At 59.2% G+C, this 57,671-nt stretch carries 33 protein-coding genes and 27 pseudogenes (2 of these 60 running past the window's edge); 20 read left to right on the plus strand and 40 right to left on the minus strand.

What is annotated here, in order from left to right:
* Positions 1 to 892: pseudogene (locus OVA00_RS09535) on the minus strand (IS256 family transposase); it reaches 379 nt to the left of the window's first position.
* 172 nt (positions 893 to 1,064) lie between these two features.
* On the opposite strand from OVA00_RS09535, the pseudogene OVA00_RS09540 reads away from it, so the two are divergent.
* From OVA00_RS09540 to OVA00_RS09560, 5 genes and pseudogenes are all read left to right on the plus strand, one after another.
* Positions 1,065 to 1,797: pseudogene (locus OVA00_RS09540) on the plus strand (IS66 family transposase); the annotation flags it as partial.
* A 548-nt stretch (positions 1,798 to 2,345) separates the two neighbouring features.
* A pseudogene (locus OVA00_RS09545) lies at positions 2,346 to 2,852 on the plus strand (reverse transcriptase domain-containing protein); the annotation flags it as partial.
* Positions 2,853 to 2,920: 68 nt separating this feature from the next.
* Positions 2,921 to 4,140, plus strand: a protein-coding gene (locus tag OVA00_RS09550) for an IS3 family transposase (protein ID WP_268088713.1) whose coding sequence is annotated in 2 segments (ribosomal slippage) — positions 2,921 to 3,257 and positions 3,257 to 4,140 — 1,221 coding nt in all. Because the reading frame shifts where the segments join, the coding sequence is not laid out codon by codon here.
* Positions 4,141 to 4,197: 57 nt separating this feature from the next.
* On the plus strand, positions 4,198 to 4,923 hold the full coding sequence (locus tag OVA00_RS09555) for a reverse transcriptase domain-containing protein (RefSeq protein ID WP_268088714.1): 726 nt from the start codon (positions 4,198 to 4,200) through the stop codon (positions 4,921 to 4,923).
* A 79-nt stretch (positions 4,924 to 5,002) separates the two neighbouring features.
* A pseudogene (locus OVA00_RS09560) lies at positions 5,003 to 5,401 on the plus strand (IS66 family transposase); the annotation flags it as partial.
* A gap of 25 nt (positions 5,402 to 5,426) precedes the next feature.
* Here OVA00_RS09560 and OVA00_RS09565 read toward each other — a convergent pair.
* Positions 5,427 to 6,631, minus strand: a pseudogene (locus OVA00_RS09565) (IS256 family transposase).
* Between the two features lie 63 nt (positions 6,632 to 6,694).
* Between OVA00_RS09565 and OVA00_RS09570 the strand changes: the two are divergent.
* Positions 6,695 to 6,892, plus strand: a pseudogene (locus OVA00_RS09570) (IS66 family transposase); the annotation flags it as partial.
* Positions 6,893 to 6,976: 84 nt separating this feature from the next.
* Here the strand turns inward: OVA00_RS09570 and OVA00_RS09575 are convergent.
* The 5 genes and pseudogenes from OVA00_RS09575 to OVA00_RS09595 all read right to left on the minus strand — a co-directional run.
* Positions 6,977 to 7,390, minus strand: a pseudogene (locus OVA00_RS09575) (transposase domain-containing protein); the annotation flags it as partial.
* Positions 7,391 to 7,452: 62 nt separating this feature from the next.
* Positions 7,453 to 7,806 (minus strand): IS66 family insertion sequence element accessory protein TnpB, encoded by a 354-nt coding sequence (gene tnpB, locus OVA00_RS09580; RefSeq protein WP_047637286.1) that lies wholly within the window; start codon positions 7,804 to 7,806, stop codon positions 7,453 to 7,455.
* Positions 7,803 to 8,249 (minus strand): IS66-like element accessory protein TnpA, encoded by a 447-nt coding sequence (gene tnpA / locus OVA00_RS09585; protein ID WP_268088715.1) that lies wholly within the window; start codon positions 8,247 to 8,249, stop codon positions 7,803 to 7,805. The genes tnpB (OVA00_RS09580) and tnpA (OVA00_RS09585) overlap by 4 nt, the downstream gene beginning before the upstream one ends.
* A 274-nt stretch (positions 8,250 to 8,523) precedes the next feature.
* Entirely contained in the window at positions 8,524 to 8,937 is a 414-nt protein-coding gene (locus OVA00_RS09590) for a DUF4158 domain-containing protein (protein WP_268088716.1), read from the minus strand.
* Between the two features lie 5 nt (positions 8,938 to 8,942).
* Positions 8,943 to 9,566 (minus strand): recombinase family protein, encoded by a 624-nt coding sequence (locus OVA00_RS09595; RefSeq protein ID WP_268088717.1) that lies wholly within the window; start codon positions 9,564 to 9,566, stop codon positions 8,943 to 8,945.
* Between the two features lie 209 nt (positions 9,567 to 9,775).
* On the opposite strand from OVA00_RS09595, the gene OVA00_RS09600 reads away from it, so the two are divergent.
* Entirely contained in the window at positions 9,776 to 10,024 is a 249-nt protein-coding gene (locus OVA00_RS09600) for a hypothetical protein (RefSeq protein ID WP_268088718.1), read from the plus strand.
* Positions 10,025 to 10,216: 192 nt separating this feature from the next.
* Here the strand turns inward: OVA00_RS09600 and OVA00_RS09605 are convergent.
* The 4 genes and pseudogenes from OVA00_RS09605 to OVA00_RS09620 form a co-directional block, all read right to left on the minus strand.
* Positions 10,217 to 10,528, minus strand: a pseudogene (locus tag OVA00_RS09605) (IS66 family transposase zinc-finger binding domain-containing protein); the annotation flags it as partial.
* A 55-nt stretch (positions 10,529 to 10,583) separates the two neighbouring features.
* Positions 10,584 to 11,021, minus strand: a pseudogene (locus OVA00_RS09610) (transposase); the annotation flags it as partial.
* A gap of 33 nt (positions 11,022 to 11,054) precedes the next feature.
* Complete coding sequence (locus OVA00_RS09615; protein WP_268088859.1) at positions 11,055 to 12,326, minus strand: IS256 family transposase; 1,272 nt, start codon at positions 12,324 to 12,326, stop codon at positions 11,055 to 11,057.
* A gap of 92 nt (positions 12,327 to 12,418) precedes the next feature.
* A pseudogene (locus OVA00_RS09620) lies at positions 12,419 to 13,264 on the minus strand (IS256 family transposase); the annotation flags it as partial.
* A gap of 201 nt (positions 13,265 to 13,465) precedes the next feature.
* On the opposite strand from OVA00_RS09620, the pseudogene OVA00_RS09625 reads away from it, so the two are divergent.
* Positions 13,466 to 14,600, plus strand: a pseudogene (locus tag OVA00_RS09625) (IS3 family transposase).
* Positions 14,601 to 14,661: 61 nt separating this feature from the next.
* Here OVA00_RS09625 and OVA00_RS09630 read toward each other — a convergent pair.
* The 3 genes and pseudogenes from OVA00_RS09630 to tnpA (OVA00_RS09640) all read right to left on the minus strand — a co-directional run.
* Positions 14,662 to 14,895 (minus strand): annotated as a pseudogene (locus OVA00_RS09630) (IS66 family transposase); the annotation flags it as partial.
* A gap of 41 nt (positions 14,896 to 14,936) precedes the next feature.
* Positions 14,937 to 15,290 (minus strand): IS66 family insertion sequence element accessory protein TnpB, encoded by a 354-nt coding sequence (gene tnpB, locus OVA00_RS09635; RefSeq protein WP_268088666.1) that lies wholly within the window; start codon positions 15,288 to 15,290, stop codon positions 14,937 to 14,939.
* Positions 15,274 to 15,720: an IS66-like element accessory protein TnpA gene (gene tnpA, locus OVA00_RS09640; RefSeq protein WP_268088667.1), complete on the minus strand. Its 447-nt coding sequence runs from the start codon at positions 15,718 to 15,720 to the stop codon at positions 15,274 to 15,276. Before tnpA (OVA00_RS09640) ends, tnpB (OVA00_RS09635) begins: the two co-directional genes overlap by 17 nt.
* Before the next feature lie 81 nt (positions 15,721 to 15,801).
* Here tnpA (OVA00_RS09640) and OVA00_RS09645 point away from each other — a divergent pair.
* Together OVA00_RS09645 and OVA00_RS09650 are read left to right on the plus strand one after the other, a co-directional pair.
* Positions 15,802 to 15,930, plus strand: a pseudogene (locus OVA00_RS09645) (transposase); the annotation flags it as partial.
* A pseudogene (locus OVA00_RS09650) lies at positions 15,917 to 16,081 on the plus strand (IS256 family transposase); the annotation flags it as partial. The pseudogenes OVA00_RS09645 and OVA00_RS09650, both read left to right, overlap by 14 nt.
* A 228-nt stretch (positions 16,082 to 16,309) precedes the next feature.
* On the opposite strand, the gene OVA00_RS09655 reads toward OVA00_RS09650, so the two are convergent.
* The 4 genes and pseudogenes from OVA00_RS09655 to OVA00_RS09665 all read right to left on the minus strand — a co-directional run bounded on the left by OVA00_RS09655 (position 16,310) and on the right by OVA00_RS09665 (position 22,203).
* A complete protein-coding gene (locus OVA00_RS09655; protein ID WP_268088719.1) occupies positions 16,310 to 19,144 on the minus strand; it encodes a BapA prefix-like domain-containing protein in 2,835 nt (944 codons plus the stop codon).
* 1,710 nt (positions 19,145 to 20,854) lie between these two features.
* Positions 20,855 to 20,926 (minus strand): annotated as a pseudogene (locus OVA00_RS40005) (integrase); the annotation flags it as partial.
* Positions 20,927 to 21,449: 523 nt separating this feature from the next.
* Complete coding sequence (locus tag OVA00_RS09660; RefSeq protein WP_268088720.1) at positions 21,450 to 21,746, minus strand: type II toxin-antitoxin system RelE/ParE family toxin; 297 nt, start codon at positions 21,744 to 21,746, stop codon at positions 21,450 to 21,452.
* The gene (locus tag OVA00_RS09665; RefSeq protein WP_268088721.1) at positions 21,736 to 22,203 is read right to left on the minus strand and encodes a hypothetical protein; all 468 of its coding nucleotides are present in this window, start codon (positions 22,201 to 22,203) and stop codon (positions 21,736 to 21,738) included. The genes OVA00_RS09660 and OVA00_RS09665 overlap by 11 nt, the downstream gene beginning before the upstream one ends.
* Before the next feature lie 559 nt (positions 22,204 to 22,762).
* Here OVA00_RS09665 and OVA00_RS09670 point away from each other — a divergent pair.
* A pseudogene (locus OVA00_RS09670) lies at positions 22,763 to 23,896 on the plus strand (IS3 family transposase).
* A gap of 60 nt (positions 23,897 to 23,956) precedes the next feature.
* Here OVA00_RS09670 and OVA00_RS09675 read toward each other — a convergent pair.
* Positions 23,957 to 24,157, minus strand: a pseudogene (locus OVA00_RS09675) (transposase); the annotation flags it as partial.
* A 339-nt stretch (positions 24,158 to 24,496) separates the two neighbouring features.
* Between OVA00_RS09675 and OVA00_RS09680 the strand changes: the two are divergent.
* Complete coding sequence (locus OVA00_RS09680) at positions 24,497 to 24,706, plus strand: hypothetical protein (protein WP_268088722.1); 210 nt, start codon at positions 24,497 to 24,499, stop codon at positions 24,704 to 24,706.
* Positions 24,707 to 25,018: 312 nt separating this feature from the next.
* Here OVA00_RS09680 and OVA00_RS40010 read toward each other — a convergent pair.
* The 4 genes and pseudogenes from OVA00_RS40010 to OVA00_RS09705 form a co-directional block, all read right to left on the minus strand.
* Positions 25,019 to 26,946: pseudogene (locus OVA00_RS40010) on the minus strand (IS256 family transposase).
* Positions 26,947 to 27,043: 97 nt separating this feature from the next.
* Positions 27,044 to 27,286: pseudogene (locus tag OVA00_RS09695) on the minus strand (IS110 family transposase); the annotation flags it as partial.
* A gap of 420 nt (positions 27,287 to 27,706) precedes the next feature.
* Positions 27,707 to 28,895: pseudogene (locus tag OVA00_RS09700) on the minus strand (IS91 family transposase).
* 4 nt (positions 28,896 to 28,899) lie between these two features.
* Entirely contained in the window at positions 28,900 to 29,763 is an 864-nt protein-coding gene (locus OVA00_RS09705; protein ID WP_268088550.1) for a tyrosine-type recombinase/integrase, read from the minus strand.
* A gap of 297 nt (positions 29,764 to 30,060) precedes the next feature.
* Between OVA00_RS09705 and OVA00_RS09710 the strand changes: the two genes are divergently transcribed.
* A complete protein-coding gene (locus tag OVA00_RS09710) occupies positions 30,061 to 30,246 on the plus strand; it encodes a hypothetical protein (protein ID WP_268088723.1) in 186 nt (61 codons plus the stop codon).
* Between the two features lie 138 nt (positions 30,247 to 30,384).
* On the opposite strand, the gene OVA00_RS09715 is transcribed toward OVA00_RS09710, so the two are convergent.
* Positions 30,385 to 30,786: a type II toxin-antitoxin system VapC family toxin gene (locus tag OVA00_RS09715; protein WP_268088724.1), complete on the minus strand. Its 402-nt coding sequence runs from the start codon at positions 30,784 to 30,786 to the stop codon at positions 30,385 to 30,387.
* The gene (vapB, locus tag OVA00_RS09720) at positions 30,786 to 31,022 is read right to left on the minus strand and encodes a type II toxin-antitoxin system VapB family antitoxin (protein ID WP_088197974.1); all 237 of its coding nucleotides are present in this window, start codon (positions 31,020 to 31,022) and stop codon (positions 30,786 to 30,788) included. The genes OVA00_RS09715 and vapB overlap by 1 nt, the downstream gene beginning before the upstream one ends.
* A gap of 196 nt (positions 31,023 to 31,218) precedes the next feature.
* Here vapB and OVA00_RS09725 point away from each other — a divergent pair, with 196 nt between their 5' ends.
* Positions 31,219 to 31,908, plus strand: a complete 690-nt coding sequence (locus tag OVA00_RS09725) for an IS6 family transposase (RefSeq protein ID WP_268088725.1) — start codon at positions 31,219 to 31,221, stop codon at positions 31,906 to 31,908.
* Positions 31,909 to 32,114: 206 nt separating this feature from the next.
* On the opposite strand, the gene OVA00_RS09730 is transcribed toward OVA00_RS09725, so the two are convergent.
* The 8 genes and pseudogenes from OVA00_RS09730 to OVA00_RS09765 form a co-directional block, all read right to left on the minus strand.
* Positions 32,115 to 32,528, minus strand: a complete 414-nt coding sequence (locus tag OVA00_RS09730) for a type II toxin-antitoxin system VapC family toxin (RefSeq protein ID WP_268088726.1) — start codon at positions 32,526 to 32,528, stop codon at positions 32,115 to 32,117.
* Positions 32,525 to 32,767, minus strand: coding sequence for an antitoxin (locus OVA00_RS09735; RefSeq protein WP_268088727.1), 243 nt, complete (start codon positions 32,765 to 32,767; stop codon positions 32,525 to 32,527). Before OVA00_RS09735 ends, OVA00_RS09730 begins: the two co-directional genes overlap by 4 nt.
* A 267-nt stretch (positions 32,768 to 33,034) precedes the next feature.
* The gene (locus OVA00_RS09740) at positions 33,035 to 34,249 is read right to left on the minus strand and encodes a hypothetical protein (RefSeq protein ID WP_268088728.1); all 1,215 of its coding nucleotides are present in this window, start codon (positions 34,247 to 34,249) and stop codon (positions 33,035 to 33,037) included.
* Positions 34,250 to 34,328: 79 nt separating this feature from the next.
* Positions 34,329 to 34,540, minus strand: a pseudogene (locus tag OVA00_RS09745) (hypothetical protein); the annotation flags it as partial.
* A gap of 320 nt (positions 34,541 to 34,860) precedes the next feature.
* On the minus strand, positions 34,861 to 35,718 hold the full coding sequence (locus OVA00_RS09750) for a hypothetical protein (protein WP_268088729.1): 858 nt from the start codon (positions 35,716 to 35,718) through the stop codon (positions 34,861 to 34,863).
* 571 nt (positions 35,719 to 36,289) lie between these two features.
* Positions 36,290 to 37,464: pseudogene (locus tag OVA00_RS09755) on the minus strand (Tn3 family transposase); the annotation flags it as partial.
* A 47-nt stretch (positions 37,465 to 37,511) separates the two neighbouring features.
* Entirely contained in the window at positions 37,512 to 38,069 is a 558-nt protein-coding gene (locus OVA00_RS09760; RefSeq protein WP_268088704.1) for a hypothetical protein, read from the minus strand.
* On the minus strand, positions 38,066 to 38,695 hold the full coding sequence (locus tag OVA00_RS09765) for a recombinase family protein (RefSeq protein ID WP_268088570.1): 630 nt from the start codon (positions 38,693 to 38,695) through the stop codon (positions 38,066 to 38,068). The genes OVA00_RS09760 and OVA00_RS09765 overlap by 4 nt, the downstream gene beginning before the upstream one ends.
* A 71-nt stretch (positions 38,696 to 38,766) precedes the next feature.
* Here OVA00_RS09765 and OVA00_RS09770 point away from each other — a divergent pair.
* The 4 genes and pseudogenes from OVA00_RS09770 to ltrA form a co-directional block, all read left to right on the plus strand.
* Positions 38,767 to 41,454: pseudogene (locus OVA00_RS09770) on the plus strand (Tn3 family transposase); the annotation flags it as partial.
* A gap of 95 nt (positions 41,455 to 41,549) precedes the next feature.
* Entirely contained in the window at positions 41,550 to 42,821 is a 1,272-nt protein-coding gene (locus OVA00_RS09775) for an IS256 family transposase (RefSeq protein WP_268088851.1), read from the plus strand.
* A gap of 121 nt (positions 42,822 to 42,942) precedes the next feature.
* Positions 42,943 to 44,076: pseudogene (locus OVA00_RS09780) on the plus strand (IS3 family transposase).
* A gap of 477 nt (positions 44,077 to 44,553) precedes the next feature.
* Positions 44,554 to 45,963: a group II intron reverse transcriptase/maturase gene (gene ltrA, locus OVA00_RS09785; RefSeq protein WP_134888011.1), complete on the plus strand. Its 1,410-nt coding sequence runs from the start codon at positions 44,554 to 44,556 to the stop codon at positions 45,961 to 45,963.
* Between the two features lie 121 nt (positions 45,964 to 46,084).
* Here the strand turns inward: ltrA and OVA00_RS09790 are convergent, their stop codons facing one another.
* The 4 genes and pseudogenes from OVA00_RS09790 to OVA00_RS09805 form a co-directional block, all read right to left on the minus strand.
* The gene (locus OVA00_RS09790) at positions 46,085 to 47,080 is read right to left on the minus strand and encodes a tyrosine-type recombinase/integrase (RefSeq protein WP_268088731.1); all 996 of its coding nucleotides are present in this window, start codon (positions 47,078 to 47,080) and stop codon (positions 46,085 to 46,087) included.
* Positions 47,077 to 47,904: a tyrosine-type recombinase/integrase gene (locus tag OVA00_RS09795; protein ID WP_268088732.1), complete on the minus strand. Its 828-nt coding sequence runs from the start codon at positions 47,902 to 47,904 to the stop codon at positions 47,077 to 47,079. Before OVA00_RS09795 ends, OVA00_RS09790 begins: the two co-directional genes overlap by 4 nt.
* A gap of 98 nt (positions 47,905 to 48,002) precedes the next feature.
* Positions 48,003 to 49,259, minus strand: a complete 1,257-nt coding sequence (locus OVA00_RS09800; RefSeq protein WP_268088733.1) for a tyrosine-type recombinase/integrase — start codon at positions 49,257 to 49,259, stop codon at positions 48,003 to 48,005.
* Positions 49,260 to 49,488: 229 nt separating this feature from the next.
* A pseudogene (locus OVA00_RS09805) lies at positions 49,489 to 49,776 on the minus strand (helix-turn-helix domain-containing protein); the annotation flags it as partial.
* Positions 49,777 to 49,971: 195 nt separating this feature from the next.
* Here OVA00_RS09805 and OVA00_RS09810 point away from each other — a divergent pair.
* The gene (locus OVA00_RS09810) at positions 49,972 to 53,877 is read left to right on the plus strand and encodes a hypothetical protein (RefSeq protein ID WP_268088734.1); all 3,906 of its coding nucleotides are present in this window, start codon (positions 49,972 to 49,974) and stop codon (positions 53,875 to 53,877) included.
* Between the two features lie 229 nt (positions 53,878 to 54,106).
* Here OVA00_RS09810 and OVA00_RS09815 read toward each other — a convergent pair whose 3' ends face one another.
* Positions 54,107 to 54,487, minus strand: a complete 381-nt coding sequence (locus tag OVA00_RS09815) for a transposase (RefSeq protein WP_268088735.1) — start codon at positions 54,485 to 54,487, stop codon at positions 54,107 to 54,109.
* A 192-nt stretch (positions 54,488 to 54,679) separates the two neighbouring features.
* Positions 54,680 to 55,950 (minus strand): annotated as a pseudogene (locus tag OVA00_RS09820) (IS256 family transposase).
* 239 nt (positions 55,951 to 56,189) lie between these two features.
* On the opposite strand from OVA00_RS09820, the pseudogene tnpC reads away from it, so the two are divergent.
* Positions 56,190 to 56,807 (plus strand): annotated as a pseudogene (gene tnpC, locus OVA00_RS09825) (IS66 family transposase); the annotation flags it as partial.
* A gap of 662 nt (positions 56,808 to 57,469) precedes the next feature.
* On the opposite strand, the gene OVA00_RS09830 reads toward tnpC, so the two are convergent.
* Positions 57,470 to 57,671 carry the 3' portion of a hypothetical protein gene (locus OVA00_RS09830; RefSeq protein WP_268088736.1) on the minus strand. Its footprint extends 2,024 nt past the window's final position, so the window shows 202 of its 2,226 coding nt (coding positions 2,025-2,226); its start codon lies off the right edge, out of view — the gene reads right to left on this strand; its stop codon occupies positions 57,470 to 57,472.

Here is a 57,671-nt window from a genome sequence, read left to right on the forward strand (position 1 = left end):
GGGGCATCGCGGACCTCCCTGAGATCGGCCTTCATGTTCGGCTGCACCGACTTCGGCACCTTGTTGAGGATGTTGAGGAGCTTGTGTTGGCAGCACCGTTGATGGCGGGTCGAAGGGAATATCTCCTCCAGCGCCTTCCAGAAGCCGAGCGCGCCGTCGCCCACGGCAATTTCTGGCGCAATCGAAGCCCGCGGGCCTTCAGCCCGACGAGCAGCTCGCGCCAGCTCTGGGTGCTTTCGCGCACGCCGACTTGAAAGCCGACAAGTTCCTTCTTGCCTTCCGGCGTCGCGCCGATGACGACCAGCATGCAAGCGGCATCGTCCTCCATGCGTGCCTGAAGATAGACCCCGTCGGCCCAGATGTAGACGTAGCGGCGGGCTGACAGGTCGCGGCGTTGCCAGCGATCATAGTCGGCCTGCCACTCCTCCTTCAGCCGGCCAATCACCGAGGGGGACAGGTTCGGTGCGTCCTTGCCGAGTAAGGCGGCAAGCGCCTCCTGGAAATCGCCGGTCGAGATGCCGCGCAGGTAAAGGACCGGCAGCAGAGCGTCGAGGCTCTTCGTGCGTCGTGCCCACTTCGGCAGGATCGCCGACGTGAAGGTGATGCGATCCTCGCCGCAAGTCTCCAAAGCCCGGTCGCGCAGCTTGACGCGGCGCACCGCAACCGGACCGATCCCCGTCTGGATCGTTCTTTCAGGCCCATGGCCGTGCCGCACCACCCGGTCCCGCCCATCGCTCAGGCGTTCGCTGGCCATGGCCGCAAGAAACGCCTCGGCTTCCGCCTCCACGGCCTGTGCCAGAAGCCGGCGCGCGCCTTCGCGTAGAACCGATGTCAGGGGATCATCGAGCGTCTCGGGATGCGGAAAGGAAACAACAGTGCTATCTGTCTTCATGGCGTATCGCTCTTTCATGAGGTTCTGGCAGGCTTGTCACCCGCCTCGATACGCCGCCCTCATCAAACCGTCATCACCCAGTTTCCGTCATAGCTCATCCGGTGCGGCAATATGAATTTGTCGGCTGAACTTTGCCGTTGACGTAAGGGAACGGCTCAGATTCAAGACTATGATGAATCGAGCCGGCACCCCTGATGTTGCGGAATTGATGGCGCTTTTGGCGGCGAATGCTGCAGAAATCGCCGCGCTGAAGGCCGAGAAGGATATCCTCGCGCAGCGCGTCTTCAAGCTTGAGGAAGAATTGGCGCTGGCGCAGTTGCATCGTTTTGCGCCGCGCAGCGAAAAGCACATGGATCGCATCTTCAACGAGGCCGAGCAGGCTGCCCTTGAGGGGGACGAGGACAGCGAAGACGCCGATGATGCCGTCGCTCTACCGGACACGGGATTGCCGGAGATCGAAAAGCCGGAGGGCAAGAAACCCGGCCGCAGGCCATTGCCGGCGAACCTGCCGCGCCAGCGCGTCGAATATGACCTTGCCGACGACCAGAAGGTCTGTCCGTGCTGCAGCCACCCGATGCATCGCATGGGCGAACTCGTTACCGAGCAGCTTCACATCGAGGTGAAGGCCACGGTTCTGCAGAATGCGCGAGCCAAATATGCGTGCCGTAACTGCGACCGCACCGGGATCAGCACGCCTGTTCGCGCTCGTTCATAAATATGTCGACGGCACGCCGCTCTATCGTTTGGCGCAAGCCTTCGAGCGCGCTGGCGTTCCTGTCAGCCGTGGCGCTCTGGGCCATTGGGTGATCGGTTCGAGCGAGAGACACCTCATTCGCGTCTATGACGCACTGAAGCTGCGGTTGCGATCCCAGACCGTCATCCATGGCGACGAGAGTGTGCTGCAGAGCACACGGAAAGGATGGTCTAGATGGCCTGACAGACTGTGTGCGTAAAGCTGCGATGATGATGAGGGATGGCCCCTCGGGCTCGGCTTTCAGGAGCTGGGTCCAAACCACTCCAAGCGGCTGCGTTTAAGAGACGTGGTCGTAAGCGTTGGAGCCAAGTCCAGGGTATACCCTGGGCCGGTACGCATCCGAGAGACGAATGAAAATGAACCTTCCGATGAAGCGTCGTAACGTGAAACCTGTCGTCAAAACCAGAGATTTCTCGTCTCTCTGGGATCAGCTTGTCAGATGCCTGGTGACCGGGCAAGCGGCGACCGGCGTTGAGGGGGCGTGAAGCGGATGCAGGCATTGTCGCGGAACTGCAGGAACCAGTCGCTCCGATGCAAAGGGAGAAGCACAAGCGGAGAAAACCGTGAGGCGAGAGTACCGATGCGGAGCACTGGGACGGACCGATTTGTAGTAGCGATGAAGGCTCGTAATGGAGCTGGAGCGAAGAGGTCGGATCAGGTGGGCATATTATCAACACAACTGGCAACAGGAGGACGTTGATGGATACGCAAAGCAAGCCGTTCAATATCAGTAAGCAGAAGGTGTACGAAGCTTATCTGCAGGTGCGATCCAACGGAGGCGCAGCTGGTGTGGATGGGGTAACGATTGAGCAGTTCGAGGCCGATCTGAAGGGGAATCTCTATAAGATCTGGAACAGGATGAGCTCAGGCACGTACTTCCCTCCGCCAGTTCGCGCCGTTTCCATTCCTAAGAAGAGTGGAGGCGAGCGGATCCTCGGGGTACCAACGGTGGCAGATCGCGTGGCCCAAAGTGTGGTCAAGCAGATGATTGAGCCGGATCTGGACGCAGTCTTTCTGGCAGATTCTTATGGCTATCGGCCCGACAAGTCGGCGCTGGATGCCATCGGCGTTACGCGCAAGCGGTGCTGGAAATATGATTGGGTTCTGGAATTCGATATCAAAGGGCTGTTTGACAATATTGACCATGACCTTCTGCTACGGGCTGTTCGCAAACACATAACATGTGCCTGGGCGCTGCTCTACATGAATTAGCCCCCGAAAGGCCCGGACATGCTCCCCCACTTAGCTAAGTGGGTAGGAGTAATGTTGGTAATATGACTAGCAGCAATTTTAAGATGGAAGTTCTCTCCGGGCCGGAGCGTCGGCGGCGCTGGAGCACGGCAGAGAAGCTGGCGATCATCCATGAGACCTATGAGGCGGACGCGACGGTGAGCATCGTCGCACGTCGGCACGGCATCCAGCCGAACCAGTTGTTCGCCTGGCGCAAGCTGGCGTCCCAAGGGGCACTGACGGCGACGGACGCCGAAGAGGAGGTCGTTCCGGCTTCCGAATACCGGGCGCTTCAGGCCCAGGTGAAGGAGTTGCAACGCCTGTTGGGCAAGAAGACGATGGAGAGCGAAATCCTGAAGGAAGCCCTCGAAATCGCCGGTGGCCCAAAAAAACATCTGTTGCGCTCGCTCTCTCTTCCGAGGGGGATTTTGGAATGAAGACCGTCTGCGAAACTCTAGGTGTCGCCCGCTCGAATATCGCTGCGCGTGCCGCAGGTTCCCCTTCCAGAGCCAGAGGACGCCCGCCTCTACCTGATCGCGAGCTGGTGGAGGACATCAAGGCCGTCATCGCCGATACGCCCACCTACGGCTATCGGCGTGTCCATGCCATCCTGCGTCGGAATGCCCGGAAACTGGGGCGTTCGTGGCCCAATGCCAAGCGGGTCTACCGGGTGATGAAGCTGCACAATCTGCTGCTGGTGCGTCATACCGGAGCGGTCGATGATCGCCTTCACGACGGCCGGGTCGCCGTCGAGCGTTCGAACATCAGATGGTGCTCCGACGGCTTCGAGATCGGCTGCGACAACAAGGAGAAGGTCCGTGTCGCCTTCGCCCTCGACTGCTGCGACCGTGAAGCAATCGCCCATGTCGCCACCACCGAAGGTATCAAGAGCGAAGACGTGCAGGACCTCGTGATCACCGCTGTCGAGAACCGCTACGGCCGCATCAACATGCTGTCCGAACCCATCGAATGGCTCACCGACAACGGCTCTTGCTTCATCGCCAGGGACACCGCATCCTTGCTGCGCGAGATCGGCATGGAACCGTGCACGACACCGGTGCGAAGCCCACAGTCGAACGGCATGGCCGAGGCGTTCGTCAAAACCTTCAAGCGCGATTACGTCTCGGTGAATCCAACCCCCGACGCCGAAACCGTCATGGCGCAACTGCCGTTCTGGTTCGAGCACTACAACAATCTTCACCCGCACAGTGCTTTAGGATATCAATCGCCGCGCGAGTTCATCAGCTCGCAATCTCAAACCTGAGCATGTCCGGTCTTTTGGGGGCAACTCCACTACATCGAAAGATGGCTGACAGCACCGATGCGGAAAGAGGATGGGACAAACGTCGAGCGAAACTGCGGCACGCCACAAGGCGGTGTCGTTAGCCCGATACTTGCCAACCTGTTCCTGCATTATGCATTCGACGTGTGGATGGGCAGACAGTTCCCTGACCTGCCATGGTGTCGTTACGCGGATGATGGGCTGGTGCATTGCCGGAGCGAGAGTGAAGCGCGGATCGTCAGAGAAGCGCTCGCAGCTCGTCTTTTGGAATGCCGCTTGGAAATGCATCCCGGGAAAACGAAAATCGTCTACTGCAAAGATGATCGACGGAGGGGTAGGCACGAGACCGTCAAATTTGACTTTCTCGGGTATTGCTTTCGTCCGCGATCCGTTCGGGGACAACTTTCGCAGAAAACGTTCTGCGGATTTACCCCTACCGTCAGCATATCATCGCTGAACTCGATGCGAGAGAGGATTAGAAGGCTGAAACTCCGCAAACGAACGGAGGTGACGTTGGACGACATTGCTCGCGAAATAAACCCAATCGTTCGGGGATGGATCGCATACTATGGGCAATACTCGCGCTCGGCACTTTATCCGATGGCGCGATACATCAACGAAACCCTCTATGTTTGGTTCAAACGGAAATATAAGCGCTTCCGCAAACGCCTGGGGCAAGCGCGCCTCTTTGTTGCAAAGATTGCGCGTGAAAACCGGAAGCTGTTCGTACACTGGCAACTTGGTAATGGCACGGAGCTCGCCTGAGGGGAGCCGGGTGAGGTGAGAGCCTCACGCCCGGTTCTGAGAGAGGCTGGAGGTGAAATTCCTTCGGCCTACTCGCCCCACAGTCCAGGTGCTGAAGGAAGCCGGCAAGGAAGCGACCAGCACGTCGTATATGTGGGCCTTTCGCAGCGGCGAGGACAGCAAGCAGCCGATCGTGCTGTTCGATTATCAGCCCGGCCGCGGACAAGAGCATCCGCAGGCCTTCCTTGGCGACTACCGCGGCATCCTGATGAGTGACGGTTATCAGGCCTGGCGCACGTTGAAAGGCGCCACGCATGTCGGGTGCATGGCCCATGCCAGGCGGAAGTTTGTCGATGCTCTCAAGGCGCGCAAGAAACCCGGCGGGCCGCCGGCACAGGCCATCAAGTTCTTCGACCAGCTCTACCGGATCGAAAGGCAGGTGCGGGACGAGAGGCCGGATGACGGTGAACCACAGGCCGACTACATGGGGAGTGTCAGGAATTCTGTGCGGTGGGCCGGTTTCATCAGTTGAAGAACCGCTCGCCGAAGATGACGGCGAACTGTGTCTTTGCCTCGATCCACTCCCTCGGCGCGCGCTTCCACTGCTCGGCCGCATTGTTGAGGACCAGATATAACAGCTTCATCGCGGCTTCGTCACCCGGGAAATGGCCGCGCGAGCGCACTGCCCGACGAAGTTTCGAGTTCAACGCCTCGATGGCGTTCGTCGTGTAGATGATGCGGCGGACGCCCTCTGGGAAGGCGAAGAAGGGAACAACGTGTTCCCAATTGCGCCGCCAGCTTTGAGAGATGGCAGGGTATTTCTGGCCCCAATACCCTTCCTCGAAAGCCTCCAGCGCCTTCATTCCAGCCTCGGCATCTCGAGCACGATAGATGGCTCTCAACGCCGGTACGACGGGTTTGCGATCCTTGTAGGACACGAACTCCAGAGAATGCCGGATCAGGTGGACGATGCAGGTCTGGACGATCGTCTGAGGGAAGACGGTACCGTAATGGCTTCGGGAAAGCCCTTCAGGCCATCGACCACGGCGATCAGGATGTCCTGGCAGCCACGGCTTTTCAGCTCATTCATCACGCGCAACCAGAACTTTGCCCCTTCGGTCTGCTCGATCCAGAGCCCGAGGATTTCCTTTGTGCCGTCCGCCAGAACTGCGAGCGCGACATAAACGGCCTTGTTGCGAACGAAGCCTTCGTCCCGGATCTTGACCCGGATGGCATCGAAGAACACGAGGGGATAGCACAGCTCGAGCGGGCGGTTTTGCCACTCGCCAACGGCCTCCAGAACCTGGTCGGTCACCGCCGAGATCAGGTCCGGCGACACGTCGATACCGTAGATTTCTTCGAGGTGGCCCTGGATTTCCCGCACCGTCATGCCGCGCGCGTACATGGAAATGATCTTATCATCGAAATCGGGAAAGCGGCGCTGATATTTGGCGATCAGCTGCGGGTCGAACGTACCGGCCCGGTCGCGCGGGATGGTCAACGTCATCTTCGAGGTACCGGTCAGCACCGTCTTTTTCGAAGATCCATTCCGCCGATTGCCCGACGGTCCTTCGCTGCGATCGACGGCGAGATGTTCATCAAGCTCGGCGTTGAGAATACGCTCCGACAGTGCCTTCTTCAGGTCATCCAGCAAGCCGTCCTTGCCGAAAACATCGGATGGATCACGACCAGCAAGAAGTTGGTCCAGAAGTTCTTTTTCGATAGCCATGTGATGATTCGCTCCTTTTCATCATCATGGCCCACCGCACAGAATTCCTGACACTCCCACTACATGCGCCGCTTTCGCCAGAAACACAGCGTCCCGGTCCTGAACGCCCTCAAGGCGTGGCTCGACGCGATCGCTCCAAAAGTCGTGCCCGACACCAAGCTTGGCGACGCCGTCTCCTATACGCGCAATCAATGGGAATATCTGACCCGCTATACCCACGACGGTAGGATGCCGATTGATAACAATTTACTCGAGCGCGACAACGCCGACATCGACGACCTGCTACCATTCAACTTCAAAAGGCAGCCCGCCTGACCGCCGCCTCAAGCCCACTTATAACGCGCAGCGAAATGCGCGCTTACGGTGTTCGGGCAGTGCACGGGCCTTACGCTCCTTGCGAGGAACGGCCTTGTCCGGATCGGATGCGCTGGCTTCGATCTTTTTCTCGACGGCGGCGATCCGCGCCTGTGTTTCGGCAATTGCCGTTTCAAGGTCTTCCAGCGCCAGTTCCATCTGCGCCGGATCGAGCTTTTCCGATTTCGGCCCGAACTTCGTGCGCCGATAGTCGTGAACCTGACCTTCAAGCTTCTCGACCAGTTCCTTCAGCTCGGCGATGAAGGCGTCCTTTTCGGCAACCACAGCCTGCTCATGCTGACGTGCAGCACGCTCGACCGACAGTTCGAACTGCATCGCCGCAAACGCCTTCACCACCTCTGGCGGAAGGTCCGGAAACAGGCTGAGATCAAGGGGCGACGACATGCGGCCTTATAGCAAGGCAGCACAAAAAAGCCAAATAAAACAATGCAAAGACCGTCGGATATTCACCCTGCCGCCGACGGCGCGATCACCCGTTGCGCCATCACTCGCCGCCAGTCGAGCCCCTCGAACAAAGCCTCGTATTGCCCCCTGGAAAGGCGCATCGTCCCATCCTGCACCTTGGGCCAGGCAAAGCTTCCATGTTCAAGAATTTTGTAGGTCAGCACCATGCCGGTGCCATCCCATACCAGGATTTTCAGACGATCACCGCGCTTCGACCGGAAGATCACCGTCACCCCGGAATGCGGGTCGAGCTTCAACTCGGTCTGCACCATCAGAGCCAGCGCCTGATGCCCGCAGCGGAAGTCCACCGGCCGCGTTGCAATCAGGATCGGCAGTCGTTGGCCCGCGACGATCATGCCGTCCCTCGCATGGCGCGCACCAGAGCGGCCACACGTTCAACCGGCACATCGACGGGAACCCGCATCACAACGTCCGGGCCGATCGTGAGCGTCAAGACTGACGAAACCGCCTCCCGCAGTTTCGGCGGCGCCAAAACATTCACCGCCTCGCTCGGCTCTGCCGCAATCGCCAAAGGCACAAATGCAGGCTCGGCATCGCCGCTCTCCGACAGGCCCGGCATAGCCTCAAAAGGCAGCGTCAGAATGCCCTCGCGCACTTGCCGGCGCCACAAGGAAAGCTGGTGCGGAACAACGTCATGACGGCGCGCGACATCAACAACACGAACACCAGGCTCAAGGCTTTCCGCCACAATCCGCGCCTTCACATCATCTGGCCAACGCCGGTTTCCGCGGCGCGGCTCAACAACCTCATAGCGACCAACAAATCCATCATCTGCCATGCAAATCTCCAGATAGTCCTGGAAACCTTCTCGCACGCCCGGCCAGCCTCAAAATACAGCCTATCCAATGGGGCGGAGACGGCGCTTACACCCCTCGGTCGCGATCACGCGGATCGAGATGAGGCTGCTCGACCATTTGCTACCTGATAAGGGCGAGCCACCCGCATCCCGCGCAGGTAATTTGTCCGATTATTTGATCAAGATTGCAAAGCTTGGAGGCTATCTGGCTCGCGCGCACGATCCGCCACCGGGCAACACCGTCATGTGGCGAGGCCTATCGCGCCTCACCGATATCAGGATCGGCATGACCATCGGCGCTGAACTTGTGGGTAATTGAAAGCCGATAGCCATAGTGCTGGCGAATGCGCGGCGCATGTCGCCATCGTCCCTCGCTGCGGGCGTACTCAGCGATCAGATCCTCGGGTTCGGCAATGGAGAGCTGGCGAGCGGTGAAGCGTTGCGCTGAAACAGGAACGTCTTCCGGCTTTTCCAGAAACATGCCGAGCATGCGCAGTGATCCGAGCTGAACAGCAACGCCCAGGCGGTTGTGATCACCACGGTGAAGGGCGACGAATGCATGGTCTGCATCATCGAGATGAAAATAGCGGGCCAGCTGGTCCGGTGTCAGTTCGCCGTTGAAACGGCCATACTCGCGCGCCTGGTTATCGCTCAGGAATCCAACCGGCAATGTCGTCAGGCCTGCATCGTCGTTTCGCGCTTCGCCGAACGGCGACCGAGCAGTTCGTTGGCGCGTTCGCGCGGCTTGCCCTTCGCATCAACATAGGCATAGAGAGTGGACAAGGATACGCCGAGTTCGGCGGCGACATCGCGCGCGGCGTTGTCCCTGTCTGCCATCATCGCCATGGCGGCCTTCAGCTTCTTGCGGGTCATCACACGCGGCCGTCCGCCGGCCCTGCCACGGGCACGCGCCGCCGCCAGGCCCGCCATGGTTCGCTCATGGATGAGATCGCGCTCGAACTCCGCCAATGTCGCAAAGATGCCGAAGACGAGCCGGCCGGTCGTCGTGGTCGTGTCCATATCGCCGGTCAGCACCTTGAGCCCGACCCCACGTTGTTGCAGATCGTTCATCAACCCGACGACATGCGGAAGCGAGCGACCGATACGGTCGAGTTTCCACACGACAAGCGCGTCACCCGCCCGCGCAATCTCAAGCGCCTTCGCAAGGCCGGGCCGGTCGGTGGCACGTCCGGAGCACACATCGTCGTAGATCTTCTCGCAGCCGGCCCGCTCCAACCCGTCACGCTGGAGGTCGAGATTCTGCTCGCCGGTCGAAACCCGCATATAGCCGATTAGCATCAGTTGCTCCTTGCTTCATATTAACTTAGACGGCAAGAAGTTTATCGGCTATAGATTTCTACACGGGTATTTATGAAATTTGGGCGGCTTCTCCGGGATTTTTGCGATCCGCTTTAAGGCGTTCCATCAAACCGGGGTTTGTTGCGACGTTCGGGCAAAGCTTTTGTGGATGCCACCGGTGGATCGAAATCTCTTGCGAGCGAAACGTGATGACTGACGACGACGACCATAAGGATGTCGCTGACCTGCCGACAGAAGATAAAATGGGCTTTGCTGTTCCGAAGACGCCGACCCACTCGCTCATGCTTTTGAACAGCTACATGCGGACCGATATGCTGCAACACATCCATTTGCGCCTTCATAAGATGAGGGATGAGGACGGGCCTGGTTCGCCGTTGCATCATATGGCGAAGAGCCTCGAACAGGTTATCGACACCTGGGGCGGCATCAATCTATGAGTGCTTTACCCGCAACCATTTCCACATCGATCCGGATTACGAGTTTCGGCCGGAGCAGGATTACCTCCACGACATCAAGCTGATGAAGCATCACCTCAAATCCCACAGGAAAACAATCAAGGAGCTGGGCCGCTGGCGCTGACCGCTGAGATGTGAAATTCCTTATGTAGGTTTTCTGTTCCGTTGCTACTCAGACCCCGGCAATGGCTGTGCGGGCATCGGTGCCATAACGATGGGGGTGATGATGCCCGTGCGCTCGCAGTTCCGGCATGCGTATTTGGCCCTGGCGTTCTGCAGAACCGTGGCCTTCACCTCGATATGCAGTTGCTCGGTAACGAGTTCGCCCATGCGATGCATCTGATGGCTGCAGCACGGGCAGACCTTCTGATCGGCGGCAAGGTCATACTCAACGCGTTGGCGGGGCAGATTTGCCGGAAGAGGTTTGCGCCCGCGTTTCTTGCCCGCGGGCTTTTCCACCTCCGGCAATCCCGTATCGGGAAGCTCAGTGGCGTCGGTCGCGTCAATATGAGCTATGGCGGGAAATGGGTGACGAGGCCGATCAGGCGGCGCGATGGTCAGGGGTCGTCGTTTCGGCGACACCGTCGGTGAATTTGACGCCGGCGATGACCTTTGGCAACTGATTTTCGCCCTTCAGCCGGCGCCAGGTTTTGGCGGCGCTCATGACGAGCTTGAAGACCATGAGCCGTGCTGTGTTGTGGGACAGGCCTCCCTTGGTTCGCACCGTGCGGTGCCTGACGGTGGCGAAGACGCTTTCGATCGGGTTCGAGGTGCGCAGATGGTCCCAGTGTTCGGCCGGGAAGTCGAAGAAGGTCAGCAATGCCTCGTGGTCCTTCGTCAGGCAGTTGACGGCCTTGGGATATTTGGCCTTGTATTTGTCGACGAAGACGGCGATCGCGACCTCGGCGGTTGCCCGATCCGGGGCATCGCGGACCTCCCTGAGATCGGCCTTCATGTTCGGCTGCACCGACTTCGGCACCGAGCTATGGCGGGAAATGGGTGACGAGGCCGATCAGGCGGCGCGATGGTCAGGGGTCGTCGTTTCGGCGACACCGTCGGTAAATTTGACGCCGGCGATGACCTTTGGCAACTGATTTTCGCCCTTCAGCCGGCGCCAGGTTTTGGCGGCGCTCATGACGAGCTTGAAGACCATGAGCCGTGCTGTGTTGTGGGACAGGCCTCCCTTGGTTCGCACCGTGCGGTGCCTGACGGTGGCGAAGACGCTTTCGATCGGGTTCGAGGTGCGCAGATGGTCCCAGTGTTCGGCCGGGAAGTCGAAGAAGGTCAGCAATGCCTCGTGGTCCTTCGTCAGGCAGTTGACGGCCTTGGGATATTTGGCCTTGTATTTGTCGACGAAGACGGCGATCGCGACCTCGGCGGTTGCCCGATCCGGGGCATCGCGGACCTCCCTGAGATCGGCCTTCATGTTCGGCTGCACCGACTTCGGCACCTTGTTGAGGATGTTGAGGAGCTTGTGTTGCCAGCACCGTTGATGGCGGGTCGAAGGGAATATCTCCTCCAGCGCCTTCCAGAAGCCGAGCGCGCCGTCGCCCACGGCAATTTCTGGCGCAATCGAAAGCCCGCGGGCCTTCAGCCCGACGAGCAGCTCGCGCCAGCTCTGGGTGCTTTCGCGCACGCCGACTTGAAAGCCGACAAGTTCCTTCTTGCCTTCCGGCGTCGCGCCGATGACGACCAGCATGCAAGCGGCATCGTCCTCCATGCGTGCCTGAAGATAGACCCCGTCGGCCCAGATGTAGACGTAGCGGCGGGCTGACAGGTCGCGGCGTTGCCAGCGATCATAGTCGGCCTGCCACTCCTCCTTCAGCCGGCCAATCACCGAGGGGGACAGGTTCGGTGCGTCCTTGCCGAGTAAGGCGGCAAGCGCCTCCTGGAAATCGCCGGTCGAGATGCCGCGCAGGTAAAGGACCGGCAGCAGAGCGTCGAGGCTCTTCGTGCGTCGTGCCCACTTCGGCAGGATCGCCGACGTGAAGGTGATGCGATCCTCGCCGCAAGTCTCCAAAGCCCGGTCGCGCAGCTTGACGCGGCGCACCGCAACCGGACCGATCCCCGTCTGGATCGTTCTTTCAGGCCCATGGCCGTGCCGCACCACCCGGTCCCGCCCATCGCTCAGGCGTTCGCTGGCCATGGCCGCAAGAAACGCCTCGGCTTCCGCCTCCACGGCCTGTGCCAGAAGCCGGCGCGCGCCTTCGCGTAGAACCGATGTCAGGGGATCATCGAGCGTCTCGGGATGCGGAAAGGAAACAACAGTGCTATCTGTCTTCATGGCGTATCGCTCTTTCATGAGGTTCTGGCAGGCTTGTCACCCGCCTCGATACGCCGCCCTCATCAAACCGTCATCACCCAGTTTCCGTCATAGCTCTTCGGCACCTTGTTGAGGATGTTGAGGAGCTTGTGTTGGCAGCACCGTTGATGGCGGGTCGAAGGGAATATCTCCTCCAGCGCCTTCCAGAAGCCGAGCGCGCCGTCGCCCACGGCAATTTCTGGCGCAATCGAAAGCCCGCGGGCCTTCAGCCCGACGAGCAGCTCGCGCCAGCTCTGGGTGCTTTCGCGCACGCCGACTTGAAAGCCGACAAGTTCCTTCTTGCCTTCCGGCGTCGCGCCGATGACGACCAGCATGCAAGCGGCATCGTCCTCCATGCGTGCCTGAAGATAGACCCCGTCGGCCCAGATGTAGACGTAGCGGCGGGCTGACAGGTCGCGGCGTTGCCAGCGATCATAGTCGGCCTGCCACTCCTCCTTCAGCCGGCCAATCACCGAGGGGGACAGGTTCGGTGCGTCCTTGCCGAGTAAGGCGGCAAGCGCCTCCTGGAAATCGCCGGTCGAGATGCCGCGCAGGTAAAGGACCGGCAGCAGAGCGTCGAGGCTCTTCGTGCGTCGTGCCCACTTCGGCAGGATCGCCGACGTGAAGGTGATGCGATCCTCGCCGCAAGTCTCCAAAGCCCGGTCGCGCAGCTTGACGCGGCGCACCGCAACCGGACCGATCCCCGTCTGGATCGTTCTTTCAGGCCCATGGCCGTGCCGCACCACCCGGTCCCGCCCATCGCTCAGGCGTTCGCTGGCCATGGCCGCAAGAAACGCCTCGGCTTCCGCCTCCACGGCCTGTGCCAGAAGCCGGCGCGCGCCTTCGCGTAGAACCGATGTCAGGGGATCATCGAGCGTCTCGGGATGCGGAAAGGAAACAACAGTGCTATCTGTCTTCATGGCGTATCGCTCTTTCATGAGGTTCTGGCAGGCTTGTCACCCGCCTCGATACGCCGCCCTCATCAAACCGTCATCACCCAGTTTCCGTCATAGCTCCGTCAATATCAGCGAGACCCTCAGAGGTGGCTCGGGAAAATTGGACAGGTCGTTAAGTGGAATTTCTGGCTGAGAGCGGCGAGAGTGCCGTAACAGGAGAATCACTTGAGCAGACGACCCCGCCGAAACCACAGCGCAGCCTTCAAGGCGCGTGTAGCCCTTGCTGCGATCCAGGGGGAGAAGACGTTATCGGAGCTTGCGCAACAATACGACGTTCACGCCAACCAGATCACGACGTGGCGAGATCAGGCGCTTGCGGGCATGACGGCGATCTTCGACACGGGATCAAAGCCGTCGGAGCCTGCGGTGGATGTAAAGACGCTGCACGCCAAGATCGGGGAGCTTTCGCTGGAGAACGATTTTTTATCCGGCGCGCTCACCAAGGCGGGACTGTTGGGGAGCGTAAAGAAATGATCGACCGCGATCACGAACTGTCCATCACCCGCCAGGCCCGAGCTTTGGGGATCAGTCGCAGCATCGTCTACTACATGCCACAACCGGCGTCGCCGGCGGATCTTGCGCTGATGCGTCGGATCGACGAGCTGCATCTGGACTACCCGTTCGCGGGCAGCCGGATGCTGCAGAAGCTTCTGACGCGCGAAGGCGTTTGACGTCGTACCGACTGCATGTGCGGACCCTGATGAAACGCATGGGGATCGCGGCGCTTTACCGCAAGCCGCGCACGTCAGCACCCGGCGATGGGCACAAGATCTATCCCTATTTGCTGCGCGCTCTGAAGGTCGATCGGCCCAACCAGGTCTGGGCAACGGATCTGACCTACATCCCGATGGCGCGCGGGTTCTGCTATTTGATCGCCATCATCGATTGGTTCACGCGCAAGGTTCTGTCGTGGCGGTTGTCGATCACCATGGACGCTGCGCCATGCGTCGAGGCTCTCGAGGAAGCGCTGGCCTGCTACGGCAAGCCCGAGATCTTCAACTCGGATCAGGGCAGCCAGTTCACCAGCCACGACTTCACAAAGGTGCTGCTCGACCACAAGATCAAGATCAGCATGGACGGCAAGGGTGCCTGGCGGGACAATGTCTTCGTCGAGCGGCTGTGGCGGTCGGTGAAATACGAAGAGGTCTACCTCAAGGCCTACGACAGCGTCCGCCAGGCCCGTGCATCGATCGGAAAGTATCTCGACTTCTACAATCAGAGACGGCCACATTCGAGCCTTGACGGCAAGACTCCGGATGAGGCCTACTTAACCCCGACACCGCTGCCCGAAGCGGCTTAACCACAGGCAGGATTCCACTTAAAAACCGGGAAGACCTGTCCAAACAAACCGAGCCACCTCTCTCGTCAGCATCAGCCTCAAGGGCGGCTTTCTCGGCTTCGTTGAAGACGCGATCCATGTGCTTTTCGCTGCGCGGCGCAAAACGATGCAGTTGCGCAAGCGCCAGTTCTTCCTCAAGCTTGAGGACCCGATGCGCAAGAGCGTCTCTCTCAGCCTTCAGCGCGGCGTTCTCGGCAGCATTCGCCGCCAGAAGCGCCATCAGTTCCGCAACGGTTGGGATGCCGGTTCCTGTCATAGCAGCTTTGAATCTGAGCCGCACCCTTACGTCAACAGCCTTCAGCCGACAAACTCATATTGCCGAACAGGATGGCGCACCATCGCATCGAGATCGATGCCCTCAAGCAGCCAGCGCAACTGTTCGGTATCGAGCGTAACGACCGACGCCTCGCGGCGGGGCCAGCGAAACCGGTCTTCGGACAAGGCTTTCAATACAAGCACGAACCCTGACCGCTCGAAGAATAGGAGCTTCATCCGGGTGCGCCGACGGTTGCAAAAGACGAAGACAGCACGCTCGAACGGGCTCAGGCCCATCGACTGCTCGACTAGGATCGCCAGGCTGTAGATCCCCGCACGAAAGTCGATCGGATCCCGGTGAAGATAAACGCGAAGATCGTCAGCCAGCCGGAACATTGCAACGTCCCAGTGCTTCGATCATCGCCGACAGAGCCCCAGCATCCGCATCTACAAGCTCAAGCCGCACACCGTTCGGTAGCGACGCCTTCAACCGCACCCCTGGCGATGTCGACCGAGCCGCCGGGGCCGGTGGCCGTGCAAGTGGGGCTGCCTCGACCACTGGAATGAAGGCCGACGGTGCCACGCAATTCGTCACAACCCTCAATCCTTTGCTTGCCGCCTGCCGGTCTTGGCGCTGATTTACCCACTTGCGCAGCTGATTGGTATTGATCCCGTGCGAAAGCGCAAGTCCGGCAATCGATACCCCAGGCTCAAGGCACGCATCGATCAGGCGCTCCTTCGAAGCCCGATCAAAATACCGCTTCCCGTTGCGAAGAACACGCACAACCCGAAGCGGCTCCGAAATCTCTCTGTCATCAATTGCCATTGCGTCCGCAGTCTCCATTGCGGACGCAGACTCCATCACCTAAACATCAATGAAAAGGTGCAGAGATTTGCGCGTTTACGCTTCGACGACAAGATCGTGTCGATGTACGCACGTGGTATGTCGACCCGCGAGATCGCCGGCCACCTGCGCGAACTCTATGGTGTCGAGGTCTCGGCCGACATGATCTCGACGGTGACGGAAGCGGTTCTGGTTCCCCAATGACGAGGCCGCGACAAAGCTGCTTTTCCTGGTCTTGAACAGGTCCGAAAAAGAGTGGAAGATGCCCGCGCGGGAATGGGCCATGGCAAAATCGCAGATGGCCGTCATCTTCGGTGAGCGCTTCATCAGGGCCATGGCCTGATATGTTCAACCGCCGCCCATACACGAAATTCCTGATAGTCCCGTGACACCGTTATGAGCGGCGGGCTTTCACCATTAAGCTACCCCCCACTCGATATAGAGGTGATCCGTTGCTCGCGTCGATGGCTGCTTGAGGGACACGCCGTCGTATGTGCCAGCGTGTATTCCAACGTTGACGCCGGCGGGGACAGGCCCCGCCGGCGTTTGCTTGATCGTTCGATCCTTGGCCTTAGACGACGTTGACCGTGCCCATGTCCTGTTCGACCCACAGCGTTGCCGAGCCGCTGGTGAAGACATCGAATGTCTCACCGTTCGAGGTGACACTGCCGCCTGCCGTGAAGCCAGTGGCATTGAGGGTATCGTTGCTGTCGCCACGCACGATGAGCAGATCCGTGGTGTCGGACATATCGAGCACGTCCTGGGCGGTCACCGACAACGTATTGCCGCCGGTCCCGGTGATATTGATCGTCTCGATGCCGGTGACAACCCCCGGCGCGATGGCATCGCTGGCGAAGTCGAGATGAAGCCCGGTGCCATCGAGCTGCAGCGTGTCGACATTGGCCTTGCCGTCAATGCGGGCAAACAGTGCATCCGGTACAACAAAGACATCGTCGCCGTTGCCGCCTGTCAGCGTCTCAGCGCCACCGGATCCGGTGATCGTGTCAAACACCGGATCGTCCTTCGGGTTGAGCAGATTGCCATCACTGTCAAAGCGCTGCTGATAGATGTCGTAGGTGTTTGTAAAATCCTTCCAATTTGACCATGTCACAATCCAACCGCCGTCCGACAGGGCCGCGATCTGAGGCTCGGTTGCCCCATTGGCAATTGGGGGAGACTCGGCAGGAACTCGTGTAATTGGCGTTACCGGTATGCCGTCGGCATTGAATGCTTGAGTATAATAATCCCCTACACCGTCCGTGCTCAACCACACAACAGCCCAGCCACCATTTTCGAGGCCGGCGACTTGAACAGAGCCAAACGAAGGCGATGCTACAGCGGGAATGAAGGCCTGCGCTCCATCCGGAGTTCCGTCGGCGTTATAAACCTGCCATTCTAGGTGCGTACTGTCTACCCACATCGTGACAAAGCGGCCATCCGCTAGTGCTCCGACAATGGGGGTTTCTCCAGAAGCGGTGGCTGTGATCATGGTGCCGTTCGCTGTTCCGTCCGCATTGTATATCTGTTGCAGTATGTTCGGGCCGGCACGCCATGTCGTCACCCAACCACCTTCGGCTAGGCCAACGACGTCAAATGGTAAAGAAAGTGCTCCCAAACCAGAGGTGTTGCCATCATAAACGGTCACTTCAGCGCCACGCTCGGTCCCATCTGCGTTAAAGGCTTGCTGGGTGATGACATCGCCATTCAAATAGTTCACTACCCAGCCGCCATCTGGCAAGGATGCTACTTCTAAATCATGGGCGCCGAAATTGCTAAAGCTCATTATTTGTTCCGGGGCACCACGGGCAGTTCCGTCAGCATTGTAAATCCGCTGGAAAATGTCGGCGCCGCCAAGCCTCCCGGTTCCATACACAACCACCCAGCCTCCATCGTCCAGACCGGCTACAGATGAAAAACTAGAGAAAAAGCCATTCGAACCGGGACTAGAGTTTTGCCCCGGCAATTGAACAACAACCGCGTCACCGACCTTATTACCAGCGCTGTCGTAACGTTGTTGGGTGATTCCGGTGGAGATAGTCCCCTCGTTGCTATGCCACGTCACCACCCAACCCCCATCCGCAAGCCCCGCGACATGGGGATCGAGATCCTGGCCAACCCGCGTTGTGTCATTGACCAGCTCTCCACCAGTTGACGTATTCGAATCTGACGTGAGCGTCACATCCCTGAATTCCGAATCGAGCACGGCGCCGGTTGCCGGATCCGTGGAGGTGACCAGGATCGGTTTTGAGCCGAGGCTGCCCAGGGCGTATGGCGGTAGGGTTACGGTCCAGTCACCGTTGGCATCGGTGGTGGTGGTAAAGACGTAGCCATCGAATTCCAGGGTGATTTCGGAAAGGGGTTTGGCCCGACCTGTGACCGGGGCTCCGTCCAGCGCCTCGGTCTCGGTGATGGTATCGTCGCCCTCGACCACATTGATGGTAATGTCTGCATCCGCGTCTGCATCAGCATCCGCATCCGCGTCTGCATCCGCGTCTGCATCAGCATCCGCATCCGCGTCTGCGTCTGCGTCTGCGTCTGCGTCTGCGTCTGCGTCTGCGTCTGCGTCTGCGTCCGCATCAGCGTCTGCATCCGCATCTGCGTCCGCATCCGCGTCTGCGTCTGCATCCGCGTCTGCATCCGCATCAGCGTCTGCGTCCGCATCAGCGTCTGCATCCGCATCTGCGTCCGCATCTGCGTCCGCATCCGCGTCTGCGTCTGCATCCGCGTCTGCATCCGCATCAGCGTCTGCATCCGCGTCTGCGTCCGCATCCGCGTCTGCGTCTGCGTCCGCATCCGCGTCTGCATCCGCATCCGCATCAGCGTCTGCATCCGCATCAGCGTCTGCGTCCGCATCCGCATCCGCATCAGCGTCTGCATCAGCATCCGCATCAGCGTCCGCATCCGCGTCTGCATCCGCGTCAGCGTCTGCATCAGAGTCAGCATCGGCGTCATTATCGTCACCGCCACCGCCACTCAGGGCGAACGCCAGGCCGCCGGCAGCAGCAAGGGGAAGCAGCAGAAACGCAGGATTGAATGCGCCGGAGCAGCTCGACGCGGAGAACGACGGGGCCAGGATGCCTTCCGACATGTCCGCAAAGCTCACCTCAACGAGGCAACCGCAATCCCCCGCTTCCGCGTCGTCGCTTTCCTTCTTTTCCGTCAGGAACAGTTTCGGGCGACCGTCTTCGTCCTCGCGGAAGAAATTCACCAGGCGGATGGTTTCACCGTTTGCCAGACGCAAGATCAGGTCTTCACCCCGGCGCTCAAAAGCAGCCACTGCATCCTTCGACAAACAAAACGCTACGTCGGACATATGCCCGACATCGATCTTCGCAGAAGACCCTTGCAACACGACTTTCTTTGCCTTATCAGAGCCGGCAGGCATCACTTCAGCATTGATGTACATATAGATTTCTCTTTCTTTTCATGGGGATACGCAATTTAGTTCACCCCTAACGCTAGAAGCCTATCAGTTTACTAAACTAATAGGCGAATAAGCCTTTGCTTAACGGCGGGCCTGCCGCTACACTCACCAACAAGAGGTCGCGCAGCGTGCAACTGCGATAAGGCCGCCACGGTCGAACTCGCGTTTACAACCAGCATCCATGGATACGGGCGTCGGTGGTGATGCTCTGCGCTTGCAGGCGCTGCCTGCCTCGCGCCAGCTGTGCCTGCCTTCAGGCTCTGGCCTGACCGGCCGGCCGCCGCAACAACGGCTGCCGCATCCGTTGCTCAGCGTCGCGCCATGCCAGCCCCGACCGGGCCCCCGTCTCCGCCGCGACCGGATTGCATCCTCGTTTGTGCTGCCAGGGATGGGGGAGAAGGCAGGCCCCAGCCCATGCCAACGATGCCCTGCTTTGCCACGACGGCCATCGAGCTGGCCGCTGGCTTTCGCAAATGCCATACCAAACGGCGCTGTGTCGCCGATGGCGCAGGGATCAGCGTATCCACCCCTATCCACCCAGCGCCCGACCTGCTTTCAGCGCGGGGCGGAATATTCTTAGCTAAACGTGCTGTTGTGTGTGCACGGTAAGCGCACGGGACAGGACATCGGCACCAAGCAGATCGCCGCTTGGTGGAATGTGGCAGTGCTGTCAGATGGTCGCGTTCGCAAATGCTTTGAATGGACACTGCATCAAAGAAAAGACCGCAGCGGGCGTCGTCCATACGATCCGGCGCCAGAGGCCTGGCCACCGGCTGCGTTGAGCCGCGTTCATACACATAGGATGTGTTCGCTCTGCCGTGCGGGGTCATTCGGCCGGCCCAGCCCTAGGGGGTCATAGCCGGGCTGCCTGAATGACCCCTGACCGCCTCCACGCAGCAGAGACTGCCACGCTTCTGCTGCCACGATTTCAGTTGATAGGCAAATAAGGCCCGTGCTGCATAGGTGGCGTTGACGTCAACGCTGGCAACAAGAGCTTGATCGTTTGATCAAGGATTTCCAGCAATCAACAACCGGACGACGAGGGGAATCGTCCATCAATGGACATTTGAGTTGACGAACAGAACGAACGCGGCGTGAACTGCGCCATGGTGACAGCTCTCACGTTCTACGATTGCTTCGACTTGACCGCTACCGAACGCTTGCCTCGTTGGTGTCTGCATGAATGAAACGGGGTCATTCGGTTGATCGGCAAGGCGAATGACCCCTCGCCGACCCAGGGGCAACAGGGTGGCGTATATCTTCGTGGCATGAATCGCTCTAATATCACAATAAGCATCATTCGACGGGTTGGGAACGTCGCCTGGCAATGACCTGGTTGGTGACCTTCAGGATAGGGTAGCGGGCTTTTTTTGGGGGGGGAGCGTGCGCTCGCGCCCTTGAGTAAGTTGCACATCCGACACGGTGCGTCGCCACCCGCGCGTGTTCATCGGTCAGCGCCAGCATGAGGAATTTGTCAGGGCAACAGGGCAATTATGGGCGCGGGCAGCTTCGTCATTGCCATGTTTGTCGTTGCCCAAGCCTACATAGCACTGCTGGAAGGTTGAGCGCAGGGAGGCGTCGCTTCGGCGCTATCTATTCCATCCAACCTCTCGAACGAACCAAGGGACGCTTTCCCCTATTCCAAAGTTCGCTAAGCAGCAGCAATCGACCAGTCGGTGTCGGCGGTGCAGATCAAATAATCAGTCGCGCCGCCCGCCCATTTTTTCGTTCGGCGTTGTTGTAATAGCTCGCCGCCTGGGTGACTTATGCAGCGCCTTCTCGGCGATGGCGCGCACGCGATTGATGGCGAAGTGGTTGGCCTTGACCGCCAGCAGTAGTCGGCCCCCTGATCGGCAATGGCGGTGGCGATGGGGGGAGGGTGGTGGCGATCGCATCCATCGACACGATGACGCCGGCGCGTCCGCCGTTTGCGCGAAGTCTTTCCAGAATGCCCCTTGCCGTCGCCTCGTTTGCTCTTGGCCCACCGCGATGATCGAGCAACAGCTTCAATCGCGACTTTTCAAACCCTTCTGGCGCTTGACGGAAATGTGAGGAAATGTAATTATGCTACAGCATTGATGTAAGATTGGCTCCCACGATGTAAGACGTCTGGGAGCCTTTTTCTTGCACAAACGCCCGTAGCCGTTGCGGCGGTTAGCAGTTTCGTCTCGTCCTCGTCCTCTAGACTAGCTAGGAGAGGCGTTTGAGAAGGCGGTAGATCTCCTCGCTAAAAACAGCAACAAGTTTTGAGGCGAAGCGCTATTCGCATTCCAACGAGCGCCTGCGGTTAAGTCTCCGGCGGCCATTGTTGCGCGCCATGCAGTACGCGCACAAGCTCCACATCATCGCCGACTATGTAGACGATGATATATGCCGTACCAGTGACGACCAGTTCTCTGGTTCCCGGCATTCGTCCAGTTCTGCCAGAGCGCGGAAAATCGCAAAGCCGCTCAACCTGGCTTTCGATGTCATCCCACATGTCCAGCGCCGCTGCAGGATTGTTTTCGGCGATACGCTCTACAATACGATCAAGATCAGCAGCATAGGAATCACGCCTGACAAGGCGCATGCGTTTAGTGGCCATTTGTCACGATGCGGCGCTGGAGATCTGCTCTTTTGGCCTTTGCGCGCTCAGCCCACTCATCCTCGGGAATCGTGGCGTTCGAGCCATTCTTGATACCATCGAGAGCCTTTTGCACCTCGCCGCGAAACCACGCGTCATGTTCGGCCGCTTCGTGCATCTGCCGTTGGCGCTCGGCCATATCGGGGCGTTTCCGCTCGACGGCGGCCGGATCATGGTCCGACATGTCGATCTCGAACCGGGCAAGGCCGAGTTCGTCGCGAACATAGGCGGCCGCGGTGTTCAAATTCCGCCAGATCCGCATGCGGCGCGACCGCTGGGCCGCCACCGCTCTTTCGTTTACCCCGTACCTGACGAGAACGGCATAGCCCCCAGGCTGACCGAACACGACAGCCCCATTCAGGGCGTGTGCCCCAGCCAAATTTTTGACAGCCTTGCCATCAATGGTCTCCAATGACATTCGGCAACTCCTATCGGATAAAAACGGTGCGTTTATCTAATATTCGCACTATTTGGCGGCGACGCCAACCCCGCAGCATCTTTCAAAAGCAAATATCCCCTTTGCCCAAAATGGAATGGGTTGATGTATGGCCGTGAGGGTGCTGCGCCGGCTAGCAATAAGCGCGGGCCGGAACCGTCGCAGGGCCTCGCTAGACGCCCGAACAGCGGCGACCGCGTATCTTTCTCTATAGATGGGTCGTGCGGCAGAACGGAAAAGAAAAGTGTCACAAGGAGCCGTTCGGCTCTAGACTAATCTTACTGCGTCACAGTAAGAATAGAGCGTCGGTCGGAGATTATGCAACGCACCCTGCGGCCTTGAAATAGTTCCCACATTCCGGATGGGTGAACAGACCGCAGACCTTTCCGAGAGCTTTCCAAAGATTGTCATAGGTTCGTGCCTTTGCCTTGCGCATCAGGGCCTTGAGCTTGGAGAATAGAGGTGGCTCGGGAAAATTGGACAGGTCGTTAAGTGGAATTTCTGGCTGAGAGCGGCGAGAGTGCCGTAACAGGAGAATCACTTGAGCAGACGACCCCGCCGAAACCACAGCGCAGCCTTCAAGGCGCGTGTAGCCCTTGCTGCGATCCAGGGGGAGAAGACGTTATCGGAGCTTGCGCAACAATACGACGTTCACGCCAACCAGATCACGACGTGGCGAGGTCAGGCGCTTGCGGGCATGACGGCGACCTTCGACACGGGATCAAAGCCGTCGGAGCCTGCGGTGGATGTAAAGACGCTGCACGCCAAGATCGGGGAGCTTTCGCTGGAGAACGATTTTTTATCCGGCGCGCTCACCAAGGCGGGACTGTTGGGGAGCGTAAAGAAATGATCGACCGCGATCACGAACTGTCCATCACCCGCCAGGCCCGAGCTTTGGGGATCAGTCGCAGCATCGTCTACTACATGCCACAACCGGCGTCGCCGGCGGATCTTGCGCTGATGCGTCGGATCGACGAGCAGCATCTGGACTACCCGTTCGCGGGCAGCCGGATGCTGCAGAAGCTTCTGACGCGCGAAGGCGTTGACGTCGTACCGACTGCATGTGCGGACCCTGATGAAACGCATGGGGATCGCGGCGCTTTACCGCAAGCCGCGCACGTCAGCACCCGGCGATGGGCACAAGATCTATCCCTATTTGCTGCGCGCTCTGAAGGTCGATCGGCCCAACCAGGTCTGGGCAACGGATCTGACCTACATCCCGATGGCGCGCGGGTTCTGCTATTTGATCGCCATCATCGATTGGTTCACGCGCAAGGTTCTGTCGTGGCGGTTGTCGATCACCATGGACGCTGCGCCATGCGTCGAGGCTCTCGAGGAAGCGCTGGCCTGCTACGGCAAGCCCGAGATCTTCAACTCGGATCAGGGCAGCCAGTTCACCAGCCACGACTTCACAAAGGTGCTGCTCGACCACAAGATCAAGATCAGCATGGACGGCAAGGGTGCCTGGCGGGACAATGTCTTCGTCGAGCGGCTGTGGCGGTCGGTGAAATACGAAGAGGTCTACCTCAAGGCCTACGACAGCGTCCGCCAGGCCCGTGCATCGATCGGAAAGTATCTCGACTTCTACAATCAGAGACGGCCACATTCGAGCCTTGACGGCAAGACTCCGGATGAGGCCTACTTAACCCCGACACCGCTGCCCGAAGCGGCTTAACCACAGGCAGGATTCCACTTAAAAACCGGGAAGACCTGTCCAAACAAACCGAGCCACCTCTGTCTTTTTCGAAGATCCATTCCGCCGATTGCCCGACGGTCCTTCGCTGCGATCGACGGCGAGATGTTCATCAAGCTCGGCGTTGAGAATACGCTCCGACAGTGCCTTCTTCAGGTCATCCAGCAAGCCGTCCTTGCCGAAAACATCGGATGGATCACGACCAGCAAGAAGTTGGTCCAGAAGTTCTTTTTCGATAGCCATGTGATGATTCGCTCCTTTTCATCATCATGGCCCACCGCACAGAATTCCTGACACTCCCGATGTTTTTTGTTCAATCTCATATACAGTCTCGCTTGCTGATCCGTGATCGGTTTGCCTGGCATCCAGGTCCTCTTCCTCGCAGTTGAAGATCCAGGACTTAAGGCAATCGTCGCGGCCGAAGGCGCGGAAAAATCCGCGCCGCGCGGGGCCAACCTACGGACGGGCTACGCCCATCCTCCGGTCGGCCCCGCGCGTCACCAGCGATGTCGCTGAGTAGTCAAGTGCGATGTCGCGCAGCAAACCGCGCCAGACGGCAAGCCTCTCAATCTGGAGAAGGAGATGTTCGCTCTGCTGGCCGGACAGTACGGCCTGGAAGCGACTGACTTCGAACGCGAGTTTATCGCCAGCGGTGAGCGCTTCCGGATCACTGGCATTGATCCGCGGCGGCCGAAATATCCCATCTCCGTGGAGCGTATTCCTGATCGCCGAGGCTTCAAGTTCACCGCCGACAATGTTGCCATGTTGCTCAAAGCAAAAGACAAACCTTGACGTTCACTAATCGTTCTTCAACTTGGCCAAAATCCCAGCTTCGAGCCGTGTGTGGACGCCTCCGGAAATGCAAGCGATTTTTTACTTTGACTACAGGCAAATGCGGTCGAGTTCCGTCGTGTGTCCGGCCTCCAAATGCGGCATCGAACGCCGCGGGCCCTTATGGATCGTTCGGGGATCGGATCCAAATCGACAGGGCGTGCTCAAAGGCACCTGGCTCGAAACTGGTTCTCCCGATCCCGTCTTCTCGACTTTTCGCCCATAAACCTCCGCTTAGAACCACCGCATTTCAACGCCTCCGGCCGACTGCTATCAGGCAGTAGCCGGAGTTCTGTACACCCCACCGCGAGCCATTAAGGCCCAGGCGATACGGGCGATCTTGTTTGCCAGCGCGACGGCGACAAGCATCTTGGGCTTGCGCGCGATCATGCGTGAAAGCCACGATCCTGCAGCCGCACCATGGCGCGCGGCCTTTTGCACGACAGCCATCGCTCCGAGGATCAGGAGCCGTCGCAGGTCTCTTTGCCCCATCTTCGATGTCTCGCCCAACCGTGTCTTGCCGCCAGTGGAATTCTGTTTCGGTGTCAGCCCAAGCCATGCTGCAAAATCACGGCCCTTTGAAAAGGTTGAGGTCGGCGGTGCCATGGCGACTATCGCGGTAGCAGTAATCGGACCGATCCCGGGAACCGTCATCAACTGCCGGGCCGTCTCATCCACTTTGGCAACTTCCTTTATACGCTCGTCCAGAGCGGAAATGCGTTCGCTGAGTAGCCCAATATGGGCAAGAAGCTCTTTCGCGAGATCAACAACGACCTGTGGAAGTGCTGCATTCCCATCCTCTATAACTCGTGCAAGGCTTCCGACATGCTGGATCCCCTGTGGCGCGGTAACGCCATACTCTGCAAGGTGCCCGCGCAAGGCATTCATCACCTGCGTCCGTTGTCCCAGCAACAGATCCCGCGCCTTGAATACCATCGCCTGGCTTTGCTGTTCGGCACTCTTGACCGCAACAAAGCGCATCGTGGGGCGAGATGCTGCCTCCGCAATTGCTTCTGCGTCAGCTAGCCGGCGCCAGGTTTTGGCGGCGCTCATGACGAGCTTGAAGACCATGAGCCGTGCTGTGTTGTGGGACAGGCCTCCCTTGGTTCGCACCGTGCGGTGCCTGACGGTGGCGAAGACGCTTTCGATCGGGTTCGAGGTGCGCAGATGGTCCCAGTGTTCGGCCGGGAAGTCGAAGAAGGTCAGCAATGCCTCGTGGTCCTTCGTCAGGCAGTTGACGGCCTTGGGATATTTGGCCTTGTATTTGTCGACGAAGACGGCGATCGCGACCTCGGCGGTTGCCCGATCCGGGGCATCGCGGACCTCCCTGAGATCGGCCTTCATGTTCGGCTGCACCGACTTCGGCACCTTGTTGAGGATGTTGAGGAGCTTGTGTTGGCAGCACCGTTGATGGCGGGTCGAAGGGAATATCTCCTCCAGCGCCTTCCAGAAGCCGAGCGCGCCGTCGCCCACGGCAATTTCTGGCGCAATCGAAGCCCGCGGGCCTTCAGCCCGACGAGCAGCTCGCGCCAGCTCTGGGTGCTTTCGCGCACGCCGACTTGAAAGCCGACAAGTTCCTTCTTGCCTTCCGGCGTCGCGCCGATGACGACCAGCATGCAAGCGGCATCGTCCTCCATGCGTGCCTGAAGATAGACCCCGTCGGCCCAGATGTAGACGTAGCGGCGGGCTGACAGGTCGCGGCGTTGCCAGCGATCATAGTCGGCCTGCCACTCCTCCTTCAGCCGGCCAATCACCGAGGGGGACAGGTTCGGTGCGTCCTTGCCGAGTAAGGCGGCAAGCGCCTCCTGGAAATCGCCGGTCGAGATGCCGCGCAGGTAAAGGACCGGCAGCAGAGCGTCGAGGCTCTTCGTGCGTCGTGCCCACTTCGGCAGGATCGCCGACGTGAAGGTGATGCGATCCTCGCCGCAAGTCTCCAAAGCCCGGTCGCGCAGCTTGACGCGGCGCACCGCAACCGGACCGATCCCCGTCTGGATCGTTCTTTCAGGCCCATGGCCGTGCCGCACCACCCGGTCCCGCCCATCGCTCAGGCGTTCGCTGGCCATGGCCGCAAGAAACGCCTCGGCTTCCGCCTCCACGGCCTGTGCCAGAAGCCGGCGCGCGCCTTCGCGTAGAACCGATGTCAGGGGATCATCGAGCGTCTCGGGATGCGGAAAGGAAACAACAGTGCTATCTGTCTTCATGGCGTATCGCTCTTTCATGAGGTTCTGGCAGGCTTGTCACCCGCCTCGATACGCCGCCCTCATCAAACCGTCATCACCCAGTTTCCGTCATAGCTCTGCTCACGATCGGAACCTGATTGCCCGTACGAGATCGCACCTTCTCCTGGAGCTGAGTAAAACGACCCAGCAGTGCCGTCACATCGCCGCCAACCACAGAGTGCTTCGACATCTTCTCGCCATTTCCCGGCGACAACGATGTGATCAGCCAGGTTGAGCGGGAGAGTTCCAACGACACGAAAATTGCGGCAAGATCAGTGTGGATAGCGGTCGGCGTATGCGGTTGGGAAGTTCCAGCTTCCATGACGGCGTCTCCTATGAGGTGAGTGCGTTATTGCAGCCTCACTCTGCCAGAGCGCCGGCCGCTATTCACTCCCATGGAATCTGGAGGGTTATGTGAGGTCGCATCCGTCGTCGCGGCGAGCTCGAGCGACCTCACATAAGCCGGATTGAAGTAAGGCGCGGGTTGTTTGGCGCCGTTATGGGAATAGTAAAGCACGCCGCTTGATGACGATAGCGGATTCGTCGTGGACGGCAATCGCACCGCCGATTTTTGTGGTGATCTGGCGACCTTCGCGAGCAGCTTGCCGGACGATAGGAAGCGATTTTTGCGCTCTCAATGCACACTGTCGGTCTTTCGGTGTGGCCAGGGCCACGCGGTATCGCGCGCCGGCGCGGCGCTTGGTTTTGTGGGCATATGGGAGGGGGTGCGGATTGTCGGAGTTCATGATGTATCGCACCAGAAAGATGATGGCCGGGGCGGCGAAACAGGCGCAACAGTGATTCCTGTCCTACGCATGGGACGCCGGCAGTCAGGGCATTCGTAGGATTGCCCGGGCTGTGATTTGCCTGCCTGCGACCGCTCCCCTGCTGATGATGGTTGATCGAGGATCTGCCTGCAGAGGCCGATACGATCCCGTCGGTGGCTATTGGCGAGAAAGCCGAAGTGGCGCATGCGGTGGAAGCCGTCCGGGAGCACGTGTAGAAGAAAACGCCGGATGAACTCGTGCGGGTCAAGGCGCATGATCTTCTCGCGGTCGCGACCCTTGCCACGGTAATCCTTCCATCGGAAGGCAACGTGGTCATCATCGACCTCGACGATGCGGCTGTTGGCGATGGCAACACGATGGGTGTAGCGGTACGAGATAGGCGAGCACCTGGTCGGGGCCGCCGAACGGTGGCTTCGAATAGACGACCCATTCGACGCGGCGCGCACGCGCGAGATGGCGGGTGAACGCCTCGTCATCGTTGAGATGGCTGAGTTCGTTGGAGAAGCGGAGTTCACCGTGAGCGAAGTCTCTAGCAAGGGCCGTCAGAAAGAGCCGCCGAAACAGCCGCGACAGTACGCGCACGGGCAGAAAGAAGCCCGGCCGGCATGCCACCCACCTAGATCTGTCGGGCGAGAGACCGCCGCCGGGCACGACGCAATGAACATGGGGATGATGGGTCATGGCCTGGCCCCAGGTGTGAAGCACGGCGACGATGCCGATCTCGGCGCCCAGCCGCTTGGGATCGGCGGCAACGGTCTGCAGCGTCTGGGCCACGATGCGCATCAGCAATGCATAGACGACCGCCTTGTTGTGGAAAGCGATCTCGGCGATGCCCGGTGGGAGCGTGAAGACCACATGAAAGTACGGGACCGGCAACAGATCGGCGACGCGTGCAGCGACCCACTCCTTGCGGGCCGCGCCTTCGCACTTCGGGCAATGGCGATTGCGGCAGGAATTATAGGAGATGCGGGTCCTGCCGCAATCGTCGCAGGCATCGACGTGACCGCCGAGCCTCGGCGTCCGGCAGGCTTCGATCGCGCCCATGACGCGTCGTTCGCCGCGGCCAAGATGACCGGCGTTCTCACGTCTGTAGGAGCTCCCATGTCGCCGAAAGATGTCGGCGACTTCGAAGGTGGGACGCAACCGATCACGATTCCGGCGGTGTCACCTCCAGTCGTAACCGATCGAGCGGACTGGCCGTCGACCGGATCGTGTCGGTAGAGACCTGCGTATAGCGCGCTGTCGTGGAGAGGTGGGCGTGACCGAGCAGGACCTGGATGATGCGGATATCGGTCCCGTTCTCGAGCAGGTGAGTGGCAAAGGAATGCCGCAACGTATGGACGGTGACGTGCTTGGAAAGACCCGCCGCCGCAACCGCCGAACGGCAGGCGGAATGCAGCACCGACGGCGCGATCGGCTTGTCTGGATCGCGCCCAGGAAACACAATGTCCTTGGGCCGCGCCAACCGCCAATAGCTGCGCAGGATCCCGAGCAGTTCCGGCGACAGCATGACGTAGCGGGCTTTGCCGCCTTTGCCACGCGTGATGTGGATCACCATCCTTGAGCTGTCGATATCGTTGGCGCGAAGACCACAGACCTCCGAAACCCTCAGGCCGGCGGCATAAGCCGTTGTCAGAGCCACCCGCGCCTTCAAGCTGGAGACGGCTTGCAGAAAGTCGACCACCTCGTCGCTCGAAAGAACAACCGGCAACTGGCGTGGCTCGCGCGCATACGGAATATGCTCCGGGATCGTATTCTGGCCGAGCGTCACGCCATAGAGGAACCGGAGGGCGCAGACGATCTGGTTCAATCCGGACCAGGAGATGCCCGTCGACACAAGGTGAACCTGGAAGGCGTGGACCTCGTCCAGGCCGAGCCGAGCCGGTGATCGGCCGAAATGGCGGCTAAACTTTGCGACTGCATAAAGATAGGATTGCTGCGTGGCCGGAGAAAGATTGCGGACCGTCATGTCCTCGATCATCCGGCGACGCAGAGGGCTCATCTCGGCCATCTGGATCTCCTGTCTGAAGGGTGGGTTTGCAACACCCAAATCCTCTCAGACAGGAGACATCTCTCAAAGAGGCCACCAATTGCCGCGACTAGCGGCTTAGTTCAATCTTAGTTCAATCCGGGCTCATCGCGCGCACCGTTCCGAGATGATGACGCGCACCATTCCGACAAGTCTCCGCGCAGCATTCCGATTTGATCGCGCGCAGTAAGACGATGTCGTGGGGCCTGATCGTTGGGGTTATTTCTCCAGGTGGAAGCAACGCCATGGAGAAGTGAATTGCCGACGAGGAGACTCCTGATGCGCCAGGTGCGCGAGATTTTGAAACTGCGGCTGGATGTTGGTCTTTCGGGCCGCGTCATCGCCCAGCAACTGGGCGTCGGGGAGACTTCGGTCCGCGACACGTTAAAGCCTGCGGCTACCTTTTTCCCACTCCCTGCGCTTCGAGAATTCCCGGAAACCCGCCTGGGAGCGGCGCTATGCTGATTTCTCCGATACTCTTCATTTTTCGCTGATCTTGCCTTGGTCGCTGGCACTCGCACCGGGATGAACGCCGGCCAGGTCCCCCTCGCTGCCCGCCCCTCACGGCATAGCGGTTAGGACGGGTTAATTGGTTTCTCTGCGTTACGCGTCCAGCCAGTTTTCGAGCTTCAGTCCGGGATACGCCAGGAAGTCGCGCGTGTTGTTGGTCACCAACACCGTGTTGAGAGCGATTGCATGCGACGCGATCAGTTTATCGAGATGATCTTTCTTCCGGTCTCTTGTCGCCATTCGAACCGGACCATAGGCACGCGCTGCTGCAATCCCAAACGGCTCTACCGTGATCAGCTCGGCCAGGGCTGCGAGATTATCAAGTTCCTGTGCGGGATCATCGGATGCGGATACACCATACTCGAGTTCGGCGAAGGTGACGGCGGACATGACCACGTCCCCCACATAGCAACTGGCAAAGCGGCGGCCGACCTGCTCCGGCTGGTTTTTCATCAGGTAGATACACATGTTCGTATCGAGCATGTAGCGCGCCATCAGATCTTATCCCGCTCGTCTTGCTCATGGGACTCTCTTCCGTCACGCATAAAGTCCGGTGAGAAGCGGGCGAATACATCCAAAACGCCGGCCAGGGAGCGATGCACAGGACGGATGCGAAGCTCGTCGCCGACGCGCTCGATTTCCAACTCGACATCAGTCCGGTCAAACGCCAGTTCGGCCGGGATACGCACGGCCTGCGAATTTCCATTCTTGAAAGCTTTGGTGGTGTGCATGCTATGTTCCTCGTGTGTACGCGGATCAACAATAGCCGTTTATTGGTCAAATATACATCCCCCGTGTGCACGCTGACGATGTGTTTTTGGCTGTGGTGGGGGAGCATGAGGATTTGTGGGGCGGGCTGGGCTGGGGTATGTCGTCACGGCATCGTCAACTTAACGAAACGTGGAATTTGATGTGCGATGACGGGCTATGACGAACCGTGATCCGCTTTATCGCCGCCATCGCTTTCCCGCTGAAATCATTGCCCACGCCGTTTGGCTTTATTTCCGCTTCCCTCTCAGCCTGCGGATGGTCGAGGACATGCTGGCTTCGCGTGGGATCATTGTCTCGCATCAGACGGTCCGGCTGTGGGCGGAGAAATTCGGGCGGACCTTCGCCAACGACATCCGTCGTCGCTCATCCAGTCAACTCGGCGACAAATGGTATCTCGACGAGGTCGTCATTTCGATCCGTGGCAAGAAGCATTGGCTCTGGCGTGCCGTCGATCAGGACGGGTTTGTTCTGGAAGTTCTCGTGCAAAGCCGCCGCAATGCCAAGGCGGCCAAGCGCCTCATACGCAAGCAGGGCCGGGTGCCACGGGTGATGATCACCGACAAGCTTCGGTCCTACGATGCTGCAAAACGCGAGGTTATGCCCGGTGTCGAGCACCGCTCCCACAAAGGCCTGAACAATCGGGCGGAGAATTCCCACCAGCCAGTGCGGCGGCGAGAGCGGATCATGAAGCGGTTCAAGTCACAGCGACATCTACAACGCTTCGTCTCCATCCATGACCCGATTGCCAACCTGTTCCACATCCCGCGCCACGACATCACCTCCAGCCTTCATCGCGAACTGCGTGCGGCAGCGATGGACCTATGGAAGAAAATCGCTCAGGCATGACCGACAAAATAAGCCGGCGTCATGGTCTGTGGCCCCTTTGCCGTTAAGTTTACGATGCCGGCGCTCGTCGCTCTTGATGCACTTCAACGTTGGATAATCCAGTCTCCACTGTCCCGCCTGTCGAAATCGGGCAGGCCGTGCAGGGCTTCCTGTCCGGCCTCCCAAAAAGATGGTCATATGCTTGTTTTTCGCCGTCGTCTGGCGGTTCATTCGCGATGGATCCAGTCATCGACGGCGAGCACGCCATCGGGAACGCGGGCGAAGGCTTGGTCATGCGTGACGAGTGTCGCGTTGGTGGCGAGGGCATGGGCAGCGATCATCATGTCGAGCGCGCCCAAGGTGATGCCGGCCGAGGCGCAGGAGGCCCGCAAGTCACCATAGACGGTGGCGGCATGCTCATCCCACGGCAAGGCCTCGACGCGCAGCAGAAACTCGCGGATGACCGTGGCGAGGGCTGCGGGATGGCCCTTGCGAGCCAGGCCATAAAGCAGTTCCGCCTGAGTGACGACCGAGATGACAATGCTGTCCATGGGCAACACCACGAGTCGCTCACGGACCTCGGGCGGGTGTCCCTTGATGACGTAGCTCGCCATGTTGGTATCGAGCATGAAGCGGCTCAAAAGAGATGCCTGTCTTCGGCGGGGCGATCTTCACGATCGGCCATGAAATCGGCCGGCAGCTTGGTGCGGTTGGCCAGTTCGAAGAACTCCTCCCAGGACGCGGGCTTGGGCGACAGCACAACATCACCGCTCTGGGGGTCACGGCGAATGAAGACTTCGCAGCCTTGGAACCGAAACTCTCTCGGAAGCCGGACGGCTTGACTTCGCCCGGTGATAAATAGCTTTGCCGTAGCGGTCATGGAGATGCCCCTCCTAAACGGGCGTTAAAATACCTACCGGAAATATATATCCATGCGGGGTACATATCAATGATGACTATTATGCGAGTTACAACTGGTTCGTGCCCGGTCTTGTTTTCCAATTGCCGCGTATCCCGCGTCGTCACGGGCGTCAGATCAGCACAGTTGCGAAAAGGCGCAAACCGACATAAGGCCTGATATTGTTCCTGCCAAAATTATCCGGGTCTCGACGAGAAGCGAACCTTGGACGGCGGTGGCACTCCACCATCAAAGCAACAACAGCTTTTTCAGCACCGAGAAAACCTCCTTGTAGGGAAGCTTCGTTGCGCCGGCGATGGCGAAGGGGACGAGAGCAGCTGCGGCGACGGGAACGAAGGCTGTTCTGCTGACGAGCATGGTCGAAAGCTTCGCATTCGCGTCGTAAAGCTTGTATGGATCGGCGATCTCTTCATCCGGTTCCGGCGCCCGGTCCGCCAAGATGTTGCGGCCAATCGACTTACGCTCTGCCGAACGATAGAAACGCGTCGCCTGCGCGCCCAAGACAACCAACCCGCTTTCCTTTAGCCGTGCCAGAGGTGGTGTGAACGCCGACAGTGGATAGGCGAAGAAGGCAAGTACGATAATGAGCCAACCGGCCATCACGACGGTGAGCGTCGCTGCCGAAACCTCCCGGTTGACGAAATGTTTGGCGATCTGCGCCGCAATGGCACAACTTATGCCGAATACGAACAGCACATAGGCATTCGGATAGCGGGCAAGAAAGCCGAGGCCCGCCTTGCCGTCTGGATGATTGGCGACAAGCCTCAGCTCAAGCCGCGCAAGACCGCGCAGCAGGTGAGCCCAGACGAGGTGACGCCAGATCCCGCGCGTGAACAGAAAGACGAAAAGCGGCAGACTGAAACAGATCGACCACCATCCGGCAACAGTGATCCTGTTGCCCGTCGGCAGGTGCTCGACAGCCCAGGAGCCGGCTGGAAGGGCCTCAAAGTTCCCGTACGACAAAAAAGATGCACCGATTGCCAGAATGAGACAGACAAGTTCGGCTGTCCAGAGGTCGCGCCGACGCAGAGCTATTGCAACGAACGAAGCGGCCCGAGCCATGGAACTGGGCGCAATGATCGGCGCGAATGCCAGTTGCTTCAGTTTTGCACGCAGGGCTATTTCTACCTGCTGCTCGGCAAGAACGAAGGCGCCGATGCCGATGAAAAACTTTGACCATACGCTGAGATCGGCAAGATAGGCACCTTGCCCGTGATCCAGTGAGAAACTGCGCGGAAGGCCGAGCAGGAATGGCACCGCCCAAGCGAGGGCGACAAACAGGGCAGCCCGCCGGCCTGCTCGCAGGCTGTTTTCACGCAGAAGCCGCAACTGGGCCTGCAACTGATAGAAGGGACCACCGTGGGAAACGAGGAAATCGCCGAAGCCGAGCGAAGGCGCGTGCCCCGCAGGAGCCGCTGCCTTTTGCGAAATTGGTTCTGTCATCGTACCCGCCCCGTTCTAGCCGAATTCACACCGGCACCTATGATTTTTTTGAAATTGTTCCTTAGGAAGGTTCGCCATCGGTGACGATCCGCCAAATGTTTGCCTGGACGACGAAATCAATCAGCATCGAAATGAGGATGGCGAAGGCAAAGGCCGCGCCGAGCTCGACCGTAAATGTGGGGTCTGAGTGATGAAACCGGGGCCGACGGCAGACATCGACATCGCGAAGACGGCAGCCGCCAAGGCGGAACGACGCGATTTGACAGACACCTGCGCTGGCTCCTCAGCCACTGCGGTGCTGTTGCGCAAAATCGCCGGCTGTTCCACGAGCCTCTCCTCATCTACGGCGACCCGTAAATGCCTCGGCCGTCAGGCTTTCCACTGAACGCTTGGGCGGGGACTGGTCGTTTCCTTAAGCTGTTGCACTCGCGGATCAGATTGTCCCCGCCGTGGATGACCCACTTCGCCGTGCTGGTTTCAAGCAGTTTCAGTCGCTGGCTGATCGCGTCGCATTGCGTGCCAAAAGTGCTCGATCACGGCTGTTCTTGCCCGGTCGTTTCCGCAAAACTCAGACGTTTCAACAGCACCCGACCTGGGAGAACGCTCGCCATTCAAAATTCGTCGCGAAGCGGCGCATCCCCTGTTTTCCAGCCGTACCACGTGTAATCCTGTGGCCTGTCGGCGAAATTCGGAAATTTTGCAGGGTCATAGCCACCATCCACCGAGACTGCGTGGAATGCATCGCTGGACCTTGCCCAGCCGTAGAAATACTGCGTGCCATACTTGGTGCCGTCGGCATTGTGGTAATCGGCGGTATAACCCTGCCAGGCAGCATCATAGGGACGCGACTTGTCCGCAATCGCTGCCGCCAACGGGCCTCCAACGCCAGTCAGAGCGCCTCCAAAAAATGCATACGCAACCATAAAGTTGCTATCGTCACTTGTCGTCAATTCTGGCTCGTGGGTTTTGATGTCAACGTAACTGCCGTCAGAGAACGTAAAACGACGCTGGTTTTCCGAGGTCTTGATCTCGCCCTGCTTGCCAAAGATATTGGCGCCCTTTCCGTGTTGAAAGAAGCGAGGCTGAGTATCCCAGCCCTGCTTGTACCCATCCGCCGCAGAGGCGACGCCTTCAGGTACACCTACACCGTCAGCTGATGCACCGGGAAGACCACATGCCCCGGAACTCGCTGCACCGCCGGAGCCAGATGCCCCCGGCCCACTTTGATAGTCGAGCCGTCCCTGAGGACTATTCCTGATCGCCTGTCGTTGGTTTTCCGCGATCTCGAGCCCCTCGAGCGGCCGGCCGCGCGTCAGGCACGCAACAGCATTGGCGGCGATAGCCTCAAGCGGTTTTGGCTGTTTCGGTTTTTCTCTAGCGCGCCTGGCCGCAGCTTGCGCGTCCTGCGCCTCACTCGGCGTCATGGCATTTGCGCGCGGCCTCATTGGGTTGTTATTGATGCCGTCCATCCACACTCCTGCGCCTCGCATGCAGCAAGGTCCCGTCAGTTGATCTGCGGGTGGATAGACGCCCGGACCAGGGCTTATAGTTAAGTCAAGTTTTTTGATAGTGCGGACGTCAGGGCACGCTGCGATCTGATTGCACCGGAAAATCGCTCCGTCTATGTTCTGCATTGCTTCCAAAAGAGTGCTTTGCTGATCCGCATTTTCCGCGGGTCCTGCCATATTCGACCGTGTCTATCTCGGACGATCACGACAGTTCGCACAACGCCCTCGCCGAGATTCCGCTTGCATCTTCCGGGGCGTCCACACACATCCCAATCCTTCCAAGCCCCCCAACCCTGCGCGGTCGCGCGGCCGTACCAGACGCGCACCCGCACTTTATCGGCGGCAAGCTCCTCGACAATGGAAACCGTGAAGCATCCGCCCATGCCTGACGGCGTATCGAAAACCTCGACGTTGCGGCGCTGGTGTCGCATGTCCGCTCCTCCTACAGATTGAAATGAGCGACAAGCGCCTGATTGGGGTGGGAGCAAGATCTGCTCCCCCAGACACGCTAAGGTCGAACGGACGGTGAACATCATGCAGCGCGCAGGATTTTTCCGGGAAGCCGCAAGGGCCTGAAGCCCTCGGACATCTGCTGCTCTGTGTCCCAGGAATAGATGCCTGTGAGATTTATATGCTCCCAACTGAGCGGTGAGACGTGCTTCAGCAGTTCGTTGGGAATATATCGGCCCCGTTGGCTCAGATGGGCCGTTGCCCGGCTGAGATAGACGGTGTTCCAATGGACGATGGCGCTGACCACGAGGTTGAGGCCGGAAGCACGGAATGCCTGACTGTCAAAGGAGCGATCACGGATTTCGCCGCGCTCGTGGAAGAAGACAGCACGCTTGAGCTTGTGCGCGGCTTCGCCCTTGTTGAGACCGGCCTGACAGCGCCGCCGCAATGCTGAGCTGGAATACCATTCGATCATGAACAACGTGCGCTCGATGCGGCCGAGTTCGCGCAACGCTTTGGCCAGATCGCTGGATTTCGACGACGCGGAGAACTTCTTGAGGATCGCCGATGGCGCGACGGTGCGCGCCGTGATCGAGGCGGCAAGGCGCAGGAGTTCGTCCCAATGTTCCATAATGAGCGCGGTGTTGATCGGCACGCCGATATGATCTGCCAGCGCCGGATAGGCATCGGCCTTCTCGAAGGTATGGAATTTCCGGTCCTTGATATTGCGAAGTCGGGGCGCGAAGCGCTTGCCGATCAGGCAGAACAGCGCAAAAACATGATCGCTCGCCCCGCCGGTATCCGTGAACAGCTCCTCGATCTCCAGAATCGTGTCGTGGTCGAACAGGCCGTCGAGCACTCGCTCTCGGTTGGGCTGATCGGTAGGATGCTGTAATAGCCGTATTGGTCGGAAAGCCCGCTGTAGAATTTCGATCCCGGCTCGCTGCCATAATGCAGGTTGATGTCGCTGCGCATGGCGGCCCGGTCGCTGGCGCGGAAGAATTGCCCATCGGATGAGGCCGTCGTTCCGTCGCCCCAGATTTGCGAATGTGGATGGCGCGTATGGGCATCAGTGACGGACGCCTGCACGGCCCGATAGGTTTCGGAGAGGGCATGGAAGCTGCGCATCTAGCCGATCTGGTGGGCGCTGATCCCCTTCGACGCCCCCGCCATGCGTTTCGGGCCGAGATTCGTGCCATCGGCAAGCACGCCGGCCAGCATGGCGGCGATGTTCTGCGGCGCATCTCGGGGTCGGATCCGGTTGAGGGCGAAATGACACCCTAAGCGCTATTTTTCAGTTTTGGCTAGTTATTGGTCAGGTCGTCCGGGTAGTGACCGCCCCTCTGGACAAACTGGCCCCAGGTTTCCTCGCCTCGTTTCGAGACGACCCGGTGTGCGGGAACATCGGACGCTTCTTCGATGAGACCGAGGCGCATGAGCGGGGCGATCGTTCTGTCGCCGAACAGTTTCTCATAAGTCCGCTCCTGCAAGTCGAGCATCCACCCTGGCGTTCCACGTTCGGTGATGGCAGGAACAAGGCGTCCGCCAGAGGGCGGTCGGTCGCCACGCGACAGGGTGAACAGGCAAATGGTCCAGAAGGCGTCTCTCGGTCGGGGTGGTATCAGCGCCCATTTCACCGGTCCGCTGTCTGATTGCGCGACTACGGGAGCAGGCCCGTTTTCACCGTCATGGATTCCCTCTCGGTATGCCCTCTCGAGCGCATTGGCAATCGCACCTGCGGTATCGACGGAAAGCCCGTATTTCCGGTTGTGGCGGTCCTTCGCGACGATCTCCCGTGCAATTTCCCTGAAGCGGGCCTTACGATATGGATCGGCTGGGGTGCGCCCTGATCGCTTGTTCATGGTGAGGTCTCTATCATTGGAGCCAGGGAAAGTCTGTTGCGCTTGACGATGTCAGCGACGGTGTTTTTGCTGATACCGAGATCGCGAGCGATCCAGCGGTAGCTCCGGCCTTTGGCGTTCAGGGTCATGACCTTCGATGCGAGCCGATCTGATTTCGGTCGCTCACCAGCCTGACGGCCGAGCTTTTTGCCGCGTGCTTTTGCTGCGGCGAGGCCGGATTTGACCCGTTCACTGATCAGGTCACGTTCGAACTCCGCAATGCCGGCGAGGAAGGTCGCCAGCATCCGCCCATGCGGCGATGACAAGTCGAAGGCCATGCCGTTCATGGCGATGACGGAAACCTTCCAGCTTTCCAGTTCCCGCAGCGTGTTGAGCAGGTCGATTGTCGATCGTCCCCATCTCGACAATTCGGTGACCAGTATCGCATCGACCTGCCTGACCTGGGCGAGAGCCAGGACCTTCTTGCGTTCGGCGCGGTCGAGTTTCGCACCGGAGCCTGTTTCCTTAAAGGTCGCCACCACCTCGTAGCCAGCACGAGTTGCGAACGCGGCCAGGTCGCGCTCCTGCCGTTCGCACGACTGATCAGCTGTCGAAACGCGGCAGTAGATGGCGGCACGTTGTCCCAATTGAACCCCCGTGGATTTTGGTGCCGGAAGGCCTTGATTTACAAGGCCTGATTGTTAGGGACAGTTACGGCATGCCACGGCGACATATTCTCACCGAACGACAGCGCTCGGTGCTCTTCGATCTGCCGACCGACGAACTCTCGTTGCTCAGACACTACACGCTGGCCGACGACGACCTTGAACATATCCGGGAACGGCGCAGGCCGGAGAACCGGTTCGGGTTCGCTTTACAACTATGTGCGCTTCGCTATCCCGGTCGGGCGCTCGCGCCAGGAGAGCTGATCCCGCAAGAGGTCTTGTCTTTTATCGGCGCTCAACTCGGCATTCCGGCTGACGCGATTCTCACCTATGCCACTCGCCGCCAGACCCGCCAGCAGCATATGGAAGCCTTACGCGAGATCTACGGCTACAAGGCGTTCGCGGGCCGTGGCGCACGTGATTTGCGAGACTGGCTTTTCGATCAGGCCGAGGATGCGAGGTCGAACGAGGATCTGGCGCAGCGCTTCGTCGCGCAATGCAGGAGAATGGTGACCATCCTGCCGGCGGTGTCAACGATCGAGCGTCTGTGCGCCGATGCTCTCGTTGCGGTCGAGCGACGCATCGAGGCACGGATAGCGGAAAGGCTCGATTTTAATGCGCGCGAGCGACTGGACGGGCTTCTGACCGAAATGGTGGACGGAAACATCAGCCGTTTCATCTGGCTTCGCCAGTTCGAGGTCGGCAGCAATTCCGCGTCAGCGAACCGCTTGCTTGATCGGCTGGAGTTCCTGCGCGGTCTGGAGATCGATCCTCAGATCGTCGTAGGTATCCCGCCACACCGCATCGCGCGTCTGCGTCGGCAGGGCGAGCGTTACTTCACGGATGGCCTGCGCGACATCAGTTCGGATCGGCGATGGGCGATCATCGCCGTCTGCGCCGTCGAGTGGGAAGCCGCGATCGCCGACGCCGTTATCGAGACCCACGACCGTATCGTCGGGAAAACCCGGCGAGAGGCGAAACGGCTCCATGACGAGCGGATTGCCGGTTCCAAGGTGGCGGTCACTGATACGCTTCGCGCATTCACCGCGTTGGGAGCGTCGCTGCTGGAAGCTCGCGACGATGGCATTCCGCTGGAAAATGCAATGGCAGGATCGGCAGAATGGCATCGGCTTGAACAACTGGTCGCGGCAGGGACGCAACTCACCAATACATTGGCGGATGAACCATTGGCCCATGTCGGACAAGGGTATCATCGGTTCCGCCGATACGCGCCGCGGATGTTGCGATGCCTGAAGCTGAAAGCTGCACCCGTGGCCGAGCTATTGATTTTAGCCGCAAAAGCTATCGGCGCGATGCGCATATTGCCCTCGGCCGACGCATCTTTCCTTCGGCCAAATTCGAAGTGGCAACGCCATCTCCGCGCGCAAGATGGAAGCGACAGTCGTTTATGGGAGGTCGCGGTCCTGTTCCATCTCCGCGATGCTTTCCGATCGGGAGACATATGGCTGGATCATTCCCGCCGATACGGTGATCTAAAGCAGGTCCTCGTGCCATTAGCCTCGGCGCAGTCGAACGCCAGACTGGCAGTTCCTCTTGATCCTCAGGCCTGGCTGACTGATCGCAAAGCCCGTCTTGCGGACGGCTTGAAGCGGTTGGCGCGTGCCGCTCGCGATGGGACTATTCCCCATGGCAGCATTGAAGATGGAACGCTGCGGATCGACCGGCTGACCGCAGACGTTCCCGAAAACGCAGAGGAACTGGTTCTCGATCTTTATCGTCGGATGCCGCCGGTGCGGATCACAGACATCTTGCTGGAGGTTGATAAGGCGATCGGTTTCTCCGACGCCTTCTCCCATCTGAGAACAGGAGCGCCATGCGCCGACCGGGTCGGCTTGTTGAACGTCCTGCTTGCGGAGGGACTGAACCTCGGCCTTCGTAAAATGGCGGAAGCCTCGAACACGCATGATTACTGGCAGCTCTCACGCCTCGCCCGCTGGCATGTCGAGAGCGAGGCTATGGACCAGGCACTGGCAATGGTCGTAGCCGCGCAGGGGAAGCTGCCGATGTCCCGGTTCTGGGGCATGGGGACGACGGCATCGAGCGATGGCCAGTTCTTCCCATCGGCACGACAGGGCGAGGCCATAAACATGATCAACGCGAAGTACGGCAATGAACCTGGCTTGAAAGCCTACACGCACGTCAATGACCAGTTCGCGCCCTTCGCGTCGCAGGCTATTCCAGCAACGGTCAGCGAAGCACCGTACATCCTCGACGACTTGCTGATGAATGAGGCAGGTGGGCAGGTTGGGGAACACTATGCCGATACGGCCGGCTTCACGGATCACCTTTTCGGCATCAGCGCCATGCTTGGCTATCGCCTCATCCTGCGTATTCGTGATTTGCCGTCGAAACGGCTCTACGTGTTCAATCCTGCAGCAATACCGAAGGATTTGCGCGGCCTGGTCGGCGGCAAAATTCGGGAAGAGCTGATCGTCGGAAATTGGCCCGATCTATTCGGGTGCGCCGCCACGATGGCTGCCGGCAAGATCAGACCGAGCCAGTTACTCCGGAAACTCGCGTCCTATCCCAGACAGAACGAATTGGCGGCGGCACTGCGCGAGGTAGGACGCGTCGAACGTACTCTCTTTATCATAGAGTGGATCCTCGACGCCGATATGCAGCGCCGCGCCCAGATCGGCCTCAACAAGGGCGAGGCTCATCATGCACTCAAGAATGCCTTGCGCATTGGCAGGCAGGGTGAAATCCGGGATCGAACCGCGAGCTATGACGGAAACTGGGTGATGACGGTTTGATGAGGGCGGCGTATCGAGGCGGGTGACAAGCCTGCCAGAACCTCATGAAAGAGCGATACGCCATGAAGACAGATAGCACTGTTGTTTCCTTTCCGCATCCCGAGACGCTCGATGATCCCCTGACATCGGTTCTACGCGAAGGCGCGCGCCGGCTTCTGGCACAGGCCGTGGAGGCGGAAGCCGAGGCGTTTCTTGCGGCCATGGCCAGCGAACGCCTGAGCGATGGGCGGGACCGGGTGGTGCGGCACGGCCATGGGCCTGAAAGAACGATCCAGACGGGGATCGGTCCGGTTGCGGTGCGCCGCGTCAAGCTGCGCGACCGGGCTTTGGAGACTTGCGGCGAGGATCGCATCACCTTCACGTCGGCGATCCTGCCGAAGTGGGCACGACGCACGAAGAGCCTCGACGCTCTGCTGCCGGTCCTTTACCTGCGCGGCATCTCGACCGGCGATTTCCAGGAGGCGCTTGCCGCCTTACTCGGCAAGGACGCACCGAACCTGTCCCCCTCGGTGATTGGCCGGCTGAAGGAGGAGTGGCAGGCCGACTATGATCGCTGGCAACGCCGCGACCTGTCAGCCCGCCGCTACGTCTACATCTGGGCCGACGGGGTCTATCTTCAGGCACGCATGGAGGACGATGCCGCTTGCATGCTGGTCGTCATCGGCGCGACGCCGGAAGGCAAGAAGGAACTTGTCGGCTTTCAAGTCGGCGTGCGCGAAAGCACCCAGAGCTGGCGCGAGCTGCTCGTCGGGCTGAAGGCCCGCGGGCTTTCGATTGCGCCAGAAATTGCCGTGGGCGACGGCGCGCTCGGCTTCTGGAAGGCGCTGGAGGAGATATTCCCTTCGACCCGCCATCAACGGTGCTGCCAACACAAGCTCCTCAACATCCTCAACAAGGTGCCGAAGTCGGTGCAGCCGAACATGAAGGCCGATCTCAGGGAGGTCCGCGATGCCCCGGATCGGGCAACCGCCGAGGTCGCGATCGCCGTCTTCGTCGACAAATACAAGGCCAAATATCCCAAGGCCGTCAACTGCCTGACGAAGGACCACGAGGCATTGCTGACCTTCTTCGACTTCCCGGCCGAACACTGGGACCATCTGCGCACCTCGAACCCGATCGAAAGCGTCTTCGCCACCGTCAGGCACCGCACGGTGCGAACCAAGGGAGGCCTGTCCCACAACACAGCACGGCTCATGGTCTTCAAGCTCGTCATGAGCGCCGCCAAAACCTGGCGCCGGCTGAAGGGCGAAAATCAGTTGCCAAAGGTCATCGCCGGCGTCAAATTCACCGACGGTGTCGCCGAAACGACGACCCCTGACCATCGCGCCGCCTGATCGGCCTCGTCACCCATTTCCCGCCATAGCTCCAGGCAAGAGGTGGCTCGGGAAAATTGGACAGGTCGTTAAGTGGAATTTCTGGCTGAGAGCGGCGAGAGTGCCGTAACAGGAGAATCACTTGAGCAGACGACCCCGCCGAAACCACAGCGCAGCCTTCAAGGCGCGTGTAGCCCTTGCTGCGATCCAGGGGGAGAAGACGTTATCGGAGCTTGCGCAACAATACGACGTTCACGCCAACCAGATCACGACGTGGCGAGATCAGGCGCTTGCGGGCATGACGGCGATCTTCGACACGGGATCAAAGCCGTCGGAGCCTGCGGTGGATGTAAAGACGCTGCACGCCAAGATCGGGGAGCTTTCGCTGGAGAACGATTTTTTATCCGGCGCGCTCACCAAGGCGGGACTGTTGGGGAGCGTAAAGAAATGATCGACCGCGATCACGAACTGTCCATCACCCGCCAGGCCCGAGCTTTGGGGATCAGTCGCAGCATCGTCTACTACATGCCACAACCGGCGTCGCCGGCGGATCTTGCGCTGATGCGTCGGATCGACGAGCTGCATCTGGACTACCCGTTCGCGGGCAGCCGGATGCTGCAGAAGCTTCTGACGCGCGAAGGCGTTTGACGTCGGCCGACTGCATGTGCGGACCCTGATGAAACGCATGGGGATCGCGGCGCTTTACCGCAAGCCGCGCACGTCAGCACCCGGCGATGGGCACAAGATCTATCCCTATTTGCTGCGCGCTCTGAAGGTCGATCGGCCCAACCAGGTCTGGGCAACGGATCTGACCTACATCCCGATGGCGCGCGGGTTCTGCTATTTGATCGCCATCATCGATTGGTTCACGCGCAAGGTTCTGTCGTGGCGGTTGTCGATCACCATGGACGCTGCGCCATGCGTCGAGGCTCTCGAGGAAGCGCTGGCCTGCTACGGCAAGCCCGAGATCTTCAACTCGGATCAGGGCAGCCAGTTCACCAGCCACGACTTAACCAAGGTGCTGCTCGACCACAAGATCAAGATCAGCATGGACGGCAAGGGTGCCTGGCGGGACAATGTCTTCGTCGAGCGGCTGTGGCGGTCGGTGAAATACGAAGAGGTCTACCTCAAGGCCTACGACAGCGTCCGCCAGGCCCGTGCATCGATCGGAAAGTATCTCGACTTCTACAATCAGAGACGGCCACATTCGAGCCTTGACGGCAAGACTCCGGATGAGGCCTACTTAACCCCGACACCGCTGCCCGAAGCGGCTTAACCACAGGCAGGATTCCACTTAAAAACCGGGAAGACCTGTCCAAACAAACCGAGCCACCTCTCTACACCAACTGATGGGAGTACGTCATGCCAAGCTGATAGCTGCTTGTGGGTGCAAGTCCCATCCGGCCAAAGCCATAGCGGGCAAGCCGGGACCGAGTCTTGCGGGCGTCGCGGTAACGCGGGGTCTGAAGTGTAGACAGGAGCCATGCGGGGTGCGGGAATGAGCCTCGAAAGGTGGATGTTCACGGAGGCCGAGTGTGTTCCCTAAACACGAAGGCAACATGAGTATTGTCGCTACGCGAGATGATACCGCTCCGTCGGGGTCGATGGCCGGATCACGCATGGAAGGTAGTTATCGGAACATGAGAGGCCCGACCGGGTCCGCCAGATTGGTCTCTGGCGGGGGTCAGCAACAAGGCAATGCCAGAGTTGCCGACCGAGCTGAGGTCGGGAGTCGGACTGGTTCATAGTACCCATGAAACCGTCGAAGGAAACGAGACGTGCGGAGGGAAGGGACCAGCCCGAGAGGATTCCGCAAGGGGAGGCCAGGATCCGGACGCAGAGCCGGGTTATCCTGATGCCCAACCTCGAGCGGGTGAACGCGGCGGCCAAACAGGCTGCCCAAACCCGGTTCACCTCGCTGCTGCATCACGTCGATCAGGCTGCCCTTCACCGGGCATTTAGACGACAGAAGCGGCAGGCAAGCGCAGGTGTCGATGGGATGACTGTGGCGAAGTACGAAGAAAGACTGGAGCAAAATCTCCATGATCTCTGCGATCGGGTCCACACGGGTCGCTACCGGCCACAGCCGGTGCGGCGTGTTTACATTCCCAAAGCCGATGGCGGAAAACGGCCACTTGGAGTGCCCGCTCTGGAGGATAAGATCGTCCAGGGCGCGGTCGCTGAAGTGCTCAGTGCCGTCTATGAGGCCGACTTCTGCGGTTTCTCCTATGGCTTCAGGCCGGGACGTAACCCGCACATGGCGCTGGATGCATTGCATACAGCGATCATGAGCCAACGTGTGAACTGGGTGCTCGATGCCGACATCCGCAGTTTCTTTGACTCGGTTGACCACGAGTGGTTGCTGCAGATGGTGGCGCATAGAATTGCCGATCCCCGTATCCTGCAACTTATTAAACTATGGCTGCGGGCCGGAATTCTTGAGAGCGGCGAGACGTATGAGACTGACAGGGGGACTCCGCAAGGGGCGGGCATCAGCCCGCTCCTCGCCAACATCTTCTTGCACTACATCCTTGATCTCTGGGTACATCAATGGCGTCGTCGCCATGCACGCGGCCGTATTGTGATCGTGCGCTATGCCGACGACTTCGTCATGGGCTTCGAGAAGAAGGATGATGCGCAGGAGATGCTCTTGGCCCTCAAGGAACGGCTAGGCGAATTTGGTCTGGCGCTCCATGAGGGGAAGACGCGGCTAATCGAGTTTGGCCGGTTCGCGGCTTTGTCTCGACAACGGCGTGGTGAGCGAAAACCAGAGACCTTCGCCTTCCTGGGCTTCATTCACTATTGTGGATTGACCCGTGATGGCCGGTTCATCGTAAAGCACAAGACGGAAGGGAAGCGCCTGACGCGAAAGCTCAAGGCGTTGCGCGAGGGGGCATGGCGGCACATGCACATGTCGTTGGCCACCCAGCACAAGTGGCTTGCCGCTGTGCTGCGTGGACACTACGGCTACTACGGCAGGCCACATAACTATCCCGCGCTCAACGGGTTCTATCAGCAAACACGCCGCATCTGGTTCCGCTGCCTCCGGCGGCGGAGTCAGAAAAGTCGGCGGATGGGTTGGTTGGAATTTGAAATCCTGACCGCACGCTTCACGCTGCCAGTCCCACACATTACTCGAACTTGGGCGCAGGCTCGGATATGACGCGGGTTACTCTCGGGAAGAGCCGGGTGCGTAATGTGGCGCCGGAAGATATGTTGCGCTCAAGCGCGGCGCCCAGCGTTTCCGCCGCGAAGGCGCTTTCGAGCGCCACATAACAAGGCGTCTATAGGGCGCGAAGGAAGTCCATCAGCCCGGGCTGGTCTCGCCAGCGTTTGGGTGGTTTTGCGTCGCTAGCAGGCGCGCACTTGGCCAGGGCTTTGGCCTTCATCTCGAAGTCGATTTCGGCATAGATGTTGGTGGTGTCGAGCGAGACATGGCCGAGCCACCCTCGGATCGTGTTGATGTCGACGCCGGCGCGCAACAGGTGGGTTGCCGTGGTATGTCGTATGGTATGCGGGCTGACCCGCTTTGTTGCCAATGCCGGGAACCTGGTCAAAAGCTTTGCGGCATGGCGTTCGACCATGGTGTGGATCCCGAAGCGAGTGATCGGCTGGCCCAGCCGATTCTGGAAAACGGGTTCAGTCGTTGACCGTCCGCCGATGAGTTTGGCGATTTCGGCGACGGTCGCCGGCCACAGAGGACAAAGGCGTTGCTTTCCCCCCTTTCCGCTGATTCTGACGCAAGCGGCACGGATGTCGAGGTCAGAGATCATCAGCTGGGCTGCCTCTGTCGCCCGGGCGCCAGAGTTGTAAAGGAACAGTAACAAGGCATGGTCGCGCCGACCTTGCTCCGTCCTTTGGTTCGGGGCGGCGAGCAGGGCGTCCATCTCCGGCTTGTCGAGGAAGGGAACGACAGCGCGGCCGGTTTTCTTGAACGGGATCGAGCGGATCTGACCCGACCATTCGATATGTTGCGGACTATGTTCGCCGACAAAGCCTGCGAGGGCGCGGATCGCCGCAAGCCGTTGGTTGCGGGTGGCGATGGTGCAATGGCGCGCGGCCTCGATCTCGGCGAGAAAGCGGACAACAAGATCGGCTGACACGTCGATGACTGCAAGGCGATCGACCGACGTCTTGCGTGTCTTGGCGATGAAGGGAATCAACAGGCTGAGCGCATCGCGATAGCTGTATTGCGTATTGCGGGCGAGATTGCGTTCGGCCACGACATGTTCGAGCAGGAAACGCCGGACCCACGGACCCAGCAGCGTATGGTCGCTCATGACAAGACCTCCATGGCATAGCGCTCAAAGCGGATGCTCGCTTCGCCAAGCAGGTCCGGAGTGAAGGCGAGGTAACGTTGTGTTCCGGCGATATGCACATGGCCGAGATAGGTCGACAATTGCGGCAATAGGCGCTGGACGTCGGCCCCGTCGCGGTACCAGGAAACGAGGCGATGAACGGCAAAGCTGGCGCGCAAGTCGTGAAGGCGCGGTTGATGTCGTGGGTTCCCGTCGTCGCGCATGACGCCGGCCTGGACACGGAGCCGGCAGAAGGCATTCTCGGCATTCTGGCGCGTGATTGCATCGCCGCGGCGGGAACGGAAGAGTGGCGCGTCGGGGTCGCTGCGGCGCCCGTCGACATACGGCGTCAAGACACGGCTCAAATCGCTACCAATGGGCACCAACCGGGTCTTGTAGAACTTGCTCTCTCGAATGCAGAGGATCCTTGCGTCAAGATCGACATTGGCTAGGGTCAGGGTGAGCGCTTCGCTGATGCGAAGTCCGGCGCCGTACAACACAAGCAGCAGGACCCGATAGGTTCCCGGGTCGATCAGGTTACGAGGATGATCGATTGCCGGGATGGCGTCGAGCAAGCGACGCAATTCGTCGCGAGAATAGATGTGAGGGACAAAGACCTGCTGCGGTTTGGGAATACGCCGTGGCAGCAGCGACCGTTCCTCGGTGTAGCCGCGGGCGATGGCAAATCTATAGAAGCCGTGAAGCACGCTGTGCTTGCGTTCCCAGAAACGGGTGATCGGGCCATTTCCGGCGAGAAAGGAGGCCACCTTGACGGCGCTGACGTCGCGCATGGCGACATCGCCCATGGCCCGGCAAAACGACCTGAGGGTGCGGGCTTCCGTCCGAAAGCGCATACCCATTGCCTGCTTATGGTCAACATAGCAGGCAACTGCCTCGGCGAGCTTCATAGCAGCCCCCGCAGGTCAAAATCTGCGACCTCGCGCAGACCGGTCAGGTCGACCTTGGCATAGATGCGTGTCGCATAGGCGCTGCGATGGCCGAGATGATCGCCGATCTCCTTCAAGCTAAGCCCGGTCGCGACCAGACGGCTGGCGCAGGAATGGCGGAGGCAATGCGGGCCACGGTGGTTGGGGACCTGAATGCCGAGCTGCGCCAAGCGGCTGCTGACCACATGGTACATGCCGCCGGGCGAAAGCGGCCGGAATGGCGCCTTGAGCGTCAGGAAGAGCTCGCGGCGCGCGCACCGCGGCCTGACGCTCTTGAGATACTGAAGGACAGCGTCGCCGACAGAAGTCACCAGCGGGTAGAATTGTGTGCGCCATTGCTTTCGTCGATTAACGGTGATGACTTCGTTCGTCCAATCCAGATCGTCAAGGCGCAACTGCCGCACTTCACCGCTTCGCAGACCGTAGATGGCGAATAACATGAGGATTGCACGGTCCCGGATGTCGCGCGCGTCTTCTCCGCCGGTGCTGGCGAGGAGCCGTTGCACATCGTCCCAGGCCGGGCCACCGGGCAGCCCTTCCTGTTTGAATAACCGCGGCGAGTCGATGGCCGCGGCGATCCCGCGGCGACACCACCCACGCTCCTCGGCATGTCGGAAGAAGGACCGCAGTGCGTTAGCGCTCGAGGTGACGGACACGCAGCACCAGCCTTCCTGGCCTTTCAAGCCGAGGAATGCATCAATATCGGCGATCGTGATTTGCGCGATCGAGGCCTTGCTCGGACGAGCCGTTTTAAGAAAGCAGTCGACATGCCAGCGTCGGTTCTGAACCGTCACCGGCGCCAGGCCGCGTTCATCACGCAAGTGCGTGACAAAGTCCTCGACGTCGGCCGAGAAGCCATCCGGCGCGTCGCGCGGCGTCTCGACCAAACGCCCCAGGAAGCGGAGCCAGGCGGTGGCCGTCTGAACGAACAGCTGTCGTGACCACCGTTCATCTCCCGCCCGACCTTGGGCAAGCTGGTGGGCGGCCCACCTTTGGGCCGCTGAGAGGATATCCTGAGGCGTGACCGGCCTGCCAGGTGCAAGATCGATCCATCGGGCGACAATCAGCAGTTCTCTGGCAATCCGCAGCAACGTGGCATGCGCAACCCCATCCACTGTGGCGCGATGCACGAGATAGCGCTGTCGCTCGTCAGCTGCCGGACCGGCTAGATGCCGTGCCAGAACCTTGGGGTAATTGAAGAGGGCGTCGAACATGATCGGAACTCCGGGTTTATGAGGAGGTCCGAACACTATCGGTCCGTTTGTTATGTGGCGCTCGAAAGCGCCTTCGCGGCGGAAACGCTGGGCGCCGCGCTTGAGCGCAACATATCTTCCGGCGCCACATTACGCATAAAATGTGGCCAGCCACATTTCGTGCGGGAAATCCGCCCGTCCGGATCTGTGAGGGCGAAGCCGAATGGCATAGCTACTCGACCACGACCAAAGCCTTGTCGTTCGATAGTTTGAAGCTGCGCCACCGATGGGGTGCGAGACCATGTTCATGCCAGATCTTGACGACTGAGGACGCCGCAATCCCCACAGCCTTTACCATCGCACGAACCGTCCAGTGTGTGGCTTCCTGCTTGGGCGGTTCTTGGGGCAGGGCCACAACCCGGTCGACAAGGTCACCGTCAAGAGGCGCAGTGCCGGGAGGCCGGCTCTTGTCGCGCAAAAGGCCGGCTACGCCTTCGGTCATGAAGCGCTCCTGCCAACGCCAGACGCAGGTCTTTGACCAAGCACCCTGACAGTATAGAAAAATATCATATGCTTATTGTAGAAAACTCTAACATCCAGTAAAAAACTACTGTTTATTGGATCAAATATGAATACGATACATCCATCAGCGCCGGTTGTCGCAAGCTCTCCTCTAAATCAAGAAGCACCAGCCTCTCCTTTGGCAGAGACGAAAGCTCGTGCCGCGAGGGACTTGAGCCCCACAAAGGCGAAGCAACCGATCGAGCAGCCGGATCAGGCGAGTTCAATGCAAATCCGCGACGCAGACTCTGTCAAAAAAAAGATACGGACTGACATGGTCTATCTAGCGGCTGCGACTGTTGGCAGAAGCGGCCATCCAAGTATGACATTTGCCGTTTCAGAACTAAAAACACAGCTCACTCGCTGGCAGGTGCAGATGGCAGCGATTAAAGCGACTTTAGATGATTTGTCGCAATCAAGACTTTTGAAGATCGCAAGGGGTGGCGGCCTCGATATTGCCGTATCCCAAAAAGAGCAAGCGCTTCGTGAAGACTTATCCAGTCTAGAAAATGGCGCCTCTAAGGTTACGAAAGTATTAAAAGATATTCTACAGGATTCGGTCGCCGCTAATACCGCGCCAAGTGACGTGAACCGTTCGGCGGTTGATCAAAAGATTGAGCAGGCCCGTCGGACTTTCCTTGCGGAAGTTCAGCATTTCGATGCTGATGAAGTGATCGCGACAAAAAACTTTGGCGATGTCAATATCGTAGACGCACTGCTCTATTTTGATAACAAAAGTGACCTCTTCAGCCTGGCAGACAACTTTATGCCAGAGGCTAAGCGATCAGCCTATCAAACCGCTTTGGCCTCAGAGCCCCTGAACAAATTACGCACGACATTGAACTATCTCGCCACCCGGTCCGGCGCCGAAGGCGGCTTGCTCGATCTGCATCGAAGGCGGATGGAAAAACTCCCCGAGCTTTCATTCAAGCCATTGGCGACCAACATTTATATTCAGAATGAACTCAATAAAATTGACCCGACAGTCAATGTCCAAACGGAATTCGAGGGTTATCAAACCAGCGAGCATTTCAACCATCAAAAATTGGCTTTGGCGCGGGACGCACTTTTACCAACGGTCGCCAGCGCCAGTGATGATGTCGACAAATTCCGTCGCAATTTGAGAGACTTGCTGCCTCTCGAGCCAACAGAACGGTTGAGTGACGATGACAGGTTCGATCCTGTTTTCTCCACAAAGACAGATTGGCATGACCATCCATTCGGCGCCGCCACAACAGCGCTGCCAAGAACCTACTCCTATCGGGCCCAAGATGGCAAACTCTATCTCTACAATTTGAACGCTCAGTCCAAGCATCCAAACGACGAGCCCAAGATATTGAGCCTCGACGCGCCGCAAGCAACGCAGGAGTACAAATGGAAAGAAGGGGAAGACGGGAAGGCATGGGGGGAGAGCGACAGCAAGAAGATATTTGATTATCTCGGCACGGAGCTTGCGGGCACCAACAGAGACAACGTCATCATTCTGCCTGTGCGAAAACAGGTGGCTGCTGCTGAGATTGCCAAGAATCGCGAGCAGGTTGTTTTTTCCGAGAGCTTAGACGACGATACCTTCAAACGGATATTGCGGCTGGACCCGACCCCTCAGCACGCCAAAGATGTCGACGCCCTCTTCCAGCGACAAAACGACAATTTGGTCGTCCAACTCTCCCGGACGTTGGACGAAGTACCCTATTTTGAGATGGTCAATGCGGGAGTGGCGTTGACACAAGACGAAGAGATGGCCATTCGCCAGGACCTCTTTGAGTTTGTCGGCGGGAACAATGCCGGTATGCAAAGAGGCGGCATGCCTGGACTGCAGGTCACAAATCCCGACCTGCTCTATTTGCCGACAAGCAACAGCAATCACCATCGCGGCACGCTGATCAACCTGTCGAGCAAGGAGATCGTCGCGATCCCGAACGGCTCGGCAGACAGGGTACGGCTGTTTTCGACCGACGAGTTCCAGCAGTTCATCAACCCCTCAGCTAAAGATCGCGACAGCATCAAGGATGCGTTCGAAAAGAACGATAAACTACAAGATCTGAAGGCGTATTCTGAGGAGCTCAATAGCCGAGATCATCAAGTAAGCCATGACGTCTTCGGTGTGAACACTGTTGAGTTACGAGAACAGGCTCTCAAAGAGCAAATACAAGGAAACGTCAGACTTTACATGAGTGCTGTTGCGGCTGGCGTCGTCAATCCGAGCGATCAGGATGCCGAATACATCAGAAACATTATCAACGTACTTGATCAGAATGGCGGCTCCTACGATTCGTTTGCCGATGTCCCCAGCAAAAGTGTAAGCACACTCGATGATCTGAAGCGCACAAAGGACAATCCGGTCCTTGGAGATTGGCAAGACCGCCTGAAAGACGATTGGGACTACGAGGTAAAGTCAGATTCGGAGCAATGGTGGCTGGACGCTGCGCAGCAATGGGGACCGTCGTTGCGCTGGGCAGGCTATGCCTTGTCCGCAGGTCTGTCCCTGGTGCCGGGCGTGGGCATCACAGGATCGGTTCTCATCGGTGTCGCAATGAATGCGGTGACAGATCTGAGTGTCGATGCCGCCACATTGATCAACACCGATGATGCCCGACAACGCGAGCAATTGATGGACGAGATGTTCACGAAGTTCACCGCGTCGATCACGGCCGATGTCGCTCTTGGAGGATTGGGCAAAGGGGCGAGCGCCGCCATGTCGCTGTTTCAACCGACCATGGCCAAGGTGCTGAGCATAGCCGCGGCAAAGTCTGGCAAGTCCGTGGGCGATGTCACCGCGTCGTTGACCTCGTTTGCGGCCAAGCATCCCGCCACCGCAGCCTCGGCGGGCCTCAGCCAAAAGATCAGCCGCGCCATAACCCAATACGGTCAGAACTATGCCGGGATGGCCGTTCAGGGCGAACTCGGCGTCTTGCTGTCAACCTGTGCTGCGACCCAGCTCGGGGAGAATGCTCAATCATTCTGGGGCCAAGTGGCGACACAGGTCCTGGCAGGAGCACTCACCGGAGGCATCCGAGGCGCGGCCAAGGAAACCGGTCAGGCGCGACGAACCTATCAGGAACTGAAAGCCCAAGCCAAACAAGACATCAGGCTGTTGGGCTTGTCGGCTGAGGTTATTCAAAAATCTGAGACGGCAATCGATCAACTCGATCCGAACCAGGTGCTGCAAACGCTGCGTCGACAAGGCCTCATCGTGTCTGGGGACGAAAACGGCTTCACAAGTGCGAGCGATAGCAGGGCCGTGCAAAAAGCGGCGCAAGCGATCCGAGGTGAAGTGCACCAGCTTCTGAACGGTATGCGGCGTGAGGATCTGGGCGATGACTTTACGCCAAAGCTGGTCAAGCAATGGCAGAAAGAGATGGCGGCAGCACCAGGAGCCCCACGCGATCTGGTGCGTGACATTACAACGAAGCTCAATTCTCTCCAAAGGGGCGAGCCTGAATCCCCCAATGGACAGTCCCTGACGAGACAGTTGCAAGCGAAGTTGGACGAACTGGCGTCAAAAACAGATCTAACAAACAAAAAATCGGTTCAGCGCATAAGAAATGCTTTGGAAAAGCACCGCCCTCTCACTGCAGAGGAAGTCGATACCTATGTTGACAATAACAGGGAGACACTGTTCCCCCTTACTCTCGATCCAGCCAGCGATCTCAATGATGTGCAGGTGCGCACGATACGCGAGCGAGTATTTAAAGAAAATCTATTGCGCCAGAAATATACCAAAGACCGCCTGTCGTCATCCGGTGGCGGCATTCAGCAACTTGCCAATCAAGGGGTGATCAATGGGCAGTGGGTTGGCGGGCTGATGTGCGACAAGGCCGCAAGCGTTCTCGGGATTCCTAAAGAGTACAGAAATCAGAAGGGGGGGAACCACAATATCATTGAACTTGGTGGCGGGCGCTGGATAGATCCCACCTGGAAACAATTTTTCCGCCCCCCTGGCAACCCCGCAACCAGGGGAAAACCGCCTATCTTTGAAGGGAATGCCGACGCGTTTAGGGCCATGGGTTTGGATAAAGCACGAACGGAAGCCTATTTGGCTCTTATCCACAAGGGGCAGTCTTCGACACCCAGATAGCTTCCATAATGAAACAGGGTGATGCGAGGTTTTTGCTCGCGGATCAGGTTGTCCCCGCCGGGGATGCAGCAAGGTTTTTGGGGATTTGTTGTTGATCTTGGAACAGGTGGAGACCTCAAATTACCGCTGATTTGGTGATCGGCGGCGCGGCCTGATGGCTGTTGGCGGTTTTTGCTTCCGATTTTGCGTTGGATTTCGTGGTGTCACGGCCCTTTCGGGGCGGCATGCTTCATGCGGTGGCGCGTCGCCCTTCGTGGAAGACATAGCGGAGCGTGTTGTAGGCGATGTTGGCCATGTCGATCTTCACCGTCGCCCTGCTGATGCAAATGGCGCGGATGAAGAGCTTCATCTTGTCCTTTTGCCTGGCGAAGACGTGCTCGACGGCGGACCTGATCTTTGATCGTCGCCCGTTTGCCCGCGACATCGTTTCCGGCATTGGTTTGCCCTTCGGCTTTCGCTGGTGGATGTCCGACTTCAGGCCATTGTCTTTCAGCCACTCCTCGTTGGTCTTCGAGCGATAGGCACTGTCGGCCCAGACCGTCGAGGCAGTATTGTCCTTGGCGACGACGTTTCTGAGCTGAGCGCCGTCATGGGCGGCCGCACTCGTCACCGTCCATCCCCCGGATGAACCGTAAGCGCCGTCTCCGCCCCATTGGATAGGCTGTATTTTGAGGCTGGCCGGGCGTGCTAGAAAGTTTCCAGGACTATCTGGAGATTTGCATGGCAGCTGATAGATTTGTTGGGCGCTACGAAGTTGTCGAGCCGCGCCGGAGCTATGGTCGGAAATGGGTGACGAGGCCGATCAGGCGGCGCGATGGTCAGGGGTCGTCGTTTCGGCGACACCGTCGGTGAATTTGACGCCGGCGATGACCTTTGGCAACTGATTTTCGCCCTTCAGCCGGCGCCAGGTTTTGGCGGCGCTCATGACGAGCTTGAAGACCATGAGCCGTGCTGTGTTGTGGGACAGGCCTCCCTTGGTTCGCACCGTGCGGTGCCTGACGGTGGCGAAGACGCTTTCGATCGGGTTCGAGGTGCGCAGATGGTCCCAGTGTTCGGCCGGGAAGTCGAAGAAGGTCAGCAATGCCTCGTGGTCCTTCGTCAGGCAGTTGACGGCCTTGGGATATTTGGCCTTGTATTTGTCGACGAAGACGGCGATCGCGACCTCGGCGGTTGCCCGATCCGGGGCATCGCGGACCTCCCTGAGATCGGCCTTCATGTTCGGCTGCACCGACTTCGGCACCTTGTTGAGGATGTTGAGGAGCTTGTGTTGGCAGCACCGTTGATGGCGGGTCGAAGGGAATATCTCCTCCAGCGCCTTCCAGAAGCCGAGCGCGCCGTCGCCCACGGCAATTTCTGGCGCAATCGAAGCCCGCGGGCCTTCAGCCCGACGAGCAGCTCGCGCCAGCTCTGGGTGCTTTCGCGCACGCCGACTTGAAAGCCGACAAGTTCCTTCTTGCCTTCCGGCGTCGCGCCGATGACGACCAGCATGCAAGCGGCATCGTCCTCCATGCGTGCCTGAAGATAGACCCCGTCGGCCCAGATGTAGACGTAGCGGCGGGCTGACAGGTCGCGGCGTTGCCAGCGATCATAGTCGGCCTGCCACTCCTCCTTCAGCCGGCCAATCACCGAGGGGGACAGGTTCGGTGCGTCCTTGCCGAGTAAGGCGGCAAGCGCCTCCTGGAAATCGCCGGTCGAGATGCCGCGCAGGTAAAGGACCGGCAGCAGAGCGTCGAGGCTCTTCGTGCGTCGTGCCCACTTCGGCAGGATCGCCGACGTGAAGGTGATGCGATCCTCGCCGCAAGTCTCCAAAGCCCGGTCGCGCAGCTTGACGCGGCGCACCGCAACCGGACCGATCCCCGTCTGGATCGTTCTTTCAGGCCCATGGCCGTGCCGCACCACCCGGTCCCGCCCATCGCTCAGGCGTTCGCTGGCCATGGCCGCAAGAAACGCCTCGGCTTCCGCCTCCACGGCCTGTGCCAGAAGCCGGCGCGCGCCTTCGCGTAGAACCGATGTCAGGGGATCATCGAGCGTCTCGGGATGCGGAAAGGAAACAACAGTGCTATCTGTCTTCATGGCGTATCGCTCTTTCATGAGGTTCTGGCAGGCTTGTCACCCGCCTCGATACGCCGCCCTCATCAAACCGTCATCACCCAGTTTCCGTCATAGCTCCCTGGATCGCAGCAAGGGCTACACGCGCCTTGAAGGCTGCGCTGTGGTTTCGGCGGGGTCGTCTGCTCAAGTGATTCTCCTGTTACGGCACTCTCGCCGCTCTCAGCCAGAAATTCCACTTAACGACCTGTCCAATGTTCCCGAGTCACCTCTCCACGTCGGATCGTAACGGTGGCGATCCCTTGAAGCTGGCTTTCTGTTGGGCACATGGGCGCAGAAAGCTGATCAAGGCCGCGCCGAAGAGCGGATCGCCCATCGTCGACGAGGCACTGGTGCGCATCGCCGCGCTCTACAAGATCGAAGACAGTATCCGAGGCTCAGATCCCGAACATCGCCGGGCAGTTCGACAGGACCTGTCCCTTCCGCTAGTGGACGAGTTCTTCACCTGGCTGGCAGCGCAAGCCAAGCGCGTCTCACGCAAGTCTGACCTCGGAAAAGCCCTGGCCTATATGCTGACGCGACAGGACGGATTCCGGCTGTTCCTGGACGACGGCCACGTCGATATCGACTCCAACCTCGTGGAAAACGCGATCCGCCGACCGGCCATGAACCGCCGCAATGCCCTCTTTGCGGGGCACGATGAAGGGGGCCGCAACTGGGCCCGGTTTGCCAGCCTGATCGGCACGTGTAAAATGAACGGCGTTGAGCCCTACGCCTATCTGTGCGACCTCTTCACCCGCCTCGCAAACGGCCACCTCGCCAAAGACATCGATGCCCTGATGCCATGGGCCTATGCCGCCCGCATCAACGCCTCACAATGAGCTCGTCAGATACTATCCGGTGAGCTCACATCCGGCCATCAGGCAGCACTACCAAATAGCCGAAACTGAAAAATCAATGGGGCGTAGACGGCGCATACGGCGATACGCGAATTAGGTCCAGATCAAATTTGCGAGCTTTGAGCTCTTTGCACGCCCCTGGTTACCTAAGTTGCCCATTCTGTTCGTTGAACTCCTCACACCCCTTGCTTCGACGGAGGGTCAACACCATTCATTTTACAGGTGTTGACGAGCGATGCGAGGACCGCGAAGGTCTTGCCGTCAACCGTGCGCGGTGAAATCGGGCGGCTTTTGCTCGTGGCAAGGAAGGGCGATAACTTGATGTATTGTCGGCGGAGTCGGAACGGGTTGGTCGTGCAGTGCACCCGACGTGCTTCAAGTTCAACGCGGCATCCATCCGGTCGATTTTGGCGAGTTTGCCGGCCGCATCTCCTGAACGCGATGCCCGGCGCAATTGACCTTGAAGAGGGCTGACGCTCGCTGCTGCGGGAGGGCGGCTACCCTCTCGCAGCAGTTCATTCCTGCTAGCTTGGCGCTTGGTTATGCCTTAAACCCCAAAAGGCCAGCCACCAACGAGCATCCTTTATCCGCAAATCTCTGAAGACCGATTGAATCAAGATGCTGGGAGGGGTACCACGTGTGCTCTATTGGACCAATCCAACCTGTTCTCTATATTGGCTTGGAGAAATGTCTGCCCTATTTGCAGTGCTGTCGGGATAAATTCCGAACAACTCCGCATTCGGTCGATCTTTCAGAGGCACTTGCAGCGTCAAGAATTCGTCTAAATTTTCAGGATTATAGTAACGGCCATCAAACCAGAGCTCCTTTGCTCTTTTAACGTCAACA

Origin of the sequence: Ensifer sp. SL37 (genome assembly GCF_026672675.1) — a bacterium.
Taxonomy (GTDB): Bacteria; Pseudomonadota; Alphaproteobacteria; order Rhizobiales; family Rhizobiaceae; genus Ensifer; species Ensifer adhaerens.

Bases quoted from the DNA above. Each gene is read 5' to 3' on its own strand.
- OVA00_RS09555 (WP_268088714.1), top strand. From the start codon at position 4,198: ATGCGGAAAGAGGATGGGACAAACGTCGAGCGAAACTGCGGCACGCCA.
- tnpB (WP_047637286.1), bottom strand. From the start codon at position 7,806: ATGATCGTCGCGGGCCAACGACTGCCGATCCTGATTGCAACGCGGCCG.
- tnpA (WP_268088715.1), bottom strand. From the start codon at position 8,249: ATGGCAGATGATGGATTTGTTGGTCGCTATGAGGTTGTTGAGCCGCGC.
- OVA00_RS09595 (WP_268088717.1), bottom strand. From the start codon at position 9,566: ATGCTAATCGGCTATATGCGGGTTTCGACCGGCGAGCAGAATCTCGAC.
- OVA00_RS09600 (WP_268088718.1), top strand. From the start codon at position 9,776: ATGACTGACGACGACGACCATAAGGATGTCGCTGACCTGCCGACAGAA.
- OVA00_RS09615 (WP_268088859.1), bottom strand. From the start codon at position 12,326: ATGAAGACAGATAGCACTGTTGTTTCCTTTCCGCATCCCGAGACGCTC.
- tnpB (WP_268088666.1), bottom strand. From the start codon at position 15,290: ATGTTCCGGCTGGCTGACGATCTTCGCGTTTATCTTCACCGGGATCCG.
- tnpA (WP_268088667.1), bottom strand. From the start codon at position 15,720: ATGGCAATTGATGACAGAGAGATTTCGGAGCCGCTTCGGGTTGTGCGT.
- OVA00_RS09655 (WP_268088719.1), bottom strand. From the start codon at position 19,144: ATGTACATCAATGCTGAAGTGATGCCTGCCGGCTCTGATAAGGCAAAG.
- OVA00_RS09660 (WP_268088720.1), bottom strand. From the start codon at position 21,746: ATGGCCACTAAACGCATGCGCCTTGTCAGGCGTGATTCCTATGCTGCT.
- OVA00_RS09665 (WP_268088721.1), bottom strand. From the start codon at position 22,203: ATGTCATTGGAGACCATTGATGGCAAGGCTGTCAAAAATTTGGCTGGG.
- OVA00_RS09680 (WP_268088722.1), top strand. From the start codon at position 24,497: ATGTTCGCTCTGCTGGCCGGACAGTACGGCCTGGAAGCGACTGACTTC.
- OVA00_RS09705 (WP_268088550.1), bottom strand. From the start codon at position 29,763: ATGGCCGAGATGAGCCCTCTGCGTCGCCGGATGATCGAGGACATGACG.
- OVA00_RS09710 (WP_268088723.1), top strand. From the start codon at position 30,061: ATGCGCCAGGTGCGCGAGATTTTGAAACTGCGGCTGGATGTTGGTCTT.
- OVA00_RS09715 (WP_268088724.1), bottom strand. From the start codon at position 30,786: ATGGCGCGCTACATGCTCGATACGAACATGTGTATCTACCTGATGAAA.
- vapB (WP_088197974.1), bottom strand. From the start codon at position 31,022: ATGCACACCACCAAAGCTTTCAAGAATGGAAATTCGCAGGCCGTGCGT.
- OVA00_RS09725 (WP_268088725.1), top strand. From the start codon at position 31,219: ATGACGAACCGTGATCCGCTTTATCGCCGCCATCGCTTTCCCGCTGAA.
- OVA00_RS09735 (WP_268088727.1), bottom strand. From the start codon at position 32,767: ATGACCGCTACGGCAAAGCTATTTATCACCGGGCGAAGTCAAGCCGTC.
- OVA00_RS09740 (WP_268088728.1), bottom strand. From the start codon at position 34,249: ATGACAGAACCAATTTCGCAAAAGGCAGCGGCTCCTGCGGGGCACGCG.
- OVA00_RS09750 (WP_268088729.1), bottom strand. From the start codon at position 35,718: ATGGACGGCATCAATAACAACCCAATGAGGCCGCGCGCAAATGCCATG.
- OVA00_RS09760 (WP_268088704.1), bottom strand. From the start codon at position 38,069: ATGAACAAGCGATCAGGGCGCACCCCAGCCGATCCATATCGTAAGGCC.
- OVA00_RS09775 (WP_268088851.1), top strand. From the start codon at position 41,550: ATGAAGACAGATAGCACTGTTGTTTCCTTTCCGCATCCCGAGACGCTC.
- ltrA (WP_134888011.1), top strand. From the start codon at position 44,554: ATGAAACCGTCGAAGGAAACGAGACGTGCGGAGGGAAGGGACCAGCCC.
- OVA00_RS09790 (WP_268088731.1), bottom strand. From the start codon at position 47,080: ATGAGCGACCATACGCTGCTGGGTCCGTGGGTCCGGCGTTTCCTGCTC.
- OVA00_RS09795 (WP_268088732.1), bottom strand. From the start codon at position 47,904: ATGGGCGATGTCGCCATGCGCGACGTCAGCGCCGTCAAGGTGGCCTCC.
- OVA00_RS09800 (WP_268088733.1), bottom strand. From the start codon at position 49,259: ATGTTCGACGCCCTCTTCAATTACCCCAAGGTTCTGGCACGGCATCTA.